Raw genomic sequence first — 57671 nt, forward strand, 5'->3', positions numbered from 1 at the left:
CTCCGCCGTCTGCACCACGCCGTCCACCCCGACCACCGGCTGGAAGTGCAACGCCAACCCGTCGTGCTGCAACGCCTCCCGCAGCTGCCCCTCCAAGTGCACCTGCCGGTCGGCCGAAGCGATCAACGCCGCGCTCGCCAACGACACCCGACCCGCACCCGACCGCTTCGCCTCGAACATCGCCGCATCGGCGAAGCGCAACAGGTCGTTGCCCGTCGCACGCGACCCGTTCGGCACCGCCGCCCCGATCGACGCCGACACCCGGACCAGCTGCCCGTGCACCGGCACCGCCGTGCGCAACAACCCCGCCACCTTCGTCGCCAGCGCGTCCACCCCGCCCACCCGGTCGAGGTTCTCGCAGATGATCACGTACTCGTCACCGGACAGGCGAGCCGCCGTGCAGCCGTCGGGCAGACCACCCTCCAACCGCCGCGCCAACGCCACCAACAACTCGTCACCCGCGTCATGGCCCAGCGAATCGTTGACCCGCTTGAAGTTGTCGATGTCGCAGAACAACACCGCGACCTTCGACCGCTCCGGCGACTCCAACAACTCCCCGAGCATCTCCTTGACCAAAGCCCGGTTCGGCAACCCGGTCAGCTCGTCGTGCGTGGCCTGGTACCGCAGCACCTCGACGGTGCGATGGCGATCGGTGACGTCTTCGAAGGCGACCAACCAGGACGGCGCGACGTCGCTGCCCTCCGACGGCCTGATGTGCAGCTCGCAGTACACCGGCTCGCCGTCCGACCGCACCAGGATCCGGCGCGGGTTCGGGCGCGGACCGCTCTCGAACACGCGGGCCGCGCTCAACCACCGACCGTCGTCGTCGGGATGGGTCAACTGCTCCGCGGTCACGCCGCGCAGCTGCTCCAGGTCCAGCCGCAGCAGCGCGCACAGGGCTTCGTTGGCGTCCACCAGCCGCTCGTCCTCGTCGAACAGGCCGATGCCGACCGGGGACAGCGAAAGCACGTCGGTGATGAGGCGACTCGGACCGTCGAGGCGGTGGGGATCGAACAGCACCCACTGGTTCGCCCCCTTCCGCTTCGCCGCGTCCAAGGCCACCCTCGCGTCACGGAGCAGTTCCGCGGCAGTGCTCCGCGCGGTCTCGCGCGTGACGATCCCGACCGCGACGGCCGGGACCAGCACGGCGCCGTCGACGGAGATCGGCGCCCCCACCTCCGCCTGGAGTCGACGCGCCAGCGCGATCACCTCGACATCGGCGCCCGGCTCCACCACCGCGACGACGAAGCCGGCGCCCAGAGCGGCGAAGAAGCCCGACTCCGGCAACGCCCGCGCAAGACGGTCACGCGCTACCGTCAGCAGCTCGCGTCCGTGTCCCCGGTCGCGTCCGAGGAGGCCGTCGCCTGCGGCCGGCGCGTCGAGTTCCAGGTGGCACAGCCCGACCCGCGTCGCGGAGCCGGTCAGGACCGCGCCCAGCTCGTCGAGGAACCGGTCGAGGTCGGGCACGCGGTGTGGAGGCACGACACGGGCTCGCGCACCGTCGGCCTCCAGGTCCGCGAGTTCCCGCTCCTGTTCGTCGAGGAGCCGCTGCACCCGGTCCAGGCCCACCGCCGTGTCGTGCAGGACGTCGTCGTGAGAAGGGACCGCGATGTCCGGGTCCGATCCCAGGGCAGGCACGCCTGGGTCGTGGGCGCCGGCGCGGCGCAGCGTGCCCTCCAACTGGACGATCTTCGCCAGGGCGGCTTCGGCGAGCGCGGTCGCGCGACGCCGCTCCTCTTGGGCCTGGCCGAGTTGCCCTTCCGCGCGCCCGCGTTCCTGTTCGGCCGCCGACAGTCGCCGGCGGGTGGCCGCCACCTCGGCACGGTGGCCGGCGGCCTCCGCCAGGTAGCGGTCGCGTTCCTCGGTGAGCCGCGCGATCAGCGCGGACAAGCGGACGAGCACCACTCGGAGCACCATGATCACCTGGGAAGCGCGGTGCTCCACCTGCGCGCTCTCCAGCATCACCCGGCGGGCGTCGTTGAGCTCCTCCATCACGGAGATGAGCTGACGCTGCGCCTGGATGGTCTCCTCCTGCGCCCGCACCAGCCGGACCTGCGCGTCGGGTAGCACGAGATCGTGCGTCAGGCTGATGGTCGCGTCACGAGCGGCTTGCACGATGATGGCCGACGAGGACGCTCGCGCGTGCTGCCCAACCCTGCCGTTGTCGTCGGGTGGACCCTCGTCCGCGCCGTCCTCGACCGGCGGGGCACCGTCATGCATCGCTCGATTGTGCCCCATCCCGCACGCCGGCCATCCGAACCGAACATGAGGAGAGCTCGGCCGGCCCGTTCTGCGGCACGCCACCCGGACGAGCCCAGGTGCGGCAACTCCACGGCTTCTCGGCACAAGGACGATCCCAGATTTCTTCCAGCTCGCCACGCCACGCTGTACAGCGTTGAGAGGGGGAGACAGCAATGCTGAAACACTGGAAGGCGTACGGGGTGGGGATCGCCGCGCTGATGGTGGTGCTCGCCGCGCCCGCCCAGGCTCAGCCGGTGGACCAGAGCAAGGCCGCCTTCGCACTCCGGTACGTGGCGAGTCCGAAGATGACCAGGACCGAGGTCAAACTGGAACGGATCTTCGCCGGCCCCGGGCGCTTCACGCTCGAATCCGGCGATGAGAGGTGCAAGGGGCCGATCAAGAAAGCCGCCATCAGTTCCCACTACTGCTTCGACACCAACGACGCGAACAGCAGGGAGCCGTGGGTTCCGCAGGGCGTGTCGCACGTGTCCGACGCGAGGAGCGCCGGGGTCTGGCGCGGACGCGAGCCCGTGATCCTCAGCTGGTACCACCGCAAGGGCGAGCACGGCGCGGACGCGGTGCAGCTCACCTTCGTCGACCAGAACCTCAAGTACCGGCACGTCCGGCTGGTCGTCCCGACACGCAACGGCAAGGACTACACCCAGGTCACCGACGTTCACGCGGGTGGTGTGCTCTGGTACGGCCGCTACATCTACGTCACGGAGACCAAGCGAGGCCTCAGGGTGTTCGACACCAACGAGATCTACCGGGGCAAAGGCGCCGACGGCTACGTGATGCCCCAGGTCGGGCGGTGGCAGACCAGGACGGCGAGCGATTCGGACGACTACTGCCGGGGCGCGAATCCGGACCCGCGCTTCTCCTACGTCGGGATCGACCGCACCTCACGGTCGCACCGCATCCTTGTCGGGGAGTACTGCGGAAGCAACGATGGCGATTCCAGGAACGGACGGGTGGTCGCGTACCCGGCCGAGGACGGCAAGCCGGTGACACGTCGGGGGCAGGCCGTCCCGGGCAAAGTCCTGATGCTGCCCGGTCAGAACGTCCAAGGCGTCGCGCACGACGGCCGGTTCTGGTACCTCAGCCAGACCGGGCGGGGCAAGACCGGACCCAGCTACCTGCGCCGGACGAAGGAGAACCCGGCGACCGGCGCGCTCCAGGACGACAAGGTGGTGGAAGCGCCGACCGGCGCGGAAGACCTCTCGCTGGAGCGGGATCGTGGCATGCTCTGGTCGGTCACGGAGTTCGACGACGTCGGCCGCACGCTCTACACGATGTCCAAAACCCTGGGGTGAACCGGAAGGGGACGCGGCCCACGCCGCGTCCCCTTGGTCGGCGTGTGGCCAGGGGTCCTCGCACTCACCGCTCGGGTTCCCACTCCCCTGACGGGCTATCCGGCACCGCGGTCCGGTAGGCGTCCACGGCGGCGTCGGCCATCGCGGCGTCGACGGACAGGTGGGTTCGGGCGTCGGCGAGGTGGCGGAGCGGGTTGTCGTCGTCCGGCACGTCGCGCAACGCCGAGACGGTGGCCGCGGTCGCCTCGCAGAACGACCGCAGCAGCACGGCGGCGTAGCGCAGGTAGGCCGACGACTGCTCCCGCAACTGCCAGAGGTCCTCCGACTGCGGTGGCAGCGACGGGGCGGCGTCGACGTGCCCCGCCAGGGCTTCGGACGTCAGCGGCAACCGCGCCACCTCGGCCAGCCACCGCAGCGAACGGCCGCTGCTCTCGTCCGTGCGACCGGCGAGCTGCTGCACCTGGCCGTGCACCGTGGTGTCGACGTCCTGCCGGATCAGTTCCAGCGCGAGCCGCTCGAACCGGTCCGGGCCCAGCTCCGTGCGGGCGTCGTAGAGCTGCCGCACGATCCTGTTCAGGTCACGGGGCAGCCCGCCCGACAGCGCGTAGCACAGCCAGACGAACGGTTCCGGCAGGCGCAGCACCCGTTGCACGAGCAGCCGCCGCGTCTGGGTGAGCGTCAGCCGGCTGACCTGGATCACGTCGTCGAACGCCGAGTCGAACGTCGTGCGCACCGACAGCACCCGGCGCGAGAACGACGTGAGCGCGTCCTGCGACACCGCCACCAGGAAGAACACCCCCTGCACGCCGAACACCGACTTGAGGTCGTTGACGAACTGCTCGGCGGCCTCCGCCGTCGCGATCTTGTCCACCTCGTCGACGCAGATGACGACCCGCGCGTCGGCCCGGTCGGCCCGGCTGCGCAACCGCAGCCCGACGAACCCCAGGAACTCCCGGAACTCGGCGACCAACTCCGGGTAGGTCTTCACCTGCTCGGCCCGCTGCCGGGCGACGGCGTTGCCCGCCTCCAGCCCACCGGGCGGTTTCAGCGTCGCCGTGCGCGTCCGCGTGGTCGTCTCCAGGTACCGCAACCCCCGCAGGTGCCTGCGGGCCTCGTCCTCCAACGCGGTGTCCGGCCCCCGCAACCGCGCCCGCCGCCTGGCGAACGCCACCGCACCCACCCCCAGTGGCACGGCCGACACCAGCCCGCCCGCCGCCGCCACGACGGTCCGGACGTTGCCCCCGACCCACTTCGCGGCCTCCACGAGCTGCGGCCACCACACCGCCCCGGCGACGACCCCCGCGCCCGCCGACGCGGTCAGCACCCACCGCAGCCGGGGTAATCGGGACACCGCCGCCCGGTTCGCCGGTTCGGGTGGCACGACCAGCAGGCACAACCGGGTGAACAGGTGCACGAGGAAGTCGCGGCTGTCGTAGTCGGTGGGCGCGGTGACCACGAGCGAGAGGTCCCCGGGCTGCCCGCTGAAGCGCTGGTCGCCGAACATCTGCAGGACGGTGCTCTTCCCGATGCCGCGCGTCCCGCTCAGCCCGATGGCGCCGCTGGACATCGCATCGAGCATCCGGTTGAGCTGGGCGGAGGTGTCGGTGGGCACGAACTGGGCGCGCTCGGTGAGACCGCCCAACCGCCCGACGGACGCCTCGGGCAGGGCGGTCGCGTAGGACCGCTCGGCCAGCACCTCGACGCGTGCGGCGACGAGCGGGAGGACGCCCTTCTCCACCAGCGCGTCGACGAGTTCGCGGTGGGCGCGCGCCGCTTCCTGCCTGGCCGCGGCGGCTCGCGGGAGTTGCTGCTCGGTGGGCCAGTCGCGGGGATCGTCGGACCCCAGCGCCACGGCCTGTGCCTTCAGGGGCCGCGCCCACCCCCACAACGCCGCGCACACCACCGCCGCGGTTGCGAACGCGATCGTCGCGCCGGTGGACGACGGGTTCAGCACGGGTGAGAGGACCGCGGCGGCGACCAGCGTCACGGTCGACACCGCCATCACGTCGAGCAGGGAGCGCAACCGGGCGTAGTGCCGATGCCCGCTCAGGAACACCCGGGCCGACGAGTCCAGCACCACCACGGCGACGCCCATGGCGATCCACACGGGGGTGCTCGTCGCGGGCGGGAAGACACTCGCCGCGGTCAGGGTCGCGAAAACCCACGTGAGGACGAAGTACCACGGCTTCCCCAGCGCGGCGAACGGCACCCGCACCTGCTCGGCGAACCGCCGCTTGGACGCGACGAACCGCTCCCGTTCCCCGGCGGTCGCGGTGACCAGGTCCGTCTGGGAACCCAGGATCTCGCCGACGACCTCGCGACGCATGGTCTCCACGCGCGGCGCCTCGACGACCGCGTGGACCTCCGCCTTGGCCAGGGCGAGGTCCACCAGTTCCTCCCGCATCCTCGACACCATGACGTGCGCCGCGAGGTCGGCCATCTGCCGGGGCAGCGACGCGGGGCCGTACTCGTCCGCGAAGTGCTCCTGGAGCGGGCGGTTGTAGAACCGGAAGGTCGCACCCGAGCGGCGCAGCAGGCCCACGTCCCGCTGGGCTTCCAGGAACGACATCAGGTCGAGCGGCAGCTTCCCCCGGCTCGCCAGCCAGACCCGGCTGAGCGAGTAGCGGAAGTAGGTCGAGAAGCCCGCCCCCACCACGGCCGCCACCGCGCCCGCGGCCGCGGCGCCGGGACCCGGCTCACCGGTTTGCCGGGCGACGACCGCGATGAAAGCACCGGACACCAACGCCCACCCCCACATGCGCCGACGCCGGCCGCGCAGCGAGTCGGTCGGGGTGGCCGCGCGGGCGAGTTCGTCATCGGGTGCCACGTCCGTCGACCGCGCCGACCGCCCGCCCAGCGCGAACATCGCGGTGACCACCAGGACCACCGCGGCCTGGATCGCGACCGCGACGTCCCCGTACACCGCGGTCGTGGCCAGTGCGGCGGACAACCCGACCACGAGGCCCACCGCGGCGAAGACCGGCGACGGCACCGACCGCTTCAGCTCCCACCAGGCGAAGTCACGCGTCTTCAGGCGCTGCAGGTGGTCCGCCAGGAAGCCGAGGTGCCCGATCGCGCGCAGGGCGCGCTCCTCCATGAGGGCCCCTGGGTCGACGTGGACGACGCGGACCAGGCCCGACTCCTGGAGGAAGCGCCGGATCGCGGTGGGCTCACCGAACCGGACCGGGTCGAGCAGCTCGACGGGATCGGACCGGGGGTCCGCGTAGGCGACGATCGCGAGACCGAGGTACACCGGGGTGGCCAACGCCTTCGCGAGGGCGCCGTCCGGCTCGGTGGACAGGTGCTCCAGGACGGGCGACCACCGCTCGTTCGCGCCCGCCTCCGCCAGGTGCTCCGCGATCTGCCGAGCCGACAGCGGCCTGAGGAAGACGACCTTCACGGCCGGCAGCTCGACGAACCCCTCCGGTCGGGCGGTGAGCACGAACCTCCGCCCGGGGTCCGCCAGCGCACCCAGGGCGAGCTGCTGCCGGTCGGGCGTCATCTCGTCGAGGCCGTCGAGGACCGGGAGCACGCGGTCCGCGTCGATCAGGGCTCGCGCGACGCCCACCGTGAGCCAACGGTGGTGCTCCGCCAGGTACTCGGCCATCCAGTCGTCCAGGTGGACGGCGCGGGAGTCCCACGAGGCGAGCGGCAGCACCACCGGGACCCGGTCGTGCTCCCCGCTCAGCAGGTCCAGCGCCAGCTGCTGGACGAGCACCGTCTTGCCGGCGCCGGGACCGCCCAGCACCATCACCCGGCCAGCGGGGGTCGTGCGGTACGTCTCGGCGAGGTCGACCCTCCCGCTCCGCCAGTAGGCGGACATCTCGCGCTCGACCTGGGCGCGCACCGACCGGGCAAGTCGCGCCGCAGACTCGTCCAGCCCCGCGGCCGTTCGCGACCTCCGGTCCTCCACGACGCCGTTGACGAGGAGGAACAGGCTGACCGAGCTGCCGCCGACCGCCAGCAGGACCCAGGCCCACAGACCGGGGGTCCGCGCGACCAGGTTCCCGGCCCCGACCAGCCCGAGCACCCCGGTGATCACCGCGTCTCGCCGCATGTGCTCCGTCCACGCCTCGGTTCGCCCGTTTGCAGCGGCTATCGTCGCCGCTCGGGAAGGCGTTTCACGGGGTCGCAGCTCGTCCGGACGTGCGCGTCGACGGTCGCGGCGGTCAGGGGCGCCGGGCCAGCGTCGCCATCGTGCGGCCCATGAGGCCGGGCACGTCGGCGTCACGCACGCCGTCGAGCAACCACTGCCCGAGCTGCACGGACGCGTCGACGACCTCGCGCACGCGCGGGTAGCGGCGGTCGCGGTACTCGGTGAGCACCGCGTCGTCCCAACTGTCCCGAGTGGACAGCAGCTCGGCCAGGACGAGCGCGTCCTCCAACGACATCGCCGCGCCCTGAGCCAGGGTCGGCGGGCACGCGTGGGCGGCGTCACCGACGAGCACCACCCGGCCCCGGTGCCACGGGCCCTGCACCAGCAGCCGGTCGAACCAGGTGTAGTTGATCAGCGACGGGTCGGTCAGCGCGGCCTGGATCTCCGGCCACGGCCCGCCGTAGCCCTGTGCCAGGCGCCGCATCTCCTGGGCGTAGGTGGACGGGTCGATCGCGCCGCGGTCGCGGTTGCGCTCCACCAGGTAGGCGTAGGCGGTGTCCGGGCCGGTCGGGCAGCAGCCGGCGATGAAGCACGGCCCGCCGTAGATCATCCGGGTGTGGTCCAGGCCGGTCGGGCGCGGCACGGCGGCGCGCCAGATGGCCATGCCGGTGGGCGCCGGCCGGTCCTCGACGCCGATCAGCCGGCGGGTGGCGGAGTTGAGGCCGTCCGCGCCGACGACCAGGTCGTACCGCCCGCTCGTGCCGTCGGAGAACGTGACGTCCCCGCGGTCCTGGTCCAAGGCGGTGGCGGTGACGCCCAGCCGGACCGACGCGCCGGACGCGCGCACGGCGTCGATGAGGATCTGCTGGAGCCTGGGTCGTTGCATGCCCACGGTGGCGGGCAGGTCGTCACCGCCGATCCGGCCGCCGGGGTGCACGGCCAGCACCGCGCCGGACGGGGACAAGAGGCTCAGCTCGTCGAACGGGAACCCGTGGCGCAGCACTTGGTCGATGACGCCGACCTCGCGCAGCACGTGCAGCGCGTTGCCCTGCACGGTGATGCCGGACCCGGCGGTGGCGTTCCAGTCGGGCTTGGCCTCCACGAGGTCGACGGCGTGCCCGGCGCGGCGCAGCAGGACGGTCAGGGCGTTGCCGGCGGTGCCACCGCCGAGGACGAGCACGGTGCGGGTCATCAAGGCTCCTCGGGTTGCGGGACGGCGTGGGGTGTCGCGGCACGGCGACGGGGTTCACCGGCGAGCCGATGGTCTCTTCACTTGTCGAGCACTCGTGGCCGTGGAGGGCCGCGAGCGGGTGGTCGGTGACGCGTCACCATCGGACATGTTCGTGGTACCGGTCAGCGGTCGTGGTCGCTGGACCGGAGCCAGCCGTAGTGTCCGGGCAGGCCCCACCGCTGCCATTGGTCCCAGCCGCGGCCGGGGTACCACCAGGGGCCGTCCTCCCCGCGATCGAGGCAGTCGTACGCGATCAGGGCGTCCCGTGCTGTCTTGCACTCCGGGTGCGCCCGGCTGAAGTGCTCGACCCTGGTCTTCGCGCGCAGCGTCCATTCGCGTACCGGAGTCGCGGGGTCCTCGGTGTGCCACCACGTGAACCAGGCGTCCTCGCCCCAGAGCAGCTCCGTCGCCCACTGGCACGCGAGCCGGACGACACCGCCCTGCGCGTTCGGGCCGCCGGCGGTGTCGAGGCGCGCCAGCCACGGCCGCAAGTCGTCGTACGCGCACGCGAGTCCGCCCAGCAGGTCCACAAGATCGTCGGTGGGCCAGCGCTCCAACGCGTCCAGCAGTGCGGCGACCAACGCGTCCTCGATGGCACGGCGTTCCTCGTCGGGCCAGCTCGCCAGGTCGGCGTAAGACGGACCGAAGGCCCGCAACGCCAGACCCGGATCAACCTCCTTGGCGCGCACCAGGAAGATGAGGCGGAGTGCGAACCGCCGGTACAAGGACTGCCATTGCCCGCTGGACCAGTGGTCGTGGGAGTCGGCCGCGATCGACTTGACCAGCCTGTCCGGCACGGCGTCGGCGCCGCCTCCGAGCAGGACGGACAAGTCCTGCTCGGAGTAGCAGCGGGCACAACCGGCGGAGAGGTCCACGGCTTCATCATGTCGCACATCCGGCGGCGCGAGGCGGCCGAGCGCGTCGGACGCCGGATCAGCGCGTGAGCCCCTCGCACGTGCGTTGATCTTGGCGGGTGCGCGATGGTATACAGGGTCTTGGTGCGATTCCAAGGTGTGGTGGTGACAGCCCACCAGTTCCGCCCGTCGCGGCGGGACGACTCGGTGCGACTCCGAGGCCACGCGGTGAGACCCCGCTCCCTCTCGGGCCTGCGTCCAGGCCCCTGGTTCCGCGCGCGGAGGTGCCACCTCCCGCTGTCGAGAGGCGAATCGCATGTTCACCGGACACATCCACGAGGTCGGCACGGTGGCGTCCGTCGACCGGGGCCGCATCGAGGTCAACGCGCCCAGGACCGCCACCACCGCGCCGGGCTCGATCTGCCTGAACGGCGTCGGGCTCACCATCGACCAGGCCGAAGGGGCGCCGGACGTGCTGGCCGCGGTGCTGTCGCCGGAGACCCGGCGCAGGTCGACGCTCGACGGGATCCGGCCCGGCACGCGGGTCAACGTGGAGTCGCCGCTGGTGCTCGGCGACCGGGTGGGCGGTCACCTGGTGCAGGGCAACGTGGACGCCGTGGGCAAGGTCGTCCGGGTCGACGAGGAGACGACCTCCAGGCGGTTGTGGATCAAGCCGCCGGAGCGGTTCCTCCCGTTGGTCGTCCCGAAGGGGCAGATCGCGGTGGACGGCGTCAGCCTGACCGTCGCCGAGGTGGCGCGCGACCGGTTCTCCGTGGCGCTGCTCCCGGTGACGTTGCGCAACACCACGCTCGCCGACCTGTCGGCCGGTGATCGCGTGAACCTGGAGCCAGACCTGGTCACCCGCCTGGCGCAGCGCTGGCCGGCCGATCCGGGACGTGCGGTGACCGAGGCGGTCGCGGCGCTGCCGTGGTCGGGGCGCCGCTCGGGCGCGCGGGGCGTGCAGGAGGCCCTCGCGCAGCTCGCCGCCGGCGGGGCGGTGGTGGTGTGGGAACCGGACCTGGAGGGTGAGGGGGACGTGGTGTTCGCGGGTGCGCACCTGCGCCCGGAGGCGTTCGTCTTCCTGCTCACCCAGGCCTGCGGTCACTCGACCGTGCCGTGCGCGCCCGAGGTCCTGGAGCGGCTGGAGATCGGTCCCATCCCCGGTCCGGGCGACCGGCACGGCACCCGCCAGCACGTCCCGGTGGACCTGGCCGCCGGGACCGGCACCGGCGTGTCCGCCGCCGAACGCGCGGCGACCGTGCGCCGCCTCGCCAGCCCGCACGCCGTGCCGGGCGACTTCGTCCGGCCGGGCCACGTCTTCCCGCTCGCCGCACGTCCGGGAGGGCTCGCCGAACGCGGCGGTCACACCGAGGCCACCGTCGCCCTGTGCGTCGCGGCCGGGCTGCCACCGGTGGGGGTGTGCTGCGAGGTCATGAACCCCGACGGGACCATGGCGAAGGCCGCGGACCTGGAGGTCGCCGCGCTGCGCTGGGGCCTGCCGCTGGTCGACGTGGACGACCTGAGGAAGTACCTGTGAGCACGGCCGGACGCGACCTCTACGACGACGACCGGTTCTTCGCGGGGTACCGCCTGCTGCGCGACTCGGCCGCCGCGATCAACGACGTCGTCGAGATCCCCGCCCTGGACCGCGTGCTCCCTCCCGTGGCGGGCGCCTCGATCGTCGACCTGGGCTGCGGAACCGGCGCCCTGGCCCGCCGGCTGGCCGACGCCGGGGCGGCCGACGTCCTGGCGGTGGACTCGTCCCGGCGGATGCTGGCGCTGGCCACCCCGCACCCGCGGGTCCGCCTCCTGCGCGCCGACCTGGACGAGCTCGCGCTGCCCGCGTGCTCGGCCGACCTGGTCGTCAGCAGCCTCGCCCTGCACTACGTCGCCGACTACCCCGGCCTGGTCGGGCGCGTCGCCCGGTGGCTGCGGCCCGGCGGGCGGTTCGTCTTCTCGGTCGAACACCCCGTCTGCACGGCCGCCGACCCCATGACCGGGTGGTTGCGGACCGAGCACGGCACCGTGTGGCCGGTCGACGACTACGCGCGGGAAGGGCCGCGGACCCAGCGCTGGATCATCGAGGGCGTGCGCAAGCACCACCGGCGGCTGACCACGCTGGTCGGCGCGCTGCTCGCCGCGGGCCTGGAGCTGACGGGCATCGACGAACCGGTGCCGGACGACGCCGCGCTCGCCGAGCACCCCCGGCTGGCCGAGCACCTGCGGCGCCCGCCGCTGCTCGTGCTCGCCGCCCGCCGCGACCACGGCGGTTCGGCGTCGGATCCTCCGGGAAGGGGAATGTGGTGATCGAGGTCGACGTCGTGGACGGCATCGGGGTCGTGCGGCTGGTCCACGGCAAGGTCAACGCCCTGGACCTGGAGCTGTGCCGGGCGATCACGCGGACGATGCGCGACCTCGACGACCGGGACGCCGTCCGGGCCGTGGTGGTGACCGGGACCGGGCGGGTGTTCTCCGCCGGTGTCGACCTCAAGCGCGTGGTCGACGGCGGGGCCGCGTACGCGGCCGAGTTCCTGCCCGCGCTCAACGCCGCCTTCCGGGCCGTCTTCGACGTCGGCAAGCCGGTGGTGGCCGCGGTCGACGGGCACGCGATCGCCGGTGGCTGCGTGCTCGCCGCCGCCGCCGACCACCGGATCATGGCCGGCGGGACCATCGGGCTGCCGGAACTGCGGGTCGGCGTGCCGTTCCCCCAGTCGGCGCTGGAGATCGTGCGGTTCGCGATCGGGCCGGTGGCCGCGCACCGGGCCGTCTTCGCCGGCGTCAACCACGGGCCGGAGGCGGCGCTGGCCCTGGGCCTGGTGACCGAGCTGTGCGACCCGGACCTGCTGCTGGACCGCGCCTCGGCCGCCGCCGCGGCACTGGCGCGCGACATCCCGGCGGACGTCTTCCGGCACACCAAGGCCCAGGTGCGGCACGAGGTGAACGAGCGGCTCGACCGGGCCACCGACGCGGCCACCCTGGAGCTGTGGACGACGGCCGCGACCGACGGCCGGATCCAGGCCTTCCTGGACCGGACGGTCGGCGGCCGGTCCGAGCGGTAGCGGCGGGGCACGACGCCGTGCCGGTCGTCGATGCGCGGGCACCGGAGGACGCGGCGGTGACCGTTCAGCCGCAGACCTCCTGGTAGGGCACTTCCGGCACGTAGCGCTGCCACTCCTCCCGGGTCAGCGGGCGCCGGGTGGTGTCGCACAGGGTCTTCGCGATGTCGCCGGTGTAGCCGAGGTCCACTCCCGCACCGAGTGGTCCTCGCCCGCGCCGGCCAGGCACAGGCGCCAGCCGTCCTGACCGCAGGAGAACTGGTTGCGGGCCTGCTCGGGGTTCCACCCGTAGTCGCCGCCCGTGGCCAGGGTCCGGCCGTCCGGGCTGAACGCGGCGGCGTACACCGGGCCGACGTGCCCGGTCATCGGCTGGTTCGCCCGCAGCCGGCCGCTGACGTCCCACAGCCGGACCGTGCCGTCCTGCCCGCCGGTGGCCAGGGTCCCGCCGCACCGGGAGACGTCGTTGGTGGCGCTGGAACGTCTCGCGCTCCCGGTTGGTCAGCCAGTGCTCGACCTCCCGCCCCACCCAGACCGACGCGGCGGCCCGCGGGGAGGCCATGAGGATGAAGTACCGCGACGAGTCCAGCGCGTTCTCGATGGTCCGCCACAGGTCGGGGTTGGCGCCCAGGCTGGTCTGGTCCCGGAACACCCGCAGCGCCCTGGGCCGGTACCAGCGCTTGGCGAACCGGTGCAGGCCGCGTTGCACGTCGGCGGCCAGCCGCATGTCCGCTCACCTCTTCGTGGCCGCCGACGACCACCGCCCACCGCTCGGCGCCGACCGGACTCGCCGGCGTGACCACGACCGCGCGTCGCCGGGCACACCCCGTCTACCGCTACCGGTTCCAACTGCCCGGGATCAGGGACCGGCGCACTCCCCCGCGACGGGCTTGGCCGCGAGGTCATCGGCGCCGATGCCGGTGGCCGGGCCGAAATCGTTGGGCCGAACAGGTTGTGCGCTCACCGAGCACGCGGACCACCTCCCGCCGCTTCGCCCTGGCCCACTGGCGAACGGCGTCGCCGCCCACCGGGGTGTGGCCCGATACCCCGTCCAACCACGGCGGGAGCCGGAGCCCTGTTCCGCGCCGGGGTGAACCCCGCTCAGCCCGGATGAGCGGCCGGCGGCGCGTCGGGCGTGCCGGGCTGGGCGCGCGTCGGACCGGGGTTGACGGCCGCCGCCGCCAAGTGGCTTTGCAGCGTGCGGTGCAGGAAGGCGTGACCGTCGAGCCTGCGGCGGGTGATGATCCGCTCCTCGGTGTGCGCCAGGAACGCCTCGACGTCGCGCGGCAGCATCCCGGCCCGCACCACCAGGCGCAACGCCGCGCGGTGGCTCCACCAGCCGTGCATCGACACGGCGAACCCGACCAGCCAGATGCCCGTGATGCCGGCGATCGTCGCGTGCAGCAGCGCGGGGCGCAGTGGTTCGGCGACCGAGCCGCTGAGGACGTGCGCCGATCCCAGCACCAGCAGTGCCGCCGCGCCCGTGCCAAGCCGCACGACCAGCGTGCGGCGAGCGGCCGAGGCCCGGCGACCGTGCGGGGTGGTGCGGGCGACCGCCTGGTCCGGCAGCGTCAGCACGCCCGCGGCGAGCCCGGCGGTGAGGCCCGGGATCAGGCCCAGCAGGAGGCCGTGGAAACCGTCCATCCAGCCGAGGTTGCCGCCCACGGTGCCGATGGCCACGCCGATCGCCACACCCGTCAGGAGCACCCGCAGGAACGAACCCTGCGCCCCGCGCCAGTCCAGCCGCCAGTGCGCGGACACGAACCGGGCGCGGACGAGCCGGGACTCGCCGGCCTCCGGCACCTTGCCCGCGGATCGCCAGTACACCAGCGCGGTCGCCGACAGCACGCCGGCGCTCACCACGCCGGCCACCGCACCTGCGGTGATCGCGGCGTGGCCGATCACGGCCGCGGCGCAGCCCACCGCCGCCGCCAGGTAGGCCCGGGTGAGTTCTGCGCCCGCCGACCGCTCGGGCCGGCTCAGCCAGGACAGGTTCAGCCCGTCGACCGTGAACGTGTCGCGCCCGGCCGACTCCATCAGCACCGCCAGCCCGCGCATGTGGTGCAACGACTGCCCGTCGCCGTACGAAGCGGTGCTGGTGAGACCTCGTTGTCGGGGCAGGGCTTCGGTCAGGTAGGCCGACCACAGCCGGTCGAGGTCGTTGTCGATCAGCTCGCGGACCAGCGCGTCGTCGACGTGCCTGCCCCGGTAGGTCAGCACGGCCACGGTCAGCGTCAGCGGGGTGTCGAGCAGCCGCACCAGCTCCGGGTTGCGGTCGCACGCCGCGCGCAACGAGGCCAGCTCGGGCCCCGCCTCGCGCAGGTAGTCGTCGACGTCGAGCGGCCGCAACGGCTCGATCTGCACCGCGACGCCGAACTCGAGCCGCCTGCCCGACTCGAAGTACTCGTCGACCCGGCTGCACACCACCATGCCCGCGTTGAGCCGGGAACGCAGCAACGACAGCACCTCCACGCACCGCCTGCGGTCGTCCAGGTCGCGGATCTCGTCGAGCCCGTCCAGCAGCAGCACGACCGGGCTGCGGTCCGCGCGCAGCCAGCGCCGCACCCGCTTCGGCGGCACCTGGTACAGCCGGCCGATCTCCCACGCGAGCCACTCCACGGCCGTGTCGACGGCGAGCTCGAGCTGCGCCTGCTTGGCCTCGGTCAGGCGTTGCTGCCGCATCGCGAGGTCCTCGGCGCTCTCCTCCTCGCCGTCCTCGGCGGACCTGGGCCGCAGCAGCGCCCGGTGCAGGCCGGCCAGCTTGTACGGATCCACCTTCCAGCTGCTGCCCGACAGCGACACCACGATCGGCACCGGGCCGTCGGGATCCGCCAGCAGGTGTTCGGCGAGCCGCAGCAGCTGGGTGGTCTTGCCGGCGCCCGGCGCGCCCAGCACGACGAGCCTGCGCGCGGTCCTCTCGTCGGCGAAGATCTCCACGATGCCGGTCAGGGTCGGGGTTCCGACCACGCGCAACGGGCCGGTGATCGCGTCGCGGCGCTCGGCGAAACCGAGCTTCGCGGGCACGATCCGCTCCAGCGACCGCGCCAGGAACTCGTCGATCCAGACGACCTTCATCCGCCGCCGCAGGTCGTCGAGGTGGCCGTCGGCGCGCGGGTCGAACGCCTGGTCGGCCACCGCGTCCGGGGCGCGTTCCCGTCGTTGCCACGCGAGGCCGCCCGCCACCAGGGTGACCAGGGCGAAGACGCTCAGCGCCAGGCCGGTGTTCTGCTTCATCCACGTCTGGCCGGGCAGCGGGTTCTCGGCCACCCAGTCGCCGAGCGGGGCGAAGTAGGCGGCGGCCACCGCGGTGAGGACGACCGCGAACACCCAGCCGCGCCTCCCCATCGACCCCACCTCCGCCGCCGGTGTCGTTCGGCACGGGCCCGAAGTTTCGTTCGGGGCACGAGCCGGACGGTGATCATATCGGCACGAGCGCCCGCGGGCGGTGTCCGCCGCGAAGCCGCGGTCGTGCGGTGGGACGAGGGTGGCCGAAGGTGCGAACCGCATCGGCGGTCGAGGTGATCGGGCCCGCAATGCCTCGGTCACCGCCCGACTTCCGCGTTCGCCGTGTCGACCCAGCGCTCGCCGCGTTCGACGAACCGGTCCGGCAGCGCCGTCGACGTCCGCTCGTCCACCCTGGTCCCGAAGTCCCGGGTGCCCGGCGCGATCAGGTGCCTGTCCTTTCCACGAGTGCGAGGACGCGGTCTGCCACGTCGTCCGGTCGGGTGGTCGTGGTGTCGACGGCCAGGTGCGGCGACCGCGGGAACTCGGCGGCGATGTCCACGCCGACGACTCCGGTCCGGCGGTAGACCTCCGAACGCCCGCGCAGCGCCTCCGGCGACGCGCGCAGCCACACCTCCAGGTAGCCGGGCAGGTGCTCGCGGTTCCACTCGTGCACGGCGTGGAACAGCGACACCGTCGCGCACACCACCAGGTGGCCCTGCGAGGCGATCTCGGCGGCCGGCCGCGCGTAGACCATCGCGAGCCGGCGGCGTTCGGCCGGCTCGAAGCCCGGCCCGGAGGCCAGCGCGTGCCGGACGCGGTCGCCGTCGAGCAGCACGGGCGGCCGCCCGGCGCGCACCAGCCGCTGCCGCACCAGCTCGGCGGTGGTGGTCTTGCCGACGCCGGACAGCCCGGTGATCCACACGACGCCCGCCATCACGTCCCCTCGTCCAGCGCCTTGAGGACGTCGCGCCCGGCGGCGACGTCCGAGGGGTGGTCGAACTCGAACCACGGCCCCGCCGCCGGCACGGCGGTCACGGTCAGCTCGCGCACGAGCCGGCCGGTCAGGTCGAGCCCCGGCACGTGCGCCGCGGACGCGGCGGACCACCCGTGCGGCGTGAAGCGGAGCAGTCCGGTGTACTGGCCCTGCACCTCGGCGGTGGTGTTCGCGCGTCCGCCGATCTCGACGACCCGGTCGCCGTCGAGCCGGAACGTCTCCGCGTCCGCGAGCGGGTCGGCGAACCTGCCGCGCCACAGCGGTTCCCAGTCCGGGTCGTACACCACGGCCACGTCGCCGCCCGCGGTCGCGAGCCGGCGCACCGACTCGGCCGAGTACACGATGTCGCCGTAGCTCACGACCACCGGTTCGCGGGTCAGCCACTCGGCGGCGGCGGCGAGCGACTCGACCATGGTCGTCGAGGACCAGCACGGGTTGTGGAACCGGGTCAGGTCGTGGCCGTCGAAGGCCTCCGCCCGCCGGCCCGTGACCACGCCGATCTCGTCGGCGCAGGCCCGCGGGGCGCGGACTCGCCGGTGCAGCAACGAGGACCCCTCGACCTCGACGAGGCACTTCGGCCGGTCGTCGGTGGCGTCGCCGAGCCGGGACCCGCGGCCGGCGGCCGGCACGAGCGCCTTCACGACACCTCCAGCAGCCCGCGCACGAGGGCCACGTCCTCCGGCGCGTACTCCGGCTCCCGCTCCGGGTGCCACATCACGCCGACCAGTCGCGCGTCCCGGTGCCGCACCGACTCCACGACCGGTCCGCACACCGCCTCGACCACCAGCGGGTCGGCCACCGCGTCCGCGCCGAAGCGGTGGAAGCTGTTGACCTCGCGCCGCCCGCCGGAGCGGAAGTCCACCTCGTGGCGCACGCCGACGTGCCCGGCGACGGGTCGCAGCGACGTGCCGAAGTGGTTGAGGATCGCCTGCATCCCCCGGCACACGCCGAGCACCGGCACGTCGCCGGTCAACGCCCACCGCAGCAGCCGCCGCTCGGTCTCGTCCCGCCGCGGCGCGGTCCCCCCGTACGGGACGAGGTCGCCGCCGCCGGTGAGCACCAGCCCGGCGAGCCCCAGCTCCCGCGCCGCGCGCACGGCGTGCGGCGCGGAGTTCGGCAGCGGCACCGCGACCACGCCGCACACGGCGAGGAACTCCACCCACCGCACGTCCAGCGCGTCACCCTCCTCGCCGTGCTCGTCCTGCACGGCCCGCTGCGTGATCCCGACCGCCTTCACGTCACCACCCCCACGTGTCCCGCACCCGCGTCGACCTCCAGCGCCGCCGCGCCGAGCCACGCCCGGAACTGCGACTCCCCCACCCCGATGACCGCGGGCACCCCCAGTTCCAGCGCGCGGATCGCCATGTGCGAGTTGACCCCGCCGAACGCGGTCACCAGGCCCGCGACGCCGCGGGAGAACAGCCAGTCGTAGCCGGGGTCGGCGCCCGCCACCAGCGCGATGGCGCCCTTCGGCTCGTCGCCGGCGTCGACGTCCGCCACCCGCGCCACCACCCGGCCGCGCGTGACGAAGTTCGGCCGGGTGGCGGGCACCCGGAAGCCCCACACGTCGTCCGGGCCGGTGATCAGCGGCGGCGGGACGACACCGCGGCTGACCGCGTGCGCGGCGCGTCCGCGTTCCACGGCGTGCTCCAGCGAGTTCGAGCCGATCTCCTCCACGTCCACGTAGGACATGTCGTCGGCCGAGAACCCGTGCCGCGAACCGAACTCGCGCACGCCGACCAGCACGTCGCTGAGCACGGCGGTGAACTCGAACTTGGCCCGCTCCCGGCCGCGGATGGCCGCGCCGACGAGCGCCGGCAGCCGGTGCGCGTCGAACGTGAAGCCGGCCTGGCGGATGAGCCGGTCGATGGCGCGCACCTGGCCGGGGCCCGGCCGGAACCCGCCGGCTCCGGCGACCGGCGGCCGGGGCGCCGACCAGTCGAAGTAGCGGTCGGGTTCCTCGTCGTAGCGCGGCGACAGGATGTCGTAGGCGCCCGGCCGCAGGTGCCCGTAACGCTTGAGGAACGCGGTCTTCCCCATCGAGGCGAAGTCGCTCTTCAACTCGCCCGCGACCAGGCCGAGCCCCGCGACGAACGCGGCCCGCTCGTCCTCGCTGAACACGCCCGTCGCGACCAGGTCGCCCAGCAGCTCGGTGGCCACGAACGCCGCCCGCGCCAGCCCGGCGAACGGCGGCGTCCCGTGCGCCACGCAGGTGTCGAGCATCGCGGCGATGCCCGGCGCGCAGCACCCGGGCTCGTGGTGGCCGCACCCCGGTCGGGGGTCGAGCAGCCGCAGGGACGCGAGGTTGCGCTCCCACAGCGGACCGGACACCATCCGGTCGGTGAGCTCGCGCAGCGCCTCGCGGAACGCCCGGTGCTCGCGCGTGGTCAGCCCGGCCTCGGCCACCGCGTCCACCCGGTCCGGCCGCAGGCCCAGGTTCGAGACCACGACCTCCGACTCGACCTTGTCGTGCAGGTGGGGCCGGTCGACGAGCCGTTCGAGCCAGTGGTCCACCAGGTGCGCCGCCAGGTCGTCCGGCAACCCCTGCGGCAGCAACGAGTTCAGGCTCACCCGCACGTCGACGTACGGCAGGCCCGCGAAGTCCACCAGCAGCGGCACCCCGCTCAGGTCGCGGTAGCCGTACCGGCGGCGGGCGCGGGCGTACACGTCGTCGGTGATCAGCCGTCGGTACAGCGACGACGCCAACGGCCGCGGTCGCAGGCCGATGATCTCCGCCGGGTTCCAGTCGGGCATCACGCCGAACACGGTGCGCTTGCCGACCACCGGCCCTCTCGCCGACGACCGGCTGCCGATCACCGCGGACACGCGCTCCAGCACCCGGCGGTGCGCCGCGGCGGGCACGGGCGCGGCGGCCACGACGAGCGGGCGGACCTGGAGCAGCACCAGCGCGCCCGAGGACCGGACGGCGAACTCGACCTCCAGGCCGTCCACGCCGGTCAAATCCGCCGGCTCGCACAGCAGCGCGGTCACGCCCGGCAGCGGCGCGTCCGGGCCCCGGTCGGTGCCGTACCAGGTGTTCACCCCGCCGACCCGGCCCGCGGTCACCGCGTCCGCCCCCGCGCCCTCGACCCAGTCGACCACCAGGTACGGCGCTCCCCCGCTCGGGTCCCGCCCGCACGCCACGCCGCTGAGCACCCCGTCGCGCACCTGCGGCTGCACCAGTACCTGGTCGTCGGGCCGCTCGCCGTCGTAGGAGGCGAAGACGCGGTCGACGCCGTCGGCGAGCTGCGCGCGGGTGTGCAGGCCGGGCAGCGTCCGGAACCGCCCGGCCTGCGAGCCGTGCGCCGAGTCCTCGGTCCCGGCGCTGCTGCGCGCCATCAACGGACCGCGCGCCCACGGGCGCCGCAGCACGTCGTCGAGCACGCGTTCCCGCTCGGCCTGCCGGCGGCGCAGCGGGAAGCACGCCAGGGGCGGCACGTCGGCGCGGGTGACCAGCGGCGTCAGGCGCACGAGCGACTCGGCCTTGGTACCCAGGCGGACGCGGGTCACGGGCGGTCCTCCCCCCGACGGCGCGCGACCCACGCGACGGTCTCGTACGGCACGGAGACCCGCGCGCCCGCTTCGGTCCGCACCAGCTCGCGGATCTCCCGCAGCACGGTCTCGAAGCGGCCGCCCGCCTGCTCGCCGAGCGTCCAGTGCGAGCGCCACAGGTCGCACCACGCCTCGGCGTCGAGGTCGTAGACGGTCCGGCCGGAGATCCGCACGGGCCCCTCGAACAGCCCGCTCTCCTCGATCACCGTGCCCTGCTCGGACCGCCGCACGCCGTACCGGAAGTCCGGCACGTGCGACTTGATCAGCTCCTCGATCCGCGCCTGGAGCGGGTCGTCCAGCTCGCGGTGGTTCCACAGGCACACGAAGTGGCCGCCGGCGCGCAGCAGCCGGGCCGCCTCGCGCAGCGCGACCCCGCGGTCGGTGTGGTCGAACGAGCCGCCGTAGCTGACCAGCGCGTACCGCCCGGCCGGCCGTCCGGTGTCCTCGCCGACGCCGGTGTGCCAGCTCACCGAGCTGTAGTCGGCCGTGCGGCGCTGGCCGAGCACGCGCATGGCGTCGTTCGGCTCGACCGCGTCCACCAGCAGGCCGCGGTCCAGCAAGGGCTGGGTGAGGTGCCCGGAGCCGGCGCCGATGTCGCACGCGATGTCCCCGAAGCCGACACCGGCCACCCGGACCACCGCGTCGATCACGGTGGTGACGTACTCCGGCCGACCGCTGTAGGTGGACGCGTACTTGCCGAAGTCGAACTTGATCGGCATGGGAGGTCTCCTGTCACGTTGGCGTGCAGCGGCGGACGCGCACGGGTAGGGGTCGGAGGCGGTGGCCCAGCCGGGCGGCGGTGTCGACCGGGTCCGGCTCGCGGAAGCGCGCGGCGAGGTCCTCGTCGTCGATCCACTCGCGCCACTGGCCGACCTCGCCGCGCCGGTTGACCCGCGGCCCGTCCCCGGCGACGCGCGCCTCGTGCGCCCGCATGGCCTCGAAGGAGCCGCGCGCCACCGCCCGTTCCAGCTCGGACCGGTCCACCGCGGACCGCGGGAACCGGGGCAGCGCGCCGAGCAGGCGGAGGTCGGCCCGGTGCCGTTCGACGGCTTCCCGGTCGGCCCTCGACGTGGTCGACTGCCCGGTCATCGGCTGCTCCCGGTGTGCGGTTGGAGGACGGCCGCCGCGACGTTGCCGCCGAACCCGAGGCCGATCTGCACGGCCGGTCCGCCGGGGTGCAGGAAGTGGCCCTCGGCGAGCTGCGGGTGGCGCTGCTCGGTGACCGCGCGCGGTGCGGGCACTACGCCCTCCACGACGGCTCGCGCCAGCGCCACCAGCTCCAGCAGCGGCGCGGTGCCCATGGTGTGGCCCAGGAGCGGCTTGAGGCCGTACGTGACGGCCTTGTCGCCCAGGTGCGCCAGCACCCGCTCGTCGGCGGTGTTGCAGGCCACCGTGCCGGTCGCGTGCGCGACGTACAGCCCGATCGCGGCCTTGTCCACGCCGGCGGCGGTCAGGGCCTGGTCGACGGTGCGCACCAGGTGCTCGCCGGACGGCTCGATCGACGTCGGGTGGTGGGCGTCGTTGCCCAGCGCGGTCGACAGCACGCGCAGGTAGCCCGCCGGGTGCGGCGCCGCGGTCAGCACTACCGCCGCCGCGGCCTCGCCGATGACGAACCCGCGCGTGCCCTCCTGGAACGGGCGGCAGACGTCGTCGGGCGGGCTGTCGTGCACCAGCGCGCCGAGGTCGGCGAACAGCCGGATCTCCTCGCCGTCGTAGCCGACGTCGGCGGACGTGACGACCACGTCGGTGGCGTCGCCCCAGCGCAGCAGCCGGTGGGCCAGCGCGACGGCGTGCAGGCCGGACGAGCACGCGGCGCTGAGCACGGCGCTCGGACCGAGGAACCGGTTCTTGATCATCACCTGGCCGGGCGGCGTCGTCCGCACCCGCTCGACGAACCGGCGGCGGTTCGTCGCGCCCGGGTACCGGTCGCGCCACAGCTCGCGGTCCGCGCCGGTGGTGGCGTGCAGCACGGCGACCCGCTCGCCCGGTTCCCAGCCGTGCGCGCGGGCGTCGGCGACGGCCTCCTCGGCGACCTCGGCGACGGCCCGCGCGTACCGCGTCGTCCCGCCCGACGCCTCCGGCCGGTCCGGCACGCGGGCGTACCAGCAGGGGTCGGGGAAGGCGTCGCCCAACCCGCGGTGCGGCCTGGCCGAGGAGACGCCGCCGACGAGCCCGTCCCACAGCGCGTCGACGCCCCAGCCGTAGCCGGTCGCCGCGCCGGCACCCACGACGTCGATCACCCCGTCGGACATTGCCGCCCTCTCTGGTCCGAGGCGCATACGCCCCCTCGGAGTCCGGCTGGGCGGAGCCCCTCGTGTCCGCCCAGCCGAAATCCGATTGCCGCGTCCGCTCGGCTCGCCGGCGGACGGCACAACTCTTCTCGGAGGTGGGCAAGTACCGCTGTCACAGCGCTTTAGCGCCAGCTCAAGGGCGGTGCGATGACGTGTGGCGCGGCGAGTGCCGCATAACGCCGACGTCGAATTCCCTCAACCGGCCGCTGGCCGACGCCAATTCCGGCAACTACGCTGGACGCCTTGGGGGAAAGGGTGGGGGACGCAATGCTCTCGGGTATTCGCTATTCCGCACTGGGGCCGCTGTCGGCCTGGCGGGCGACGGAGAAGATCGAGCTGGGCTGGGCCAAGCAGCAGGCCGTGCTCGGCGTGATGCTGCTGGAGATGAACCGGCCGGTGCCGGTGCGCAAGATCGTCGACGGGGTGTGGGGAGAGCAGGGGCCGCGCGACGCGCGCAACGCCGTGCAGACCTACATCAGCCGCCTGCGCCGGGTGTTGCGCGGGCCGGGCGAGTCGCTGGTGCACACCGAGGCCGGGTACCTGCTGCACGGCGAGCCGACGAACCTCGACGTCGTGGTGTTCGAGCAGCACCTCGACGCCGCGCACGAGCGCTACCGCGACAGCGACGTGGCGGGCACGGCCGAACAGGTGGACGCCGCGTTGGCGCTGTGGCGCGGCGAGCCGTTCAGCGGGCTCGACGGCCCGCTGCTGGAGGCGGAGCGGCAGCGGCTGGCTGAACGCCACCTCAGCGCGCAGGAGCTGCGGGCCCGCATCGGGATCGAGCTCGGCCGGGCCGGTGAGAGCGTCGCCGGGCTGACCAGGCTGGTCGCCGAGAACCCGTTGCAGGAACGGCTGCGCGCGCTGCTCATGCTGGCGCTGTACCAGTCGGGCAGGCGGGCCGCCGCGCTGGACGTGTTCCAGGAGACCAGGCGGCTGCTGGCGGACGAGCTGGGCGTGGACCCCGGCGAGGAGATCCGCGACCTGCACGAGCGGATCCTGCGCGGCGACCCCGGCCTGACCGCGCCCGGCGGGCAGCCGGCCACGCGCAACACGCTGCCGCGCGACGTCGCGGACTTCACCGGCCGGGCGGGCGAGCTGGCGCGGCTGCTGGCCGACCCGCCGCCGTCCACCGCGGCGGTGGTGGAGGCGGTGGACGGCAGCGCCGGGGTGGGCAAGACGGCGCTGGCCGTGCACGCGGCGCACCAGCTGGCCCACCGCTATCCCGACGCGCAGCTGTTCGTCAACCTGCACGGCCACTCGCCGGGCCGCACGCCGGTCGAGCCGCTGGCCGCGCTCGACACGCTGCTGCGCGCGCTCGGCGTGCCCGGCGAGCGGATCCCGGCGAAGCTGGACGCCCGCGCGGGCCTGTGGCGGGCCGAGCTCGCCGACCGCGCCGCGCTCGTGGTGCTGGACGACGCGACGGACGCCGAGCAGGTCCGCGCGCTGTTGCCGGGCACGGCCCGCAGCCTCACCCTCGTGACGAGCAGGCGCAGGCTGGTCGACCTGGAGGCCGCGCACGCGCTGTCGCTGGACGTCCTGCCGCACGACGACGCCGTCGCGCTGTTCGGCCGGATCGTCGGGGACCGCCGGGCCGACGACGAGGCGGACACGGTCGCCGAGGTCGTCGAGCTGTGCGGCCGCCTGCCGCTGGCGATCCGGATCGCCGCGGCCCGGCTGCGCACCCGTCCCGCGTGGACCGTCCGGTACCTGGCCGACCGGCTGCGCCAGGACCGGCCGCTGGCCGAGCTGGAGGCGGGCGACCGGGGCGTCACGGCGGCGTTCTCGCTGTCCTACCGGCACCTGACCGGCGGGCAGCAGCGGGTGTTCCGCATCCTGGGGCTGCACACCGGCCCCGACCTCGACGCCGACGCGGCCGCCGCGCTGGCCGGTCTGGAGGTCGGCGCGGCGCGCCGGGTGCTGGAGGACCTGGTCGACGTGCACGTGCTGGAGCAGCCGACGGCCGGGCGCTACCGGTTCCACGACCTGGTGCGGCACTTCGCCCGCGACGTGGTGGAGGGCACCGAGCCGGAGCCCGTGCGGTGCGCCGCGCTGGACCGGCTCGGGGACCACTACCTGCACACGGCCGCCGCGGCCATGAACACCATCGCGCCGCACGAGCGCTCGCGCCGTCCGGACCTGCCCGCGCCGGCCGTGCTCGCCGAGTACGACGAGGCGTTGGCGTGGCTGGACGCCGAGCGGCCGAACCTGCTGGCCGTGGCCGCGCGACCGCGGTACGCGACGCCGCTGGCCGACGTGCTGCACCGCTACCTGCACCTGCGCAACCACATCGACGACGCCCTGGTGCTCGACTCGCTCGCGTTGGCGGCGGCGACCGACCGCGACGCTTCGGGGCGTGCCCTGCACCGCCTGGGCCTCGGCCACTACCGGTCGGGCAACCAGGCGGCGGCGCGGTCGTTCCAGGAGCGGGCGATGGAGGTCTTCCGCACGTCCGAGGACCGCCAGTGGGAGGCGGACGTGCTGCGGGCGACGGGTGTGCTGGACGGCCTGGCCGGCAGGCACCGCGACGCGATCGACACGAACCTGCGGGCGTTGACGATCATCCGCGAGGTCGGCAGCGTGGCGTGCGAGACGGCGGCGCTGTCGAACATCGGCGTGGCCTACCAGCGCCTCGGCCGGTACGACGAGGCCTTGGAGCACCTGACGGAGGCCGCGTACCTGGCGCGCACCATCGGCCACGAGGTCGCCGAGGGCTACGCGTTGTGCGAGACGGGCGTCGTCCACCGCCGGCGCGGGGAGTACGCCGAGGCGCTCGACCACCACCGCCGGGCGTTGGCGAAGGCGTGCGCCAACGGCCACCGCGTCGGCGAGGGCTACGCGTTGGCCAGGCTGGGCGAGGTGCACGGCCTGATGGGTGACGAGGCGCAGGCCCTGGACCACCTGGACCGGGCGCTGGCCGCGAGCCGCGGTGCGGTGCACCGGGTCAGCGAGGGCGACGCGCGGTGCGCGTTGGGAGAGCTGCACTTGCGCGCCGGTCGTCGGGCGGAGGCGGCGGCGGAGTTCGGCCTGGCCTTGGCCATCGCCGTCGACACCGGTGACCGGGGGCAGGAGGCGCGGGCGCAGGAAGGACTGGGTGACGCGGCGGACGATCCCGAGGTGGCGCGGCGGCACTGGTTGCGGACGTTGGAGGTGTACGCGGTGATGGACGTGCCGGGCGCGGACGCCGTGCGGGACAAGCTGGGGAGTTAGCGGGGACGACCCGCGTCGGCCGCCCCGGCGCCGAGGCTGCGACCGTTCTCCGGGCCGGGCGGCCCGACCGGCTTCCCGGCCAGGCGGACTTCGCAGCCAGGCGGACTTCTTGGCAGGGCACCGCACTTGGGCGTCGTCCCCCGCTCGAACGCCGGAACCCGTGTCGGCAAGCACCTCCCGCCGCGGCACCGCACGCCCGGTGTCGGCCGCCCGTGACCGGTGCTCTTTCGGGTGTACTTCACCTTCGGCGGCGCGAACCGGGCCGACACTGGTCGCTGAACCGGCTCCTCCAGAAGGTTGGACCATGCGCCGCATCCCCGCTCTGCTCGCCGCGCTGGTGCTGATGGTGGCGGTCACGCCTCCAGCATCGGCCGAGACCCGGGATTCACCGCACTGGGTCGGATACGGGGCACGCGACCCGGAGGGTTTCCGATCCGTGAGCGCCAGGTGGACCGTGCCGGCGTACGTGGGCGAATGCAGCGGGAACCGGTGGGCGGCGTACGCGGTGTGGGTCGGGATGGGCGGCCAGGACGGCGGCGCCACCGACACCGTCGAGCAGACCGGCACGATCGCCGAGTGCCGGGACGGGACCGTGGAGCACTGGGCCTTCGTCGAGGCGTACCCGGCCGAGGCCGAGCTGTTGTTCGAGGTGCAGCCCGGAGACGTCGTGGATGCCCAGATCACCATGAGGGATGGGGTCTTCGACTTCCTGGTGGCCGATTCGACCTCCAAGAGGTGGGAGGACGGAACCCGGGCGACCACCGGGCTGGGGCGGACCGCGGAAGTGGTCGTCGAGAGCCCGGACGGCGAGTACTTCAGGAAGTTCGACCCGGTCCACTTCAGGAAGGCGAAGATCAACGGTCGATCCATCGGCCTGCTGGACCTCACCCGCTGGACGTTGGTCGACTACGACGGCGACCACCCCACCGAGCCGCGCGTGGTCCGCGCCTGGGCCACCCACTTGTTCAACGCCGGAACGGCGTTCGACGTCCACTGGCTGTCCGAGTGACGGCGGCGCCCGCACGGCGCCGCAGGGGTCCCGGTCACAGGTCGAGGACGAGTCGTGGGCTTCGGGACCGCGACACGCAGATCATCATCACGTCGCAGGCCGCCCGCTCCCCCTCGTCGAGCACGGAGTCCCGGTGATCCGGGACTCCCGCCAGCACACCCGTCTCGCACGTGCCGCACGTGCCCTCCCGGCACGACGACAGCACCGCGATCCCGGCCTCCTCCACCGCGTGCAGGACCGACTCGCCCTCCGGCACGACCAGGGTCCGACCCGACCGCGCCAACTCGACCTCGAACGACGTGCGCGGGCCTTCGACGGCCCTGGGCGTGAAGCGCTCGACGTGCAGCCGAGCGGGAGAGCGCTGTTCGACGGCGGCCAGCAGCGGTTCCGGCCCGCAGCAGTAGATCTCGGCGTCCGCCTCCAGGAACGAGTCCAGCTCCAGCAGCCCGGTCTCGTCCTGCGGCCGCACGACCACCCGGTCGCCGTACCGGTCGCGCAGTTCTCCGGCGAACGCCATGGACGAGCGCGTCCGCCCGCCGTACAGCAACCGCCACGACGCGCCCCGATCCGCGACAGCCCTGATCATGGGCACGATCGGCGTGATGCCGATGCCGCCCGCGACGAACAGGTAGCGCTCCGCCGCCACCAGCGGGAACTGGTTGCGCGGCCCGCGAACGCGCACCGCGGACCCCTCGCCGAGCGTCGAGTGCACGTACCGCGAACCCCCGCGGCCGGCGGGCTCGTGCAGCACCGCCACCTGGAGCGCCGAGCGGTCCGCCGGGTCGCCGCACAGCGAGTACTGGCGGACGAGGTCCGGCCCCAGCACGAGGTCGACGTGGGCGCCGGGTTCCCAGGCGGGCAGCGGTTCGCCGGCCGGGTGGCGCAGGGTCAGCCGCACCACTCCGTCGGCGATGAACTCCTTGCGCTCGACCAGGACGTCGAACTCCACGTGCTCGGCGGACGCGGTCATCGGGCTCCTGTTCACCGGTGGGCTTCGATCGGCCGCCGCTCGACCGGCGGCGGTGACCCGGCCGTCGGCGGCGCGTGGCCCTCCGGGTGGGCCAGCAGCCAGTCCCACAGTCGCACCGGGTCGTCCGAGTCGTGCTCGGCTCCGCAATGGCACACGCCGACCAGCAGGTCGGTGCCCGGTTCCCAGTGGACGCGGTAGACCGTGCCGCCGCGCAGCATCGCCACCCGGTCGCTCATGTCGCGGTCGCCTTCGCGGGTTCGCCGGCCGCCGCGACCATGCGCTTGAGGATGCGCCGCGCGGCCAGCCCGCCGGTGTCGATGTTGATCGACAGTTCCTGGTAGCCCTCGGGCTCGGACCGGATCACGCGTTCCAGGACGTCCAGCGCGGTGACGTCCTGGAGGACGACCGTGCGGTTGCTGTCACGCAGGAAGTCCGACACCTCCTGGTCGTCCAGCGCGAAATCCCGTGCCACGGCCCAGAAGTCGTGCGTGCTGTGCTCGGTCTCCGGTGTGATGGCGTAGACGACCTCGACGTGGAAGCCGCGCGGGTCCGAGCCGTCGGCCTCGGGCAGCACGCCGACCGGCGCGACCCGGCTGTGCAGCAGGTACAGGCACGGCGGGTGGTACTCGATGTCCTGCCAGCGCGTGATCCGGCCTTCGATCCCGGTGGACCTGGCGTAGAACGGCGGGCACGCCGCGTCGGCCATGTGCCGGCTGACGTAGATGATCCCGTTGTCCTCGTCGACCTCGGTGGTGATCGGCGTGTTGGCCACCTCGGGCGTGCCGATGTACCCGCCGTGCAGGTAGGTCTCGTGCGACAGGTCCATGAGGTTGTCGACCAGCAGCTCGTACCGCGCCGCCAGCGGTTCCATCCCGCACACGGTGGTGTAGGCGGGGTCGGCGAGCCACGGCGCCCGGGGGATCAGCGCCCGGTCGGCCCGGTCGCGCTCGCCGATCCACACCCAGACGAACGAGTCCTGCTCCACCACCGGGTAGGACGGCACTCGTGCGGTGCGCGGGATCCGCTCCTGACCCGGCACGAACACGCAAGTGCCGGCCTTGTCGTAGGTGAAGCCGTGGTAGCCGCAGACGATCGCGTCGCCCTCCAGCCTGCTTTCCGAGAGCGGGTAGCGCCGGTGCACGCACCGGTCCGCCAGCGCCACCACCTCGCCCGCCTCGCTGCGGTAGAACACCAGCGGCTCGCCCAGGATCGTCCTGGCGAACAGCTCGTGCCCGATCTCGCGGCCGTAGGCCGCCACGTACCACTGGTCACGCGCGAACGTCATGATCTGGCAACCTCCTGCGGTGCACGGTCCGGGCACGAGACAGATCGCGGCCGGGCACGGGGCGGTCGGCCGACGTGCCCGCCGCGGACCTCTGATGCGTCCGTCGCCGCCCCATGCGGTGATCTTCGAGCGATGCGTCTCCTGTGGACGGTCGGGTCAGGTCGCGCCGTAACGGGCGCGCACGAGTTTCTTGAGCAGCTTCCCGGTGGCGCTCTGCGGCAGTTCGTCCACGAACACCACGGACTTCGGGATCTTGTAGCCCGCCAGCCGGTCGCGCAGGAACGCCAGCACGTCCAGCTCGCTCGTCGCGTCCGCACCGGGGTTGACGGTGACGACCGCGCGGCCCACCTCGCCCCACCTGGGGTCCGGCACGCCGATCACGGTGCACTCGGCGATCGCCGGGTGCTCGTGGAGGACGCCCTCGACCTCCGCCGGGTAGATGTTCTCCCCGCCCGAGATGATCACGTCCTTGAGCCGGTCGACCACGGTGATGTAGCCGTCCTCGTCCGGCGTGGCGACGTCGCCGGAGTGGAACCACCCGTCGGGGCCGAAGGCCACCGCCGTGTCCGCGGGCCGCCGCCAGTAGCCGCGCATCACGTTCGGACCGCTGATCACGATCTCGCCCTTCTCACCGGGCCCGACGTCGGCCAGGTCTGGCCCGACCACGCGCACGTCGGTGAAGAAGTGCGGCACACCGGCGGTTCCCGCCTTGGCCTCGCTCATCTCCTTGGTCAGGTACAGGGCGCCGGGCGAGGTCTCCGTCATGCCGTAGCCCTGGCTGAAGGACAGCCCGCGTCGCTGGTAGGTGCGGATGGTCGACTCCGGCACGGGCGCGCCGCCGCAGTTGACCTGCCGCAGGCTGGACAGGTCGGCCTCCTCCCAGCGCGGGCAGGCGGCGATCGCGTTGTACATGGTGGGAACGCCGAACATGTAGGTGACGCGGTGGGTCTCGATCTGTTCGAGCACCCCGGCGGCGTCGAAGGCGGACATGAGGACGACCGTGCCGCCCTTGATGAGCGTGGGCAGGCAGGTCATGTTGAGCCCGGCGGTGTGGAACAGCGGCGCGACGACCAGCGTCACCTCGTCACTGGCCAGGTCGACGTCGACCAGCACGTTGACGGTGTTCCAGGTGAGGTTGCCGTGGGTCAGCATGGCGCCCTTGGGCCGCCCGGTCGTGCCCGAGGTGTACATGATCAGGCACAGGTCGTCGAGCGTGACCGGCTCGTCGATCGGATCGGCCTCGGAGGCCGCGATCAACTCCTCGTACGAGGACTCACCCGCGGCGGGGTGGTCGAGCGCGATGACCCGCAGCGGACCCACGGCCGCCCGGACCGCCTGGACGACGGATGCCTGCTCCGGCGCGTACACCAGCACGTCACTGCCGGAGTCGGTCAGGACGTGGGCCACCTCCGCCGGCGCCAGCCGCATGTTCAGCGGGACGAACACCGCGCCGAGCACGCCGACGGCGAACAACGCCTCCAGGAAGGCGGGGTGGTTCGGCCCCAGGTACGCGACCCGGTCGCCCCGGCCCACCCCGACCCGCCGCAGGCCGTGCGCCAGCCGGAGGACCCGCTCGTGCAGCTGCCGATAGGTCGAGCCACGACCTTCGTGGACCACCGCCACCTTCTCCGGCGTCTTGCGGACCCGCCGTGCGGGCCACGAGCCGATGCCCTGGTTGCGCATGACGACCCCTTCAGTCCTCGACCAGGCCCGGCGGGCGGGCGGCGCGGTCCTCGATGATCTCCGGCCGGACACCGTGCTCCCCCGCCGGCCTTCGCGCGCCGACCCGGCCACCACCGATGACCACCGCGACCTCGCCCGGCAGCTCCATCGCGCATCCCCTCCCGCCGACCCGCGCTCGAACCGGTCCCCACATGAAGCTAGGCACATCCATGTCGGCCGTCAAGAATTTGCCCAACGTTCGGTGCGGGAAGAGCCCTGGAGACGACGCCTGGCTCGGTTTCAGGGTCCGACGTGGATGTACGGGACCCAGGCGGAGGGCAGCGTGTCCCAGCCCCGGGCGCGGAGGTCGTGCACGGCGTGGTGCAGCGCGTAGGCGGCTCGGTCACCGGCCGTCGTCGTGCCGAGGCGTCGGTAGAAGCCGCGGGCGACCTCGGCGGCGGTGGTGTCGTGGATCGGCCACAGGGTGGCCACGACGTTGCGGTAGCCGGCCAGGTGGAGCGCGGCGCCCAGGTGCAGCGATTCGTCGGGCAGGTCGCCTCCGCTCGCGGTGTCGCACGCGGAGAGGTAGGCCAGTTCACCGCTGAGGTGCAGGCGGGAGACGTCGGCGACGGTCAGCCGTTCGTCGTGCAGCACCAGTCCCGAGGCCGACGGGTGTCGGGCGTCGGCCACGCCGTGGCAGGCGAAGTGCACGTGGGTGTGCCGTCGCAGGTCGGCGAGCACCCGGTGGCGCGCCGCGTCGGCGGATCGGCGCACGGTGCACCGGCCTCGCGACAGCTCGGTGAGCACGGCGACTTCCGGGTCGACGTCCAGCGCGACGGCGTCCGCCGCGTCGGGGACCGCGACGACGAGCGTGCCGTCGCGCCCGGCCGGTTCGTCCTTGCGCGCCAGGGAGAGCGCTCTGATCGTGGGTGTGTAGGAGGACACCGTGCGGTGGGGCACGGAGGCGGACGTGCCGGGGATGCCGGCCGCGTGGAGCGGCAGCCTGGTCATGGCGCCGGTCGGGCACCACCACAGCCGGGGCGTCGGGCCGAGGTGGTCGAGCACGGGCCGTGCCACGGCCTGCCACAGCCACGCCAGCACGTCGTTCAGGACGGTGTTGTGCGCGATGACCCCGGCGACGCCCTGGGCGGCGTGCGCGGCCGCGGCGAGTTCGTCGGCCCGTTCGGCCGCGGTGGCCGCCGTGAGGTCGGGCAGGGGCACCACGTCGACACCACGGGTGGTCAGGACCAGGGCGTCGCAGCGCAGTGGGCTCACGTTGACGATGACGACCGGTCCGCCGGCCGCGGCGGTGAGCAGCTCGGTGAACGGCGGCGGGCGCAGGAAGCCGGCCAGCCCCGGCAGCCCGCGGACCTCGTCCACCGCCTCGTCCCACTGCCGGGCCAGCGCCATGCGGCGGTCGCGCGCGGCGGGTGCGGGATCGGTCGCAGGAGCCTCGTCGAGGCCGTCGCGCAGTTCGACCAGCCGCCGCGCGAGGTCGGGGCGCACGTCGTGCAGCGCCAGGAAGTCCGTGCGCAGGTCCAGGACCTGCGACCAGAGCACGGACCGGCCCTGCTCCAGCAGTTCGACGGCCCGTTGCGGACGACCCGCCGCGAGCGCGGTGGCGGCGGCGTGCGAAGCGACCCCGACCATCGCCAGCAGTTGCCGTTGCTGGTCCTCGCGGTGCAGGCCGCGCCAGGCGAACACCGGCAGCAACGCCACCACCTGCTCGTACCCGGCGAGCGACGACTCCACGTCGTGGCCGGCCGCCGCAACGGCCCACCACGACGCCGCCTGGATCCGGTCGAGCGCGGGCGACGCGACCGAGCCCGCCGCGACCGCCAGCGCGGCGAGGGCCTCGGCGAGGTCGGCCGGGTCGTGCCCGGCCCGGTGGCGGCGGATCAGCGCGGTGGCGAGGTTGTACGAGTGCACCGCGTGCCGGGTTTCGCCCGACGTGGTGCGCGAGACGCATTCCCGCATCAGGGCGACGGCCTCGTCCAGGTCCCGGGCCTGGCCGGTGGACCCGAACCGGTCGGCGAGCGCGCCACCGAGGTTGGAGAGGTACCGGGACCGGCCGGGGTCTTCTGGGCGCGTGGCCGCCAGGACGTCACGATAGATCCCGATGGCGCGGTCGAGGTCGGCCGGGTCGCGCCGGACGCGGAAGCGCGTCGCGTACGCGTTCGCGAGGTTCGTCGAGTTCCGGGCGTGGCGGGTCGTGCCCTCGATCCCGGTGACCGACCCGATGCCCGCCTCCACGGCCGCGTCCAGGTGCGCGGGGTCACCGGTGAGGTGGTACAGGTTCCCCAACCCCTCGCACAGGCCGGCGAGGATCTCGGGCCGCAGCACCTCGGTCGGCCCGACGGTGGCCAGCGCCTCGTGGAAAGCGTTCACCGCGTCCACCGCGTCCGCCGCGGCGCCGGTCCGCTCGAAGCGGCGGAGCAACGCGCCGCCAAGCTGGTCGACCAAAGAGGGATCCGGACGGACGCCACCCGCGATCCCGCGCCGGATCACCGCGATCCCGTCGTCCAGGTCGCGCGCGGAGCCGAAGAGCTCGTACGCGGTCAGCAGGGCGTGTCCGACCGCCCCCAGCTGGACGACCGCCATGCCCGGCGGCAACTCGGGCGCGGTGATCTCGCGGGCGATGGCCAGCGCGCGCGTGGCCGAGTCCTGGTCGCCGTGCCGGTGGTAGCGGGCGAGGTGCGCCCGCACCAGGTTGGCCTGGTCCAGCAGGTGCTCGGGATGCCCGTCCGGCCTGGCTGCCGCGGCGGCGGCGTACAGCTCGATCGCTTCGTCCAGGTCCTCGTCGCTGCCGAACCTGCGGGAGCGGTCGGACAGCGCGACGGCCAGGAGGTTGAGGTGGTCGACGTAATGCGGCCGGTCCGGCGGGACGTGGTCACCGGCCGACCTGTGCCACCGCACCGCCTCCTCGATGGCCGCGCGGTCGCCGGTCTCGTCGAACAGCAGTCGGTATGCGGTGCCGAGCTGCACCCTGGCCCGACCCTTGAGGTCGGTGCTGCTGCTGTCCACCACGGTCAGCAGCAGCTCGATCGACTCGGCCAGCGCGCCCGGCACGCCGCAGAGGTGCGCCGGCACCAGCGCGTTCGCCAGGTTGACCACGCAGTAGTCGGTCAAGGGCTGCTCGCCCCGCGCCGGGCCGAGTGCGGCGCGCCCGGCCGCGACGCCGTGCTCCACGTCGAGCGGGTCCTGGAACCGCTCGAAGCGCGCGAGGTAGGTGAGGCACAACCGGGTGTGGGCCAGCGCCTGCGGCACCCCCAGCGCGAGCTGCTCCGCGAGCGGCACGGCGCGGCGCAACACCTCGACCGCCTCGTCGAGGCCGACGGTCGTGGTGTCGGTCTCGGCGCGGGAGACGAGGGCGAGGCCCAGTTCCAGCAGGGCGTGGACGTGAGCCGGGTGGCCAGGCTCGGTCGCCGCCACCCCGAGGCGGTAGAGGGCGATCATGCGGTCCGGCTCGTCGGTCCCCACGTGTTCGCCCAAGCCGGCGAGCAGGTCGGCGGTCAGCGCGGCGACGTGCGCCCGGACGTCGTCGTCCGCGTCGGGGTCGTGCCACGTCCGCGACATCACCTCGACCAGCAGGTCGGCCCGCTCCGGCCCGGGTCGCTGCACGTACTGCGTCGCCCGCAGGTCGACCAGGTTCATCAGCGCGACGGGCCGGTGCCGCCAGCCGGGCCGCGCCGCCGCGAGGCAGGCGTCGAGGACGCGGGCGGCTTCGGCGCCGTCCGGGCTGTCGGGGCCGTCCACCCGGAGCCGGAGCGTCAGGAACCCGCCGAGCCGGCACAACGCGGTGCCGTGGAACTCCTCGCCCTCCGGGAGCCTGGCGGCGCACGCGGTCGTCGCAGCCACCGCGCGGTCGAGGTCCGACCGGTCCCCGGTCACCTCGAAGCGGGAGGCGAAGCCGCCGCCCAGGCTGTAGAGGAAGAACGGGTCGAACTCGCCCTCCCCCGCGCCGCCTGCCTCGACCAGGTCGAGCGCGGCCGATAACAGGACCGGCAGCACCTCGGGGTGCGCCTGCCGCAGCGCGAGGAACCGGTTCAGGTAGGCCGACACGGTGTCCAGGTCCTGGTCACCGGCGAGGAACCGGCACCAGCAGAGGTACGCCACGGCCACGACCGCGTCCGGATCGGTCGCGTCGGCGAGCGCGTGGGCTTCCGCGAGCGCATCGGGCGCCAAAACCGCGTCGACGTCCTGGTCCTGGAAGAAGGCGGCGACGCGCCGGAAGAGCGAGGCGGCCAACTGCTCGGTCTCCACAACACCTGCCTCGCACGGCGTCGCCCTCGCGTTACCGCCGGGATCGTCCGACACCGTGGCCCGCACCCGCCGGGCGCGGTGGAACTCGTTGCGGGGTGGGGAATCCGCCGACGTGGGCCGACCCGATCCCACCTTCCTGGTGGTGGACGGAATCCTTCCGATGCCCGACGCTGTCGCGTGACGTGAGCGCGCGCACCGGCGCTGCCGTGCCGGGGAAGCCGGAGGAGGACTCCCGTGGAGATGGCGGACCGCTTGGCCGGCTACGCGAAGGCGTTGCGCGAGCAGGGGGCGATCCGGACCGACGCGGTCGAGCGCGCCTTCCGCTCGGTCAGGCGGGACCGGTGCGTGACCCACTTCTACCCCGGGCCCGGTTCGCGCGTCGACGTCGGGCCGGACGGGCCGCCCGGAGCGGTGCTGGACGTGATCTACCGGGACACCCCGTTACCCGTCCGGCGGCCCGGGACGGGGCCCACGGCCCGGTGCTCGTCCGCGCGGCCGAGCCTGGTCGCCCGGATGCTGGAGGCGCTCGACCTGCGACCGGGGCACCGGGTGTTGGAGATCGGCACGGGCAACGGCTACACCGCCGCGCTCATCGCGGCCGTCACCGGGACCCGCGTGTTCTCCCTGGACTGCCGGCTGGACGTGGTGCACGACGCCCAGCGGGCGATGCGCAGGCTGGGGCGGGCCGACGTCACCGTGGCGTGCGGCGACCTCGAACGCGGCGTGCCGAGCCAGGCCCCGTTCGACCGGGTGATCGTCACCTTCCCCCGCGACCGCGTGTCGCCCGCGTGGCTCGACCACCTCGGCGCGGACGGCGTGCTCCTCGTCCCGATGAGCCTCGCCGACGCCCATCCGGTGCTCGCGGTTCGCGTCAATCGCGACGGCGCGTTCGGCACTCCCGCGATGTGGACGTCTCCCCGGGATTACGACTGGGCGCTCGCGGCGGAGGAATTCGACCGCCCGAAATCACCGATCCCGATCCCGACCCGCCGGTGACTCCGCACCGCCACCACCCGACCGGTGTGACTTGGATGTTAAAGATGGGTGTGAACCTGCCGGGCGACGCCCGTCACGCAGTGTGCCATCAGGACACCCGACGGCATATCGTCGCAGGTAACACTGCGTAAGTCGGTCCAGGTCCGGACGTGAGCCGCAGCACGGTCGTAAACGTGACGTTACGTCGTGCTCACCACCCGCGGCACGTTAAAGTGCGGATTCGAATCCTTTCTTGTAGGCACCCCTGCGGCCCCCTAAGGTGACCCAGCGAGGCCATTGACGGTGGCCGTCGATTTAGCGATTCACTATTACTTCGGAGGTGATCGCCGTGTCGAATTTCTCCGCCGGTAGCGTTCGTCCGGACGCCGCGGAGCCCGATTCCGAGCTCGGTGACTCGCTGCTGCGCCTGGCCAGGCACTTCCAGCGGGGCGAGACCTCCGCGGACGGGCGCACGTTGCACCAGATCGGTGGACGCGGCGCCGACGTCTTCTACCGGGACCGGTGGGCCCACGACAAGGTGGTGCGGTCCACCCACGGGGTGAACTGCACCGGCTCCTGCTCGTGGAAGGTCTACGTCAAGGACGGCGTGATCACCTGGGAGTCCCAGCAGACCGACTACCCCTCGATCGGGCCGGACAAGCCGGAGTACGAGCCGCGCGGCTGTCCGCGTGGCGCGTCCTTCTCCTGGTACACCTACTCCCCCGCCCGCGTGCGCTACCCGTACGTGCGCGGTGTGCTGCTGGAGTACTACCGCGAGGCCAAGGAACGGCTGAAGGACCCGGTGCTCGCCTGGGCCGACATCGTCGAGGACCCGGAGAAGTCCCGCAAGTACAAGGCCGCCCGCGGCATGGGCGGCTTCGTGCGCGCCGAGTGGTGGGAGGCCGCCGAGATGGTCGCCGCCGCGCACGTGCACACGATCAAGCGCTACGGCCCGGACCGGGTCGCGGGCTTCTCGCCGATCCCGGCGATGTCCATGGTCAGCCACGCGGCAGGCGCGCGGTTCGTCTCGCTGGTCGGCGGCTCGATGCTGAGCTTCTACGACTGGTACGCCGACCTGCCGGTGGCGAGCCCGCAGGTGTTCGGCGACCAGACCGACGTGCCGGAGTCGGCGGACTGGTTCGACGCCGGCTACCTGATCATGTGGGGCTCGAACGTCCCGGTCACCCGCACGCCCGACGCGCACTACATGACCGAGGCGCGCTACCGGGGCCAGAAGGTCGTCGTGGTGTCCCCCGACTACGCCGACAACACCAAGTTCGCCGACGAGTGGCTGCCCGCGCGCCCCGGCACCGACGCGGCGCTGGCCATGGCGATGGGGCACGTGATCCTGCGGGAGTTCTTCGTCGAGAAGAGCACCCCGTACTTCACCGACTACGTCAAGCGCTACACCGACCTGCCGTTCCTGGTGACCCTGACCGAGACCGACGACGGCCACGTGCCGGGGAAGTTCCTCACCGCCGCGGACCTCGGCGACACCGGCGAGGGCGCGGAGTCCAAGACGGTCCTGCTGGACGCGCGCGGCGAGCCCGTGGTGCCGCCGGGGTCGCTCGGGCACCGGTTCACCGACTCGGGCCAGGGCAACTGGAACCTCGACCTCGGCGACGTCGACCCGCTGCTGTCCGCGCGCGGCGGCGAGCCGGTCACCGTGGCGCTGCCGCGGTTCGACACCAGCGAGCCGGGCGTGCTGCGCCGGGGCGTGCCGACGCGGATCGTCGCGGGCCGCCGGGTGACCACGGTGTTCGACCTGCTGCTCGCCCAGTACGGCGTGCGCCGCGACGACCTGCCCGGCGAGTGGCCCACCGGCTACGACGACGCCACCCAGCCCTACACCCCCGCCTGGCAGGAAGCGATCACCGGCGTGCCCGCCGCCGCGGCCGAGCGGATCGGCCGGGAGTTCGCCGACAACGCCGAGCGCTCCAAGGGCCGGTCCATGATCCTCATGGGCGCGGGCACCAACCACTGGTTCCACTCCGACCAGATCTACCGCTCGTTCCTGGCGCTGACCATGCTCACCGGCTGCCAGGGCGTCAACGGCGGCGGGTGGGCGCACTACGTCGGCCAGGAGAAGTGCCGCCCGGTCACCGGGTGGTCCACCCTGGCGTTCGGGCTGGACTGGCAGCGCCCGCCCCGGCAGATGCAGGGCACGATCTTCTGGTACCTGGCCACCGACCAGTGGCGCTACGACCCGTTCACCTCGGACGTGATGTCCTCGCCGCTGGGCACCGGGCGCTTCGCCGGGCGCACCGCGGCCGACAACATCGCGCTCGCGTCACGGCTCGGGTGGATGCCGAGCTACCCGACGTTCAACCGCAACCCGCTGGACCTGGCCGACGAGGCGGAGCGGCTGGGCAAGCCCGCCGCGGACCACGTGGTGGACGGGCTCAAGTCCGGGCACCTGCGGTTCGCCTGCGAGGACCCGGACGCGCCGGAGAACTTCCCGCGCGTGCTCACCGTGTGGCGGGCGAACCTGCTCGGCTCGTCGGCCAAGGGCAACGAGTACTTCCTCAAGCACCTGCTCGGCACCGACACCAACCTGCGCGCCAAGGACTCCGACGGGGTGCGGCCGCAGGAGGTGACCTGGCGCGACGAGGCGCCGGTCGGCAAGCTGGACCTGCTGCTGTCGCTGGACTTCCGGATGACGTCGACGACGCTGTTCTCGGACGTGGTGCTGCCCGCGGCGACCTGGTACGAGAAGCACGACCTGTCCTCCACCGACATGCACCCCTACGTGCACGCCTTCTCGCCCGCGATCTCCCCGCCGTGGGAGACCAAGACCGACTTCGAGGCGTTCCACCGCATCGCCCGCGGGTTCTCCTGGCTGGCCGAGAAGCACCTGGGCAAGCGCAAGGACATCGTGGCGGTCGCGCTCACCCACGACACCGTCGACGCCACCGCGCAGCCCGGCGGGCAGGTGCTGGACTGGAAGAACGGCGAGTGCGAGCCGATCCCCGGCAAGACCATGCCACGGCTCGTGGTCGTGGAGCGGGACTACCCGGCGATCGGCGACAAGATGGCCGCCCTCGGACCGCTGGTCGAGAAGGTCGGGCTGACCACCAAGGGCGTCACCTACCACCCGGACGAAGAGGTCGAGTACCTCAAGGGCGCCAACGGCACGGTCCCGTCCGGCGTTGCGGCCGGTCGGCCGTCGCTGGCCAAGGACACCCACGCCGCGGAGGCGATCCTGGCGCTGTCCGGCACGACCAACGGCCGCCTGGCCACGGAGGGCTTCCGCGCCCTGGAACGCCGGACCGGCACCCCGCTGGCCGACCTGGCCGCGGAGAGCGAGGGCAAGCGGATCACCTTCCCGGACACCCAGGCCCGGCCGGTGCCGGTGATCACCTCGCCGGAGTGGTCGGGCAGCGAGACCGGCGGCCGGCGGTACTCCCCGTTCACGATCAACACCGAGCGGCTCAAGCCCTGGCACACCCTCACCGGGCGCCAGCACTTCTTCCTCGACCACGACTGGATGTTCGAGCTGGGCGAGCAGCTGCCGGTCTTCCGACCACCGCTGGACATGACGGCGCTGTTCGACGAGCCGGCCGTCGGCGCGCTGGACGGCGGGGTGACCGTGCGCTACCTGACCCCGCACTCGAAGTGGTCGATCCACTCGGCGTACCAGGACAACCTGCACATGCTCACGCTGTCGCGGGGCGGTCAGGCGATCTGGATGTCCGACCGGGACGCCGCGAAGATCGGCGTCGAGGACAACGACTGGATCGAGGCGGTCAACCGCAACGGGATCGTGGTCGCCCGCGCGATCGTGTCCCACCGGATGCCCGAGGGCACGGTGTTCATGTACCACGCGCAGGACAAGGCCGTCGGCGTGCCGCGGACCGAGGCGACCGGCAAGCGCGGCGGCATCCACAACGCGCTGACCCGGTTGATGATCAAGCCGTCGCACCTCATCGGCGGCTACGCCCAGCAGTCCTTCGCGCTCAACTACCACGGTCCCACGGGCAACCAGCGCGACGAGGTCACGACCATTCGCCGCCGCGGCCAGGAGGTGCAGTACTGATGCGCGTGATGGCACAGCTCGCCATGGTGATGAACCTGGACAAGTGCATCGGCTGCCACACGTGCAGCGTCACCTGCAAGCAGGCGTGGACCAATCGCGGCGGTGTGGAGTACGCGTGGTTCAACAACGTCGAGACGCGGCCCGGGCAGGGCTACCCGCGCCAGTACCAGGACCAGGACAAGTGGAAGGGCGGCTGGGCGCTCAACAAGCGCGGCAAGCTGACCCTGCGCACCGGCTCGCGGCTCAAGCGGCTGCTGAACATCTTCGCCAACCCGGACATGCCCACGGTGGCGGACTACTACGAGCCGTGGACCTACGACTACCAGAACCTGCTCTCCGCCCCGCCCTCGGACACCACGCCCACCGCCAAGCCGAAGTCGTCGATCACCGGCGAGGACACGAAGGTGACGTGGGGCGCCAACTGGGACGACGACCTGGGCGGCGGGCCGGCGCAGATCGGCAAGGACCCGTTGCTGGGCAAGCTCTCCGAGCAGGTCAAGCTCGAGTTCGAGCAGACGTTCATGTTCTACCTGCCCCGCATCTGCGAGCACTGCCTCAACCCGTCGTGCGCGGCGTCCTGCCCGTCCGGCGCGATCTACAAGCGCGCCGAGGACGGCATCGTGCTGGTGGACCAGGACAAGTGCCGCGGCTGGCGGCAGTGCGTCACGGGCTGCCCGTACAAGAAGATCTACTTCAACCACAAGACGGGCAAGGCGGAGAAGTGCACGTTCTGCTACCCGCGGGTCGAGGTGGGCATCCCGACGGTGTGCTCCGAGACGTGCGTCGGCAGGCTGCGCTACATCGGCGTGCTGCTCTACGACGCGGACAAGGTGGGTGAGGCGGCGTCGGTCAAGGACGACAAGGACCTCTACCCCGCGCAGCTCGACGTCTTCCTCAACCCGCACGACCCGCGGGTGGTCGCCGAGGCCGAGCGGGCGGGCATCTCCCCCGAGTGGATCGAGGCCGCGCAGAACTCGCCGGTCTACCGCCTGATCGTCGACTACCAACTGGCGCTGCCGCTGCACCCGGAGTACCGCACCATGCCGATGGTCTGGTACGTGCCGCCGCTGTCGCCGGTGGTCGACGTGCTGTCGGAGACCGGCCACGACGGCGAGGCCGTGGGCAACCTGTTCGGCGCCATCGACGCGTTGCGCATCCCGGTGGAGTACCTGGCCGAGCTGTTCACCGCCGGTGACGTGGGGCCGGTGCGGGCCTCGTTGCAGCGGTTGGCCGCGATGCGCGCGCACATGCGCAAGGTCAACCTCGGCGAGGACGTGGACGACTCGATCGCCGCGTCGGTGCGGCTCGCGCCCGGCGAGATCGAGTCGATGTACCGGCTGCTGGCCATCGCCAAGTACGAGGACCGCTACGTGATCCCCGCCGGCGCGGGGTCGGACGCGCACCGGCTGGAGGCCCTGACCACCGGGTGCAGCCTGGACGGCGACGGCGGTCCCGGCATGACCGCGTTCGAGGTGATGGCGGAGAAGTTCCAGCTGACCGACACCAACGGCGCGGCGCCGGCCGACAAGGCCAAGCGCATCAACCTGCTCGACTGGGACGGGGTCGACACCAAGGGCCTGTTCCCCGCCGGTGGCAACGGCAACGGCAACGGCGCCGCGACCGCGCACGAACCCGAGGCCATCGCATGAGCGTGCTGCGCAAGCGCGACAAGAAGGTCGCGGAGGCGCCGGACCGCGAGAGCCGGCTGGTGTGGCGGATCGCCGCGCTCCTGATCGACTACCCGGGCGAGGCGATGACGCGCCTGCTGCCCGACCTGCGCGCGGCGGCCGGGTCGCTGCCCGCGCCCGCCGGACCCGCGCTGGCGTCCTTCATCGACCACGCGGCGTCCTCGACGGGCAACGCGCTGGCGCAGCACTACGTCGAGACCTTCGACCTGCGCAAGCGCAACTGCCTGCACCTGTCGTACTACGCCTACGGCGACACCCGCAAGCGCGGCATGGCGCTGCTGCGGTTCAAGCACGCCTACCGCGCGGCCGGTGTCGAGCTGGGCGAGCACGAGCTGCCCGATCACCTCTCGGTCGTGCTCGAGTTCGCCGCGACCGCCGATCCCGCCGCCGGGCGGCGGCTGCTGGTGGAGCACCGCCCGGTGCTGGAGATGATCCGGCTGTCCCTGGCCGACGGCGGGTCGCCGTACCTGGCCGTGCTGGACGCGGTGTGCGCCACGCTGCCGGAGATCAGCGCCGCGGACCTCCGCAAGATCGCGACCCTGGCCGCGGAAGGGCCGCCAGAGGAGGACGTGGGGTTGGAGCCGTTCGCGATGGACCCCGCGCTGCACGCCGAAGCGGGAGGACGACGATGAGCACGTTGCTGTGGCTGGCCCTGCCGTACATCGCGCTGACCTCGTTCCTGGTCGGGCACGTCTGGCGGTACCGGCACGACCAGTTCGGCTGGACGACCCGGTCCTCGCAGATGCACGAGAGCAGGCTCCTGCGCATGGGCAGCCCGCTGTTCCACTTCGGGCTGCTCGCCGTGATCGGCGGCCACGTGCTGGGCCTGCTGGTCCCGAAGAGCTGGACCGAGTTCTTCGGGATCAGCGAGGGCATGTACCACCTCGTCTCGGTGACGGCCGGGACGCTGGCGGGCGTGGCCACCGTGGCGGGCCTGGCGATCCTGCTCTACCGCCGGTTCACGGTGTCCGCGGTGCGCCAGGCCACCACGCGGGGCGACAAGGTCATGTACGCGCTGCTCGCGGCGGCGATCGTGACCGGGATGTTCAACACCGTGGGCGAGAACCTGATCGGTGGCGGCTACGACTACCGGTCGTCGGTGTCCGTGTGGTTCCGAGGCCTGTTCACGTTCTCCGCGCGGCCGGAGCTGATGGCGGGCACGCCGCTCAGCTTCCAGGTGCACAACGTGACCGTGCTCGTGCTGCTGGGCATCTGGCCGTACACCCGCCTGGTGCACGTGTTCAGCGCGCCGCTCGGCTACCTCGTGCGGCCGTACGTCGTGTACCGCAGCCGTGACCCACAACGCCCCGACGCCAACCGCTACGCCCGCGCGTGGGGCGACCAGCACGAGTAGGAGCGGTCACCCGCACCGGCCGAGTCGGCCCACCTGCCTCGCGGTAGGTGGGGCCGACTCCGTCGTGCACCCCTCGTGAAACCCCGTCCGCGTGTCGGCAAGCCCACAGGCCCGCACGGCGAAATCCCGGTGCGGCGGGTCCGGGCCTTGACCTACCCTGGTCGACGTGATGCAGCAACTGCTCTTCCTCTGAGGGACGACGCCTCCACCGGTACCGCGGTTTCGCGCTACCGGGTCTCGTCCTTCCTGCTCATCACCTTCACCGGAGGCAGTCCTCCCATGTCATCCCAGCTCTCGCCCGCGCTCGTGCGCGCGGCGCACGTCCGCGCGTCCGACGTGCACCTCTCCTTCGGCGGACGGCCCGTGCTCGCCGGGGTCGACCTCGTCGCCGCCGCCGGTGACCGGGTCGCCGTGGTCGGCGAGAACGGCCGCGGCAAGACCTCCCTGCTCCGGGTGCTCGCCGGCGACCTGCCGGCCGATCGCGGCGACGTGCGCCGCGCGGGCTCGGTCGGCGTCGCCGACCAGCAGCTCCCGCTCGGACCCGCCGACACCGTCGGCGACCTGATCGACCTCGAACTGGCCGCCGTGCGCGGCGTCCTGGCCCGCCTGGAGCGCGCCACCGACGCGCTCGCCGACGGCCGTCCCGGCGCGGACGACGCCTACGCCGCCGCGCTCGCCGAGGCCGAGGCGCTCGACGCGTGGGATGCCGACCGGCGGGTCGAGGTCTCGCTGGCCGCGTTGGGCGCCGTGGACGACCGGACCCGACCGCTCGGCGCCCTGTCGGTCGGCCAGCGCCACCGCGTGCGGCTCGCGTGCCTGCTCGGCGCCGGGCACGCCGTGCTGCTGCTGGACGAGCCGACCAACCACCTGGACGCGGGCGGGCTCGACCACCTCACGGAACGGCTGCGCGCCCACCCCGGCGTCGTCGTGCTGGTCAGCCACGACCGGGCGCTGCTCGCCGACGTGGCCACGACGGTGGTCGACCTCGACCCGTCCAGCGACGGCCGGCCGCGGGTGTACGGCGGCGGCTACACCGCCTACCTCGACGCCCGCCGCGCCGAGCGGGCCCGGTGGGAGGCGCTGCACGCCGAGCAGGTCGCCGAGCGACAGCGCCTGGCCGACGACCTGTCCGCGGCGCAGAACCGGCTGCGCGACAACTGGCGGCCCGGCAAGGGGCACGGCAAGCACAGCCGCGCGACCCGCGCGCCCGGCCTCGTGCGGGCCGTGCACCGACGGCAGGAGGAGCTGAACGCGCACGTGGTCGAGGTCCCGCCGCCGCCGGCCAGGTTCGCCATGCCGGAGTTGCCCGAGCACGAAGGAGCGACCCTCCTGCGCGCGGACGCCGTCACCGTGGCCGGGAGGCTCGACCACCCGGTCGACCTGGCGTTGGACTCGGGCGACCGGCTGGTGGTCACCGGGCCCAACGGCGCGGGCAAGTCGACGTTGCTGTCCGTGCTGGCCGGAGCCCTGGAGCCGACCACGGGGACGGTCACCCGGGCCGCGGCGGCGCGAATCGGGCGGTTGGGCCAGGAGTCCGACCCGCACGGTCGGCGCACGGCCGCGGAGCTGTACGACGAACGGCTCGCGCGCTCGGGCGTGCCGGGGCCGGGTCTGGCCGAGTTGGGCCTGCTCGACGGCTACGACCGGCGTCGACCGGTGGACGAGCTGTCGGTCGGCGCGCGGCGGCGGCTCGACCTGGCGCTGGTGCTGGCGGCCCGTCCGCACGTGGTGCTGCTGGACGAGCCGACCAACCACCTCTCGGCCGCGCTGGTCGACGAGCTGACCGCCGCGCTCGGCGCCACCCCGGCCGCGGTGGTGATCGCGACGCACGACCGGCAGCTGTTGCGCGACACGGGATCGTGGCCACGACTGGCCGTGTGAGCGGTCGGAGGAGGACCGGTTCCGGCGGCGGGCGACCGTCGCCGGAACCGGTGACTCCACGACGCGGTGGTGTCAGGTGTCCGCGGCACGACGGCGCAGCACGGCGTCCAGCGACCAGCGGCCCGGTCCCACGACGAGCAGGAACGCCAAGCCGAGCAGCATCGCCCAGTCGGTGCGCGACTCGTGCGCCAGGTCCCAGAGACCGTCCGCCTTGGGTTTGTCGGCCGAGCCGCCCCAGAGGATGGGCACCTTCGTCAACGCCAGCGCCAGCACCATGTTCACCAGCATCGGCAACGCGGCCAGGCGGGTGAGCAGACCGACCAGCAACAACGCTCCGCAGGCCGTTTCCGCGACGGCGGACAGCGGGCCGAAGAACTCCGGCGCCGGGATCCCGATCGTCGCGAACCGCCCGGCGGCCTGCTCGTCCGGGTACCGGAACTTGCCGATGCCCTCGGACAGGAACACCGCGCCGACCGCCAGCCGGATCAGGATCACCGCGGCGGGCCCGTCCGCCTTCAGCCATGCGGTCTTCACGCGCGTTCACCCCCACGCGATCCGTGCGACGTCGGATCACGGTAGCGCACGGTGCCGTGCCGCCGGGAGGTTCCGCGACGGCTCCGGGCTGCGATCGCGGGCGGCCGGCGCGATCGTGGTGTGGTGAGTGCGAAGGACCCCGACGAACGCCGGCTGACGCTGCCCGCCGTCCGTTCCGACGAGCGCGGCGCGGCGCCGGTGCTGGTGGTCGGCTTCGACGGTCGAGCGGCGAGCCTGGCCGCGTTGCGCACGGCGGCGGACCTCGCGCGTCGCCTGGGCGCGGACCTGCACGTGGTGCACGGCGTGGACGTGCGCGACTACCCGGTCGACCCCGACGTCGCGGTCGAGGTCTGGGAGGGCCACGCGCGCGAGGCGCTCGAACACCTGCACGTCCAGGTCCGCGCGGCGCTGGCCGACCACCCCGGGAACTGGACCTACCACGCGTCGGACGGCGACCCGGTGCGGCTGCTGGTGACCGTGGCCGAGGAGCAGGACGCCCTGATGGTCGTGGTGGGGACGCACCGGCACCGGTCGCTGAGCCGGGTGATGCGCCGCTCGGTCAGCCACCACCTGCCCAAGGCCGCCCACCGGCCCGTGCTGCTGGTCGCCGACCCCGCCGATCGCTGACCTGCGCCGTCCTGCCGGGATGGACGTGGAGCCGGTTGACGAATCACGACTTGTTCTATAAGAATTAGAACATGCTCTTCCGGGTCGACCCCACCAGCAGCACCCCGCTGGGAGACCAGATCGCGGCCTGCGTGCGAAACGCCCTGATCAGCGCCACCCTGAGCCCGGGCGAGCGGCTGCCGCCCGCCCGGGAGCTCGCGTCCTCGCTCGGGGTGAACATGCACACCGTGCTGCGGGCCTACGCGACCCTCCGGGACGAAGGGCTGATCGAACTGCGACGAGGGCGCGGCGCGGTCGTCACCTCGGCCGCGACCGAGGAGCGGGCACGGCTGGCCGACGCGGTGCGGGAGGTCGCGGCGGCGGCCCGGCGGATCGGCATGGACGCCGACGAGGTCGTCGTCCTGATCAGGAAGGCGTTCACATGAGCCAGGTGCTGCGGTGGCTGACCGGCCTCGTCCTCTTGCCCGGCGCGGTGCTGGGCACCACCGCCTTGCTGGTGTCGGGCTGGGTCGGCAGACTGCCGGAACGGATTCCCAACAAGGGCGGGGGCGGGCGGCCGGTGCTCAGCACGCTGGCCACCGAGCCCTTGATCACCGTCGGGCTGGGTGCGATCGCCGGGCTGTGGCTGCTGGGCGTGGTGGTGTTCTTCCTGGCCAGGCTGCTGCCCGCGCCGGCCGTGCACTGGGCGCGCGCCGTGACGCAGCTCGTGGTGGCGGTGCTGGTCACCGCGTTGTGCGGCGCCCTGGTCCTCGTCCTGGTCCCGGCCTTGGACGCGCGCGGCCCCGAGGACGTGGGGACGCCGCCGGTGCCCCTCGCGGTCGGGCTGCCGGTGGCGGTGCTGGTGGTCGGCGCGCTCGCCTTCGCGGTGGCCGGGCGGCGTTCCTCGGGACTGCCCCTGGCCGGTTCGCCACCCGCGGACGTCGTCCGGATCCCGTTGGCCGACGGGGAGCGGGTGTTGTGGAGCGAGCAGCGCGTGCTGCGCTTCGTGGTCTGGGCCGCCGCCGCGCAGGCGCTGATCGGGGTGGTCATGGTGGTGGTGTTCGGGCTGTGGCTGGGTGTCGAGTTCGCGCCGGTCGGCCTGGTCGCCGTGCTCACCGCCGCGGTGACGCTGGCGGGCAGCCGGTACCGGCTGGCGGTGGACGAGCACGCGGTGCGCGTGGCCATCGGGCTGTTCCGGCGCGAGTTCCCCCTGACGGCCGTCGAGCACGCCACGAGTTCCCCGCTGTCCACCGACGACTGGCTGGTGGCCGGCGTGCTCCACGGCTACGGCACCATGATGGCCCCCGCCCCGGGACCGGCCGTGCGACTGGTGTTCGCCGACGGCAGCAGGTTCACCGTCGGCAGCGAGGACGCCGACACCCTGGCCGCCCTGATCAACGGCCTGCGTCACCGCCGGCACCCGGCCTAGCCTCGACTTCGCCACCCGATCGTGTGACATCGGCGAACGGGCCGTTCGCGGAAAGGCCACGGCCGCAGGCCTTCCGTCCCGCCGGGATCGACGCTCTGCACGCGAGGTGGTCGTCGAGCCGGAGGCCGGGCGCCGTCGCGCGGCGGGCGGCCGGGATCGCCCGCGCGCACCCAGGCCGTCCGCGGCTCGCGGACTTCCAGCCCGTGTCACCCGGCGGGCCGGGGTGGGACCGGCCCGGACGAGGTGGACGACTCGCCGGCGGCTCGGCGTCCGCCGGCCCGCTGCGTCGCGGTCCCGGTCAGTCGCCGATCCGGCGGAGCCACTCCCTGATGATCGGCCGTGTCGCGGGCGTGGCGTGCACCCAGCCCTGGCCGCGGGCGTCGGTGTAGCGGACGACCAGCCAGCGGCCGTCCGGGCAGTCGAGCGTGGTGATGAACGACTCCGAGCGCCGGCGTCGCCCGTACCGGTCGCGGGTGGCCGCGAAGAGCTTCGCGACGCCGGCGCGCGGGCGCTGCATCAGCTCGACCAGCGGCCGTGACGTCGACGCCTCCTCGGCGCGGGCGTTGATCGACGAACCCCGGCCGGCCCGCAGCTCCGGCAGGCACGACACCAGCCGGTCCGACGGGTCGCCGCGCAGCGCGTCGATCCGCACGTGACCGTTGTCCCGCAACGCGAAGACGCCGTGCCGCCCGGCCGTGGCGACGACGACCGGCAGGGTGACCTCGCGGTTGAACGCGATCCAGCCGAAGCACTCGAAGTCCGCGAACGCGAGCAGCCGCAACGCCTCCAGCGCTTCGTCGACCCGCACGCCGTCGCGGTACAGCGCCTGCTCGACCTCCAGGGTGTTGGCCTCGGCGGGCGGCACGTGCAGCACGGTGTGGTGCTCGCCGATGTCGTCGTGGTGCCACAGCACGTCGAACTCCGCGTCGGACAGGACCACCGGTTCGCGCAGCATCAGTCCTCCCCGATCACGGGCGTCACGCTGTCGGGCATCGGGCCGACGAGCGCGTCCGCGTCCTCCTCGATGTACACGGTGCGCTGGTGCTCCCGGTCGTCTTCCTCGCGCGTGTACGGGGCGTGCGGCGCGAAGCCGCCCATCCCCGCCATCCCGACCTTGCCGGCCGCGCCGCGGGCGCCGGCCCCCGCGGGGACGTTGGGCGGCGGCGTCCTGCCGAGCACGCCGGAGCGGTCGCCCGCGTCGAGGGCGCCGCGCTGTCCCCTGGTGCCGGTGGGGTCGGCGATGCCGATCCCGCCCGGGAGCACCGGAGCGCCACCGGCCAGGTGGTCGCCCTTCGGGAGGTTCGACGTGTGCGCGGTGTCGTGGGCGGACGGCGGGCGTGACGCGATCGGCACGCCGCCCGGCACACCGGCGGACCAGTCGGCGACCGCCGTCCGGTCACCCGGCGGCAACGGCGCGGTGGGCCGCTGGACGGTGGGCGCCCGACCGCCGAGGTCCGCGTCGCCACCGCCGGCCTCGCTGGCCGACGTCCGGCCGCCACCGCCACCGCCCACCGAGGGCGGCGCGGAGGTCCGGTCACCGCCGGCTGCTCCCGCCGACGACGGCGACGTGCCGCCCGCGTCGCCGACCTGTGGAGGTGCGGAGGTCGCCGACCGCACAGTGGGGCCGCCCGCGGCCTGCACGGCGGTGTCCGCACCCGCGCCGCCCGCGGCCTGGGGCGTCTGCGGCAGCATCGCCTGGTTCTGGCCCGTCGCCGTGGCGTACTCGGCGTAGACGCGGCGGTTGTTCGCGTCGGCCTTGAACCACTCCTTGCGCGCGAGCTCGTTGTCGGTGTCCCACGGCGTGATCTCGTCGAAGAGGGTCAGCTCCGGCGGGTGCTCCGTCGCCATCGGCATCACCACCTGCCGGAGCCGGCTGTAGCTCTGCGCCTGGGTCCGCAACGAGGCGTCGGCCTGGTGCAGCGTCTCCTGCGCGCGCTGGAGGGCCTCCTCGATCGGCCGCACGGCCTGCGCCGCCCGGTCCGACGCCTTGCCCTGCCAGGTGGTCTGCATCTCGGAGGTGAGCCGGCGCAGTTCGTCGCCGAGGGCCTGGATGCGGGTGCCCGCGTCCTTCGACACGTCCGCCGCCTGGTTCAGCCCATCGGGGCCCGCGCCCTGGGACACCATCTGGTAGATCTGGTAGCCGTTGAGTTCCGCCATCACCCGGTCACCGCCCAGCGTCCTTCGTTGCCCTGTTCGGTCTTCGCGTACTGCTCGACCGAGGCCTTCAGCTCCTCGATCCGCGCCTGCAGGTCCCGCTCGATCGCCGAGACCGAGTCGAGGTGCGCCTGGCCCGCCTGGCAGGCGGCGGTGATGAAGGAGGTGGTCGCCGGGTCCTCCATCGGGGGTGGGATCTGCGCGAGCAACCGGCTCTGCCGGTTGGTCGCGGTCAGCTCGTCACGCACCTTGCCGTGCCTGCCGACCACTGCGTGGAGGGTGTCGATGGTCACTTCGAAATCGCCCATGAGCGCAGCGTGGCGAACGCGGTCGGGGACCCCTCCCCATCGGTCGCGGCGGACGGCGAGGTGTCCCTCCCGTGGTCGGGAGGGGTCCCGGGGCGTTGCGGGGACACTGCGCGGCAACAGGAGGAGGCCGGCATGAACAGCGAGAGCCTGGCGCGCGACGTGCCGCGCGCCGCGCCGGGAGCCGTCGTCGCCCTGGCGCTGAGCGGGAAGATCAGCGTCAGCCCGGTCGAGGGGCGCCGGGTGCGGTTCGGCCGCAACCGGCCGGACGTCGACCTGTGCGTCGGCGAGACCGACCCGCGGGTCAGCCGCCTGCACGGCCTCCTGACCCGGCACGCCGGCCGGTGGTGGGTCACCAACACCGGGCGGCTGCCCATCCGCCTGCCCAAGACCCGGTGGCTGTTCCGCGACGAGGACCCGGTGCCGCTGGCCGACGGCTACACGCCGCTGTTCATCCGCGGCTCCCACGACCGCGAGCACCTGCTCGAGCTGTACGTCGCGGGCGAGGACGGCAGCCACCCGGCGACCCGCCACGCCGCCGTGACCCAGCCGCCCAAGCGGTGGCGGCTCACGCCGGACGAGCACCTGCTGCTGGTCGTGCTGGGGCAGCGCTACCTGCTGCACGAGGCCAACCCGCAGCCGGTGTCGCGTCAGCACGTCGCCCAGGTCCTCGACGAGCTCCAGCCGGACGCCGGGTGGAGCGTCAAGCGGGTCGAGCACATGGTCGCCGACGTCCGGGCCAGGCTGTCCGCGGCGGGTGTGCACGGCCTGCTGCGCGAGGAGGTCGGCGAGCCGGTCGGCAACGCGCTCAACGACAACCTGCTGCGCGAGCTCGTCCTGTCGACCACGCTCGTGCCGCCGGACCTGGCGGTGCTGGACTCCCTGTCCTGACGTCCGGTGGCCGCCTTTCGGGTGAAAGTCCGGCCTGACGGCCGGTTCACCCGCGTCGGCCGGACGAAGCTCATGACGGCGTCCCAACGTGGTCCCTACACTACGCACCGTGCGCACGGGGGATGTGGTCGGCGGGCGGTACGAGCTGGAGGACGCCCGCGGCTCCGGATCCGGTGGTGTCGTCTGGGGCGCGTTCGACCGGAAGCTGAAGCGGCGGGTGGCGCTCAAGCGCCCCCACGCGGCGGCGGACCGGACCGATCGGACCCGGTTCCGCCGGGAGGCCGAGACCGCCGCGCAGGTGCAGCACCCGAACGCCGTCTCGATCTTCGACACCGTCGACGCCGACGACTGCTGGCTCGTCATGGAGTACCTGCCGGCGGAAAGCCTCGACAAGACGCTGGCGAAGGGTCCGCTGCCGCCCGAGCGGGTGGCGCGGATCGGTGTGCAGATCGCGGGCGCGCTGGCCGCCGTGCACGCGAAGAACATCGTGCACCGCGACGTGAAGCCGGGCAACGTCCTGGTCACCGACGACGACCTGGCCAAGCTGACCGACTTCGGCATCTCCATCTGGCGCGACGTGACCCGCACCGACGACGGCAGGGTCACCGGCACGCCCGCGTACACCTCGCCCGAGGTGGCAGGCGGCCACCCCGCGAGCCGGGCCTCGGACGTCTTCTCCCTCGGCGCCACGCTGTTCGCCGCGGTCGAGGGCACGCCGCCGTTCGGCAACGGCGAGCCGCACGAGGTGCTGAAGCGCGCGCGGCGCGGCGAGACGCTGCCGATGCGCCAGGCGGGTCCGCTCGCCCCGCTGCTGGCGGAGATGCTGCGACCGCGGCCCGACCAGAGACCTACCGCCGACGAGGTCCGATTACGGCTCAAGGACGTCGTCGGCGACTGGGAGCCGCCACCGGCGCCGGTCGAACGCCCGATCCGGGCCGCGGCACGGCGCCGTCCGTCGCTCCGGGCCGTCGCCGGGCTCGCGTTCGTCCTGGCGCTCAGCGCGATCGTGTTCACCTGGCAGTACCAGGCGCCGGCGGCGCAGCAGCCGCCCGCGGCCGGCGGTCTCGTCGGCGACGAGCGCTCCGCCGACCCCTGCGCGTTGATGGACGAGGAGGCGCTGCGCCGGTTCGGCCCGACGCTGCTGTTCACCACCTACGGCAACTTCAACCGCTGCGACGTGGTGGTCGACATCGGCGCGAAGGCGTCGGTGGACGTCGAGGTCCAGCTCATCACGCGCGCGTCGCGCACGGTCCAGGGGAAGCCGTTCGAGGTCCTCGAAGGCCCCTTGCGGAGCGGCGAGTGCGACCGCACCGTGGTGGTGGACGACGTCTACGCCGTCCGGGTGGCGGCGAAGCTGCCGAACCCGCCGCTGGACCTCTGCGTCGTGGCCCGGGTCGCGACGGACACCGTGCTGGAGGTGCTCCGGAGCGGTCCGATCCCCCGGCGGACCACCCCGTTCCCCGTCGGCTCGCTCGCCCACGCCGACGCCTGTCGGGTGCTGGACGACGAGACGCTCACCGAGGTGGCCGCGGTCGACGCCGACACGGCCGTGAACGTGTTCGGGAACTGGGCGTGCAAGTGGTTCAGCACGGTCGGCGGACCAGGCATCAACCTGCGCTTCGACCAGCACCCGGCGCAGAAGCTGATCGAGGGCGAACTGGTCGATCTCGGCGGTCAGCCCGGGTACGTCAAGGTGGACGCCGATGCGAGCACGAGCTGCACCGTCAGGGTTCCCCACCAGCCGCCGGACGTGCCGCAGCCGGCGCACATCGGCGTGGTGGTGCTGACCGTGACGGGTGACCGGGCGGGCGCCGAGTACTGCGCCCGCGCCATGCGCCTGGCGGAGGTGGCCGCCGCGAGGCTGCCCTCCTGACCGCGCCGGGGTCGACGGGCCGGACCGCACCCGCCGACCCCGGTGTCGAACGTCGTCGTGCGGGCCGCCCTACCGGGCGTGCGGGCCGACGTCCCACGCGCGGAGCGGTCCTCGGACGACCGCGGCGGTCGACCTCTCGTCCGCGCCGACGTCGGTGACCCCGACCCGCGGCTGGCCGTCCATGTCGTCGGTGACGAACGCGTGGCCGCCCGTGCCGGCGTCGATCGCCGGGCTGCCCGCGCCGATGCGGTGCACGGGTCCTTCGCGCCGCAGCAGCGGGTCGACCGGGCGGATCGCCTCGGCGGGCGCGCTGACACCGACGGTCGCGGTTCCGGTCGCCCATGCGACGTTCCCGGCGTAGGTCAGGTTCACGGGCGTCTTGAGCTCGTTGAACAGCTTGCCCCGCGCCCCGGTCACGATGTTGTCGGCGATGGTGGAGTCGACCGGGGGGAACGTGTAGTTGGCGCCGATCTCGATGTTCGACGTGTTGTCCACGAAGGTGTTGTTCACGACGACCGCCCGGTAGACGCGCCAGTGCGCGTTCAACGCGCCCGAGGTGTCCACGTCGCCGCCGTCGAGCTGGAGCGCGGCGTCGTAGCCGGATCCGGTCAGACCCTCGAAGTGGTTGTTGTAGACCTTGTGGTCCTCGCCGTAGAGCCGGATCCCGCCGGTTCCCTCCTTGCCCTCGCCGAGGAAGAAGTTGCAGTGCAGGGAGCCGCGGTTGCCGTGGCGGTGCGACAACGTACCCTGCGAGGACCGGAAGGTGTTGTAGCGCACGGTGTTGTCGTTGCTCTTCACGGAGATGATCTCCGGGTCGCCGTCGCAGTCCTCGAACAGGTTGGACTCGACCACGGTGAACCCGCTGGAGCGGGAGATCGTGCTCCGGCCGACCCGGATGGCCTCCATCTCGTTGACCGCGCGCGGGCCGATGTCGCGGAAGTGGTTGTGGTCGATGCGGTCGTGCCGCGACTGCTCGGTCTCCGAGCCCTCGATGGTGATGAAGTTGCCCAGTTGGCGCTTCTGCTCGAACAGGTTGTGGTCGATCCGGTTGTGGTGGCTGTTCTCGCCGTCGACGAGCACCCAGTTCGTCTTCGCGTCCTCGGTGAGCCGGAAGTGGTTGCGGGTCAACCGCACGTGGTGGGAGCCGGTGATCCGCAAGGTCGAGCGGTTGGTCCACCGGAAGCCCTCGAAGGTCACGTGCGAGGAGCCCGCCACCTCCAGCTGCCCGTCGTCCACCACCGCCCCGCCGCGGTGGGCGGCCACGACGGTGATGGGCTTGGCCGCGGTGCCGTGCTTGCCGGTCATCGCGCCGATCGAGTACCGGCCGTCGGCGACCACGATCCGGTCACCGGCGCGGGCGTCGGCGAGGGCGTCGCGCAGTCGGGTCGAGTCCGTGACGTGGACGACGCGGTCGACGCCGTGGTCGCCGTCGACCGCGTCGGGCGGCATGTTCCCGGCGTCCGAGGCGCCGGCGATCGGCAGCGGCGAGGCCGCCCCCGACGTGCTGGGCCGCGACACGGCGGAGACGCCCGCCACGAGCAGCACCGCCAGGAGCACACCAACAGTCCGTGACATCGGGATCCTCGCTCTTGACCGGGGAAACGACATCCGAACAGCATGTCCGACCACCTCCGGGACCAGTCCCGACGACCGCGACCCGGCACGGTCACGCGTCGGCACGGGATCGGGTGGCCGGGGCACGCTGATCACGCGGTGGTCCCGCGGCCCCCGTGGTCGAGGTCGTGCAGTCGGCGTTCGACGCGGGCGGTGTCGGTGGCGCGTCCCTGGTCGCGGTAGACGGTCAGCGCCTCCTGCCAGGCCGCGCGGGCCTCGGCGGGTTCTCCTGGCGCCGCATGGGACGGGCCGCGGTGCCACCACCATCGCCCATTCGGGTGCTAACGCCCGCTCCGAACGGCCGATACCACCGGTAGAGGTGCACGCGGGGAGGTAGCGTCGCCGACGTGGAGCCCAGGCGCGGGGTCGTCACCCCGGAACTGGAGCGGTGGAGCCGGGACGCCGAGGACGGCGACCGGCGGACCGCCCTGGTTCGGCTGCGCGGCGGAGCGGAGGTCGGGCAGGCGACCGAACGGCTGACGTCGCTCGGCATGGAGGTCACCAGCACCGGTCCCGGCTCCGTCATCGGCACCGTCTCACCCCCCGCGCTGCGCCGGATCGCTCAGGAGACCTGGGTGCTCGCCGTCGAAGGGCCCCGAACCCTCAGGTCGCTGCGGCACGACTGAAGGGGTGGGGGCAGTGGAACCCAGACGTGACACGGTTCTGGACGCGCGGTTGCGCAGGGCGGCGGCGTTCGCGGACCTTGACCTGCCGCCGGGTGCGAGCATCGGGGCACGAGCGCTCGCCGTGGGAGGACGGGCCACCGACCCGCGCCGGACGACGGTGAAGCTGCTGGTCCGGTCTGCGGAGTCGAAGGTGGTCGAGGGCTGGCTGGCGAAGGTGGGCGGCCACGTGGTGTCCGCGCCGCCGGACCCGGCCTCGTCCGGCCAGGTGGTGGTGCTGGCGGTCGTCCCGGTCGCCGCGCTGTCCTCACTGGACGGACAGCCCTGGCTGCTGCGCGCCGAGGCGCCGAAGGAGATGTTCACCCGCATGGACCGGGCGCGCGGCCCGGTGACCGGCGTGGACGCGCTCCAGGCCGCGCACGGCGACCTCACCGGCGCCGGTGTGCTGGTGGCGGTGGTGGACACCGGGATCGACTGGGCGCACCCGGACTTCCGCCACGACGACGGCACCACCCGCCTGGAGCGGTTCGTGCACGCCCACGTCCGCGAGGGCTCGGACGAGTCCACGTTCGCCGTGTTCGACGCGACCGCGATCAACAAGGCGCTCAACGGCGGTCCGCCCATCCCGACCGGCGACCCGGGCGGCCACGGCACGCACTGCGCGTCCATCGCGGCCGGCAACGGGCGCGGCACGTCCGACCGCAGGTTCCGCGGCGTGGCGCCCAAGGCGTCGCTGATGGGCGTGCGCGCCGAACCGCTGCTGGACGTGCACGTCATCGAGGGCATCCGCCAGGCGTTCGACCTGGCCGGCGACCGCCCGGCGGTGGTGAGCCTGAGCCTGGGCGGCCACTTCGGCGCCCACGACGGCACGTCCGCGATCGAGAACGAGATCGCGCGCGCCACCGGGCCGGGCCGGATCGTGGTCGCGGCGGCCGGCAACGAGGGCGACGACGGCGTGCACGCCCAAGGCCGCCTGGTCGTCGGCGAGGAGCTGTCGTTCACCGTGCGGGTGCCCGACACCGGCCTGGTGTTCTGCGACGTGTGGATCCCGCGCGGCGACCAGGTGGACGTGTTCGTGGAAACGCCCAGCGGGACCAGGTTCGAGCCCAACACCGGCGAGACGTCCACCCCGGACGGCGTCTTCGTCGCGGACTTCGTGGAGAACCCGGTCAACCACGAGCAGAACCTGACCTTCCTGATGATCGACGGCACGGTCGACGAGCGCTGGACCATCCGCATCACACCGCTCTCCGTGGCGCACGGTGAGGTCCACGCGTGGGCCGGCTCGGTGGACGGCGGTCGGCTGATGTTCCCCGGCGCGCCCTTGGAGGGCTACTCGATCGGCATGCCCGCGACCGAGGAGCGGGTGGTCGCGGTGGGTTCCCTCACGTCCCGCAACAAGTTCGAGGGGCCGCAGGGCGACTCGACCCTGCCGGGCCTCGTGGTGGACACCCTGTCGTCGTTCTCCAGCCAGGGGCCCACGCGCATCGGCGTGCAGAAGCCGGACGTCGTCGCGCCCGGCCAGGTCGTGACGGCGGCCTTGTCGGCGGGCTCGGAGATGGCCACGTCGCCCCGGTTGGCGGCGCGGCGGCACCCGTCGGGCAAGTACGTCACCATCCAGGGCACCAGCATGGCGACGCCCTTCGTCGCCGGCGTCGTGGCCCTGATGCTGCAACGGGAACCGAGGTTGACGCCGGAGGAAGTCCAGCAGCGCCTGCGCATCACGGCCCGGCGGGACGCCACGACGGGTCCGGTCTGGAACCCGCGCTACGGCTGGGGGAAGCTGGACGCCGAGGCCCTCTTCCGCCCCTGACCCACACCTCCCGGCGACGTGCGAGCACCGCGGTCGACCCATCGCCCCGGCGATCGACTAAACTCATCGCACGTTGAATTGGGAGGGTGCCATGAACTTCGCCAGGCTGCTCGTCGCCCACGGCATCGTCACGCTGGCCGCCGGGATCGTCCTGGTCGTCGCGCCCGCCGCCATCCCGGCCGCGGTCGACGTCCGGGTGCCCGGCGACGCGTTCCTGGTCCCGTACCTGCTGGGCGCGGCGGAGGTCGCGATCGCGGTCCTCTCGTTCGGCGCCAGTCGGCTCACCGACACCCGGGCGCTGCGCCTGGTCGCCGTCACCTTGATCGTGTTCCACCTGACGACGGCGGCCGTCGAGGCGTACGCGTTCTTCCAGGACCGGGCCGCCGCAGGGGTGTGGGTCAACGTCGGCGTGCGCCTGGCCGTGTCGGCGCTCCTCGCCGTCCAGTCGCCGCCGGTTGTGGCGGGAACTCGCCACGTGGTCGGGTAGTGCCTGGTCAGGGCCCCGGTAGCCGGCGCACGACGTCGTGCCGGACCGCCCTGCGCGCAGCCTGGTGTCGACATCCGGGTGGGGATCACGGATACGATCAAGTCAGGTGGGCCGAGTCCGGTGCCGACCCGTCGCCGCCGCGGACCTCGGCGGCGTCGAAGA

The 57671-nt window shown here is 73.2% G+C and carries 44 protein-coding genes; 20 read left to right on the top strand and 24 right to left on the bottom strand.

Features of this window, described 5'->3' with window-relative positions; genetic code table 11:
* A partial coding sequence (locus AB0I91_RS33260; protein WP_499640507.1) for a diguanylate cyclase domain-containing protein occupies positions 1-2220 on the bottom strand: 2220 nt, incomplete at its 3' end.
* 221 nt (positions 2221-2441) lie between these two features.
* On the opposite strand from AB0I91_RS33260, the gene AB0I91_RS33265 reads away from it, so the two are divergent.
* A complete protein-coding gene (locus tag AB0I91_RS33265; protein WP_499640509.1) occupies positions 2442-3554 on the top strand; it encodes a hypothetical protein in 1113 nt (370 codons plus the stop codon).
* 64 nt (positions 3555-3618) lie between these two features.
* Here AB0I91_RS33265 and AB0I91_RS33270 read toward each other — a convergent pair whose 3' ends face one another.
* The 3 genes from AB0I91_RS33270 to AB0I91_RS33280 form a co-directional block, all read right to left on the bottom strand.
* Complete coding sequence (locus tag AB0I91_RS33270) at positions 3619-7611, bottom strand: NACHT domain-containing protein (RefSeq protein WP_499640511.1); 3993 nt, start codon at positions 7609-7611, stop codon at positions 3619-3621.
* A 112-nt stretch (positions 7612-7723) separates the two neighbouring features.
* Positions 7724-8842, bottom strand: coding sequence for an FAD-dependent oxidoreductase (locus AB0I91_RS33275; protein WP_499640513.1), 1119 nt, complete (start codon positions 8840-8842; stop codon positions 7724-7726).
* A 161-nt stretch (positions 8843-9003) separates the two neighbouring features.
* A complete protein-coding gene (locus AB0I91_RS33280; protein WP_499640515.1) occupies positions 9004-9756 on the bottom strand; it encodes a hypothetical protein in 753 nt (250 codons plus the stop codon).
* A 295-nt stretch (positions 9757-10051) separates the two neighbouring features.
* Here AB0I91_RS33280 and AB0I91_RS33285 point away from each other — a divergent pair, with 295 nt between their 5' ends.
* From AB0I91_RS33285 to AB0I91_RS33295, 3 genes are read left to right on the top strand one after another with little or no spacing between them, the layout of a single operon-like run.
* Positions 10052-11272, top strand: a complete 1221-nt coding sequence (locus AB0I91_RS33285) for a riboflavin synthase (RefSeq protein WP_498777508.1) — start codon at positions 10052-10054, stop codon at positions 11270-11272.
* Positions 11269-12042 (top strand): class I SAM-dependent methyltransferase, encoded by a 774-nt coding sequence (locus AB0I91_RS33290; protein WP_499640517.1) that lies wholly within the window; start codon positions 11269-11271, stop codon positions 12040-12042. Before AB0I91_RS33285 ends, AB0I91_RS33290 begins: the two co-directional genes overlap by 4 nt.
* Complete coding sequence (locus AB0I91_RS33295) at positions 12039-12794, top strand: enoyl-CoA hydratase/isomerase family protein (RefSeq protein WP_499614631.1); 756 nt, start codon at positions 12039-12041, stop codon at positions 12792-12794. The genes AB0I91_RS33290 and AB0I91_RS33295 overlap by 4 nt, the downstream gene beginning before the upstream one ends.
* A 64-nt stretch (positions 12795-12858) precedes the next feature.
* On the opposite strand, the gene AB0I91_RS33300 is transcribed toward AB0I91_RS33295, so the two are convergent.
* The 9 genes from AB0I91_RS33300 to AB0I91_RS33340 all read right to left on the bottom strand — a co-directional run bounded on the left by AB0I91_RS33300 (position 12859) and on the right by AB0I91_RS33340 (position 22811).
* Complete coding sequence (locus AB0I91_RS33300) at positions 12859-13515, bottom strand: TIR domain-containing protein (RefSeq protein WP_499640519.1); 657 nt, start codon at positions 13513-13515, stop codon at positions 12859-12861.
* Positions 13516-13889: 374 nt separating this feature from the next.
* Entirely contained in the window at positions 13890-16133 is a 2244-nt protein-coding gene (locus tag AB0I91_RS33305) for an NACHT domain-containing protein (protein ID WP_499640521.1), read from the bottom strand.
* Between the two features lie 322 nt (positions 16134-16455).
* Positions 16456-16947 (bottom strand): adenylyl-sulfate kinase, encoded by a 492-nt coding sequence (locus AB0I91_RS33310; RefSeq protein WP_499640523.1) that lies wholly within the window; start codon positions 16945-16947, stop codon positions 16456-16458.
* Positions 16947-17648 carry a phosphocholine cytidylyltransferase family protein gene (locus AB0I91_RS33315; RefSeq protein WP_499640525.1) on the bottom strand — a complete coding sequence of 234 codons (702 nt, stop codon included), beginning with the start codon at positions 17646-17648 and terminating at the stop codon, positions 16947-16949. The genes AB0I91_RS33310 and AB0I91_RS33315 overlap by 1 nt, the downstream gene beginning before the upstream one ends.
* Positions 17645-18244 (bottom strand): gamma-glutamyl-gamma-aminobutyrate hydrolase family protein, encoded by a 600-nt coding sequence (locus tag AB0I91_RS33320; protein WP_499614621.1) that lies wholly within the window; start codon positions 18242-18244, stop codon positions 17645-17647. The genes AB0I91_RS33315 and AB0I91_RS33320 overlap by 4 nt, the downstream gene beginning before the upstream one ends.
* On the bottom strand, positions 18241-20517 hold the full coding sequence (locus AB0I91_RS33325) for a PEP-utilizing enzyme (protein WP_499640527.1): 2277 nt from the start codon (positions 20515-20517) through the stop codon (positions 18241-18243). The genes AB0I91_RS33320 and AB0I91_RS33325 overlap by 4 nt, the downstream gene beginning before the upstream one ends.
* Positions 20514-21278: a class I SAM-dependent methyltransferase gene (locus AB0I91_RS33330; protein WP_499614615.1), complete on the bottom strand. Its 765-nt coding sequence runs from the start codon at positions 21276-21278 to the stop codon at positions 20514-20516. Before AB0I91_RS33330 ends, AB0I91_RS33325 begins: the two co-directional genes overlap by 4 nt.
* Before the next feature lie 13 nt (positions 21279-21291).
* Positions 21292-21648, bottom strand: coding sequence for a hypothetical protein (locus AB0I91_RS33335; protein ID WP_498777492.1), 357 nt, complete (start codon positions 21646-21648; stop codon positions 21292-21294).
* Entirely contained in the window at positions 21645-22811 is a 1167-nt protein-coding gene (locus AB0I91_RS33340) for a beta-ketoacyl synthase N-terminal-like domain-containing protein (protein WP_499640529.1), read from the bottom strand. Before AB0I91_RS33340 ends, AB0I91_RS33335 begins: the two co-directional genes overlap by 4 nt.
* Positions 22812-23117: 306 nt before the next feature.
* Here AB0I91_RS33340 and AB0I91_RS33345 point away from each other — a divergent pair, with 306 nt between their 5' ends.
* Positions 23118-26057: an AfsR/SARP family transcriptional regulator gene (locus tag AB0I91_RS33345; protein WP_499640531.1), complete on the top strand. Its 2940-nt coding sequence runs from the start codon at positions 23118-23120 to the stop codon at positions 26055-26057.
* A 304-nt stretch (positions 26058-26361) separates the two neighbouring features.
* Entirely contained in the window at positions 26362-27066 is a 705-nt protein-coding gene (locus AB0I91_RS33350) for a G1 family glutamic endopeptidase (protein ID WP_499640532.1), read from the top strand.
* 34 nt (positions 27067-27100) lie between these two features.
* Here the strand turns inward: AB0I91_RS33350 and AB0I91_RS33355 are convergent, their stop codons facing one another.
* The 6 genes from AB0I91_RS33355 to AB0I91_RS33380 all read right to left on the bottom strand — a co-directional run bounded on the left by AB0I91_RS33355 (position 27101) and on the right by AB0I91_RS33380 (position 35246).
* Entirely contained in the window at positions 27101-28036 is a 936-nt protein-coding gene (locus tag AB0I91_RS33355) for a PDR/VanB family oxidoreductase (RefSeq protein ID WP_499640534.1), read from the bottom strand.
* Between the two features lie 11 nt (positions 28037-28047).
* Positions 28048-28272, bottom strand: a complete 225-nt coding sequence (locus tag AB0I91_RS33360; protein WP_499640536.1) for a hypothetical protein — start codon at positions 28270-28272, stop codon at positions 28048-28050.
* Complete coding sequence (locus AB0I91_RS33365; RefSeq protein WP_499640538.1) at positions 28269-29321, bottom strand: aromatic ring-hydroxylating dioxygenase subunit alpha; 1053 nt, start codon at positions 29319-29321, stop codon at positions 28269-28271. The genes AB0I91_RS33360 and AB0I91_RS33365 overlap by 4 nt, the downstream gene beginning before the upstream one ends.
* Positions 29322-29477: 156 nt before the next feature.
* Positions 29478-31004 (bottom strand): acyl-CoA synthetase, encoded by a 1527-nt coding sequence (locus AB0I91_RS33370; RefSeq protein WP_498777478.1) that lies wholly within the window; start codon positions 31002-31004, stop codon positions 29478-29480.
* A gap of 10 nt (positions 31005-31014) precedes the next feature.
* The gene (locus AB0I91_RS33375; protein ID WP_498777476.1) at positions 31015-31152 is read right to left on the bottom strand and encodes a hypothetical protein; all 138 of its coding nucleotides are present in this window, start codon (positions 31150-31152) and stop codon (positions 31015-31017) included.
* A gap of 131 nt (positions 31153-31283) precedes the next feature.
* Entirely contained in the window at positions 31284-35246 is a 3963-nt protein-coding gene (locus AB0I91_RS33380) for a CHAT domain-containing protein (RefSeq protein ID WP_499640540.1), read from the bottom strand.
* A 240-nt stretch (positions 35247-35486) separates the two neighbouring features.
* Here AB0I91_RS33380 and AB0I91_RS33385 point away from each other — a divergent pair, with 240 nt between their 5' ends.
* The 6 genes from AB0I91_RS33385 to AB0I91_RS33410 all read left to right on the top strand — a co-directional run bounded on the left by AB0I91_RS33385 (position 35487) and on the right by AB0I91_RS33410 (position 45180).
* Positions 35487-36242: a protein-L-isoaspartate O-methyltransferase family protein gene (locus AB0I91_RS33385; RefSeq protein ID WP_498777524.1), complete on the top strand. Its 756-nt coding sequence runs from the start codon at positions 35487-35489 to the stop codon at positions 36240-36242.
* Between the two features lie 397 nt (positions 36243-36639).
* Entirely contained in the window at positions 36640-40257 is a 3618-nt protein-coding gene (locus AB0I91_RS33390; RefSeq protein ID WP_499614651.1) for a nitrate reductase subunit alpha, read from the top strand.
* On the top strand, positions 40257-41906 hold the full coding sequence (gene narH / locus AB0I91_RS33395) for a nitrate reductase subunit beta (protein ID WP_498777473.1): 1650 nt from the start codon (positions 40257-40259) through the stop codon (positions 41904-41906). The genes AB0I91_RS33390 and narH overlap by 1 nt, the downstream gene beginning before the upstream one ends.
* Complete coding sequence (gene narJ, locus AB0I91_RS33400; RefSeq protein WP_498777471.1) at positions 41903-42577, top strand: nitrate reductase molybdenum cofactor assembly chaperone; 675 nt, start codon at positions 41903-41905, stop codon at positions 42575-42577. The genes narH and narJ overlap by 4 nt, the downstream gene beginning before the upstream one ends.
* A complete protein-coding gene (gene narI, locus AB0I91_RS33405) occupies positions 42574-43299 on the top strand; it encodes a respiratory nitrate reductase subunit gamma (RefSeq protein ID WP_498777469.1) in 726 nt (241 codons plus the stop codon). The genes narJ and narI overlap by 4 nt, the downstream gene beginning before the upstream one ends.
* Before the next feature lie 279 nt (positions 43300-43578).
* A complete protein-coding gene (locus AB0I91_RS33410) occupies positions 43579-45180 on the top strand; it encodes an ABC-F family ATP-binding cassette domain-containing protein (RefSeq protein WP_499640542.1) in 1602 nt (533 codons plus the stop codon).
* Between the two features lie 72 nt (positions 45181-45252).
* On the opposite strand, the gene AB0I91_RS33415 is transcribed toward AB0I91_RS33410, so the two are convergent.
* Positions 45253-45714, bottom strand: coding sequence for a DoxX family protein (locus tag AB0I91_RS33415; protein WP_499614594.1), 462 nt, complete (start codon positions 45712-45714; stop codon positions 45253-45255).
* Between the two features lie 123 nt (positions 45715-45837).
* On the opposite strand from AB0I91_RS33415, the gene AB0I91_RS33420 reads away from it, so the two are divergent.
* The 3 genes from AB0I91_RS33420 to AB0I91_RS33430 all read left to right on the top strand — a co-directional run bounded on the left by AB0I91_RS33420 (position 45838) and on the right by AB0I91_RS33430 (position 47749).
* Complete coding sequence (locus AB0I91_RS33420; RefSeq protein ID WP_498777463.1) at positions 45838-46341, top strand: universal stress protein; 504 nt, start codon at positions 45838-45840, stop codon at positions 46339-46341.
* Between the two features lie 71 nt (positions 46342-46412).
* Positions 46413-46766, top strand: a complete 354-nt coding sequence (locus AB0I91_RS33425; RefSeq protein WP_498777461.1) for a GntR family transcriptional regulator — start codon at positions 46413-46415, stop codon at positions 46764-46766.
* Complete coding sequence (locus AB0I91_RS33430) at positions 46763-47749, top strand: hypothetical protein (RefSeq protein WP_498777459.1); 987 nt, start codon at positions 46763-46765, stop codon at positions 47747-47749. Before AB0I91_RS33425 ends, AB0I91_RS33430 begins: the two co-directional genes overlap by 4 nt.
* A 298-nt stretch (positions 47750-48047) precedes the next feature.
* Here AB0I91_RS33430 and AB0I91_RS33435 read toward each other — a convergent pair whose 3' ends face one another.
* Genes AB0I91_RS33435 through AB0I91_RS33445 form a run of 3 tightly spaced genes read right to left on the bottom strand, consistent with a single transcriptional unit; the run spans position 48048 to position 50211 of the window.
* Positions 48048-48704 (bottom strand): ESX secretion-associated protein EspG, encoded by a 657-nt coding sequence (locus AB0I91_RS33435; protein ID WP_499614590.1) that lies wholly within the window; start codon positions 48702-48704, stop codon positions 48048-48050.
* Positions 48704-49906: a WXG100 family type VII secretion target gene (locus AB0I91_RS33440; protein WP_499640544.1), complete on the bottom strand. Its 1203-nt coding sequence runs from the start codon at positions 49904-49906 to the stop codon at positions 48704-48706. The genes AB0I91_RS33435 and AB0I91_RS33440 overlap by 1 nt, the downstream gene beginning before the upstream one ends.
* Positions 49906-50211, bottom strand: coding sequence for a hypothetical protein (locus AB0I91_RS33445; protein WP_498777453.1), 306 nt, complete (start codon positions 50209-50211; stop codon positions 49906-49908). The genes AB0I91_RS33440 and AB0I91_RS33445 overlap by 1 nt, the downstream gene beginning before the upstream one ends.
* A 132-nt stretch (positions 50212-50343) precedes the next feature.
* On the opposite strand from AB0I91_RS33445, the gene AB0I91_RS33450 reads away from it, so the two are divergent.
* Together AB0I91_RS33450 and AB0I91_RS33455 are read left to right on the top strand one after the other, a co-directional pair.
* Positions 50344-51099, top strand: coding sequence for an FHA domain-containing protein (locus AB0I91_RS33450; protein WP_498777451.1), 756 nt, complete (start codon positions 50344-50346; stop codon positions 51097-51099).
* Positions 51100-51208: 109 nt separating this feature from the next.
* Entirely contained in the window at positions 51209-52972 is a 1764-nt protein-coding gene (locus AB0I91_RS33455; RefSeq protein WP_499640545.1) for a serine/threonine-protein kinase, read from the top strand.
* Positions 52973-53041: 69 nt separating this feature from the next.
* Here AB0I91_RS33455 and AB0I91_RS33460 read toward each other — a convergent pair whose 3' ends face one another.
* On the bottom strand, positions 53042-54547 hold the full coding sequence (locus tag AB0I91_RS33460; protein WP_499640547.1) for a chondroitinase-B domain-containing protein: 1506 nt from the start codon (positions 54545-54547) through the stop codon (positions 53042-53044).
* Between the two features lie 386 nt (positions 54548-54933).
* Between AB0I91_RS33460 and AB0I91_RS33465 the strand changes: the two genes are divergently transcribed.
* The 3 genes from AB0I91_RS33465 to AB0I91_RS33475 all read left to right on the top strand — a co-directional run bounded on the left by AB0I91_RS33465 (position 54934) and on the right by AB0I91_RS33475 (position 57509).
* Complete coding sequence (locus tag AB0I91_RS33465; protein ID WP_498777444.1) at positions 54934-55212, top strand: hypothetical protein; 279 nt, start codon at positions 54934-54936, stop codon at positions 55210-55212.
* Between the two features lie 13 nt (positions 55213-55225).
* A complete protein-coding gene (locus AB0I91_RS33470; protein ID WP_498777442.1) occupies positions 55226-57022 on the top strand; it encodes a S8 family serine peptidase in 1797 nt (598 codons plus the stop codon).
* A 91-nt stretch (positions 57023-57113) separates the two neighbouring features.
* A complete protein-coding gene (locus AB0I91_RS33475; protein WP_499614575.1) occupies positions 57114-57509 on the top strand; it encodes a hypothetical protein in 396 nt (131 codons plus the stop codon).
* Positions 57510-57671 lie beyond the last annotated feature (162 nt).

It is taken from the genome of Actinosynnema sp. NPDC049800 (genome assembly GCF_040656635.1).
GTDB lineage: Bacteria > Actinomycetota > Actinomycetes > Mycobacteriales > Pseudonocardiaceae > Actinosynnema.

Excerpts from the sequence above, each read along its gene's own strand:
- AB0I91_RS33365 (WP_499640538.1), bottom strand. The coding sequence starts at position 29,321 with ATGACGTTCGCGCGTGACCAGTGGTACGTGGCGGCCTACGGCCGCGAG.
- AB0I91_RS33450 (WP_498777451.1), top strand. The coding sequence starts at position 50,344 with ATGAACAGCGAGAGCCTGGCGCGCGACGTGCCGCGCGCCGCGCCGGGA.
- AB0I91_RS33460 (WP_499640547.1), bottom strand. The coding sequence starts at position 54,547 with ATGTCACGGACTGTTGGTGTGCTCCTGGCGGTGCTGCTCGTGGCGGGC.
- AB0I91_RS33445 (WP_498777453.1), bottom strand. The coding sequence starts at position 50,211 with ATGGGCGATTTCGAAGTGACCATCGACACCCTCCACGCAGTGGTCGGC.
- AB0I91_RS33475 (WP_499614575.1), top strand. The coding sequence starts at position 57,114 with ATGAACTTCGCCAGGCTGCTCGTCGCCCACGGCATCGTCACGCTGGCC.
- AB0I91_RS33350 (WP_499640532.1), top strand. The coding sequence starts at position 26,362 with ATGCGCCGCATCCCCGCTCTGCTCGCCGCGCTGGTGCTGATGGTGGCG.
- AB0I91_RS33310 (WP_499640523.1), bottom strand. The coding sequence starts at position 16,947 with ATGGCGGGCGTCGTGTGGATCACCGGGCTGTCCGGCGTCGGCAAGACC.
- AB0I91_RS33370 (WP_498777478.1), bottom strand. The coding sequence starts at position 31,004 with ATGCGCAACCAGGGCATCGGCTCGTGGCCCGCACGGCGGGTCCGCAAG.
- AB0I91_RS33345 (WP_499640531.1), top strand. The coding sequence starts at position 23,118 with ATGCTCTCGGGTATTCGCTATTCCGCACTGGGGCCGCTGTCGGCCTGG.
- AB0I91_RS33425 (WP_498777461.1), top strand. The coding sequence starts at position 46,413 with ATGCTCTTCCGGGTCGACCCCACCAGCAGCACCCCGCTGGGAGACCAG.
- narH (WP_498777473.1), top strand. The coding sequence starts at position 40,257 with ATGCGCGTGATGGCACAGCTCGCCATGGTGATGAACCTGGACAAGTGC.
- AB0I91_RS33430 (WP_498777459.1), top strand. The coding sequence starts at position 46,763 with ATGAGCCAGGTGCTGCGGTGGCTGACCGGCCTCGTCCTCTTGCCCGGC.
- AB0I91_RS33385 (WP_498777524.1), top strand. The coding sequence starts at position 35,487 with ATGGCGGACCGCTTGGCCGGCTACGCGAAGGCGTTGCGCGAGCAGGGG.
- narI (WP_498777469.1), top strand. The coding sequence starts at position 42,574 with ATGAGCACGTTGCTGTGGCTGGCCCTGCCGTACATCGCGCTGACCTCG.
- AB0I91_RS33375 (WP_498777476.1), bottom strand. The coding sequence starts at position 31,152 with ATGGAGCTGCCGGGCGAGGTCGCGGTGGTCATCGGTGGTGGCCGGGTC.
- AB0I91_RS33340 (WP_499640529.1), bottom strand. The coding sequence starts at position 22,811 with ATGTCCGACGGGGTGATCGACGTCGTGGGTGCCGGCGCGGCGACCGGC.
- AB0I91_RS33440 (WP_499640544.1), bottom strand. The coding sequence starts at position 49,906 with ATGGCGGAACTCAACGGCTACCAGATCTACCAGATGGTGTCCCAGGGC.
- AB0I91_RS33275 (WP_499640513.1), bottom strand. The coding sequence starts at position 8,842 with ATGACCCGCACCGTGCTCGTCCTCGGCGGTGGCACCGCCGGCAACGCC.
- AB0I91_RS33270 (WP_499640511.1), bottom strand. The coding sequence starts at position 7,611 with ATGCGGCGAGACGCGGTGATCACCGGGGTGCTCGGGCTGGTCGGGGCC.
- AB0I91_RS33305 (WP_499640521.1), bottom strand. The coding sequence starts at position 16,133 with ATGGGGAGGCGCGGCTGGGTGTTCGCGGTCGTCCTCACCGCGGTGGCC.
- AB0I91_RS33285 (WP_498777508.1), top strand. The coding sequence starts at position 10,052 with ATGTTCACCGGACACATCCACGAGGTCGGCACGGTGGCGTCCGTCGAC.
- AB0I91_RS33335 (WP_498777492.1), bottom strand. The coding sequence starts at position 21,648 with ATGACCGGGCAGTCGACCACGTCGAGGGCCGACCGGGAAGCCGTCGAA.
- AB0I91_RS33435 (WP_499614590.1), bottom strand. The coding sequence starts at position 48,704 with ATGCTGCGCGAACCGGTGGTCCTGTCCGACGCGGAGTTCGACGTGCTG.
- AB0I91_RS33300 (WP_499640519.1), bottom strand. The coding sequence starts at position 13,515 with ATGCGGCTGGCCGCCGACGTGCAACGCGGCCTGCACCGGTTCGCCAAG.
- AB0I91_RS33360 (WP_499640536.1), bottom strand. The coding sequence starts at position 28,272 with ATGAGCGACCGGGTGGCGATGCTGCGCGGCGGCACGGTCTACCGCGTC.
- narJ (WP_498777471.1), top strand. The coding sequence starts at position 41,903 with ATGAGCGTGCTGCGCAAGCGCGACAAGAAGGTCGCGGAGGCGCCGGAC.
- AB0I91_RS33330 (WP_499614615.1), bottom strand. The coding sequence starts at position 21,278 with ATGCCGATCAAGTTCGACTTCGGCAAGTACGCGTCCACCTACAGCGGT.
- AB0I91_RS33410 (WP_499640542.1), top strand. The coding sequence starts at position 43,579 with ATGTCATCCCAGCTCTCGCCCGCGCTCGTGCGCGCGGCGCACGTCCGC.
- AB0I91_RS33355 (WP_499640534.1), bottom strand. The coding sequence starts at position 28,036 with ATGACCGCGTCCGCCGAGCACGTGGAGTTCGACGTCCTGGTCGAGCGC.